This is a genomic window from Oceanibaculum indicum P24 (genome assembly GCF_000299935.1).
In the GTDB taxonomy this organism is placed as follows: domain Bacteria; phylum Pseudomonadota; class Alphaproteobacteria; order Oceanibaculales; family Oceanibaculaceae; genus Oceanibaculum; species Oceanibaculum indicum.
Window position 1 is genome coordinate 1 of record NZ_AMRL01000006.1, and the last position, 53307, is coordinate 53307.

A 53307-nucleotide genomic window follows, 5' to 3' on the forward strand; every position below is an offset into this window, starting at 1 on the left:
GACTGGCAGGTCGAGGCTCAGCTCGACCTGCTCGGGGATGCAGATTTCCTCGCAGACCAGCCAGTCCACGGTGGCGCGGATCGGGAAGCTGCCGCCGACCGGCGCATCCGCCGGGACCGCGATGTCGGTCAGCAGCGTGACCTCGCCCTCATAGCCGTAATTCATCAGCGGCCCGACGGCGATGCGGTCGGGCGCCGGCCAGAGGATGCCGCTGGCACTCGCACCGTCCGGCAGCGTCCAGTCGGCCGTTGTGGCAAGGCCGGAATCGCCCGGATTCTGCCAGTAGGTATGCCAGTGCGGGATGATCTGCTTGTAGATGCCGACGCGGATGGTCTCGCCGGGGCGGACGGCCTCGGCGCCGGCCACCAGCTCGGCGCGGACATGGTCGGTCGAGACCGGCCCGGCAGCATGTGCCGGCAGGCTGCACACAAGAGCCAGCGACAGGAAGGCGCCGATCACGGCAAGGGCCTTTAGTCCTGTTCTGCGCATGCGCCTCTTCCGCTTGTGGACGGCAAACCGGTGCCGGAATCGGGCGGAAATATCCACCGCGTCACTCTGCCAAGCAAAAGTAAGAATTATCCGCGCGCAAACAAGTCGGATTCGTCTGTTTCACGAAGGCTTGATCTTATCACGGGCACTTGATCTTCCGGGCGCCGCCCACCATCGTTGCCGCAATTCTGAAAACAACGATTTCCCCGGAGGAACCCCATGACTTATCGCTGCGCCGTGCTGGACGATTACCAGCAGGTCGCCCTGAAGATGGCCGACTGGTCGGCGCTGAAGGGCCGTGTCGAGGTGACCGTGTTCGACCACTACATGGCGGACGATCCGAATCTTGCCGAGACTTTGGCCCCGTTCGAGATCATCTGCATCATGCGCGAGCGCACGCCGTTCCGGCGCGAGCTGTTCGCGAAGCTGCCGAAGCTGAAGCTGCTGGTGACGACCGGTGCGCGCAACGCCGCCATCGACCTGGCGGCAGCGAAGGAGCATGGCGTCACGGTCTGCGGCACCGAGGGGCATGGCCATCCGACCGCCGAGCTGGCACTGGGCATGATGCTGGCGCTGGCCCGCCACATCCCGTCCGAGAGCCGCCGGCTGGCCGAACAGGGGCTGTGGCAGAGCCGCGTCGGCATTGACCTGAAGGACCGCACGCTGGGCGTGCTGGGCCTTGGCCGGCTGGGCGGCCGGCTGGCCCGCGCGGCGCTGGCGCTGGACATGAAGGTAATCGCCTGGAGCCAGAATCTGACGCCGGAAAAATGCGCGGAACAGGGCGTGGGTTATGTCAGCAGGGAGGAGCTGTTCCGCCAGTCGGACTTCCTGTCGGTGCATGTGGTGCTGAGCGACCGCAGCCGCGGGCTGGTTGGCGCCGATGAACTGGCGCTGATGAAGCCGTCCGCCTTCCTGATCAACACCTCGCGCGGGGAGATCGTCGATCAGGACGCATTGGTCGCGGCGCTGAAGGGCGGCCGGATCGCCGGTGCCGGCGTTGACGTCTATGACAAGGAACCGCTGCCCAAGGGGCATGTCCTGTTCGGCGCGCCGAACCTGCTGATGACCCCGCATCTGGGCTATGTGACGGAGGATAATTACCGCACCTTCTACAGCCAGACGGTGGAGGACATCGCCGCCTGGCTGGGCGGCAAGCCGGTCCGGGCGCTGGGGTGATGAGGGCTTGAACTACCGTCACGCCTACCATGCCGGCAATTTCGCCGATGTGCTGAAGCATCTGGTCCTCGTCCAGGTGCTTCAGCATCTGCGCCGCAAGGACAAGCCGTTCTATGCGCTGGATACTCATGCCGGGCGCGGACTCTACGATCTGCGCGGCGAGGCGGCGGAGAAGACCGGCGAATACCGCGAAGGCATCGGCCGGCTGCTCTCTTTGCCTGAACCGCTGCCGCCTGCCCTTGCCGATTATCTGGCGGCGGTGCGGCCGTACCTGACAGACAGCCACTATCCCGGCTCGCCGCTGCTGGTGCAGTCGATGCTGCGCGAGGGTGACCGGGCGTTGTTCGCCGAACTGCATCCAGAGGAAAACGCGGCGCTGCTGGACGCGCTGGGCCGCGACCGCCGGGTGAAGGTGGAATGCCGCGACGGCTACGAGGCGCTGCGCGCCACCCTGCCGCCGAAGGAGCGGCGCGGGCTGGTGCTGGTCGATCCGCCGTTCGAGGAAAAGGGCGAGATGGAGCGGCTGGGCAAGGCACTGCGCGAGGGGCTGCGGCGCTTCGCCACTGGCCAGTATCTGCTGTGGTATCCGATCAAGGCGCGCGCCGATGTGCGGCTGCTGCACGATCTCGTGCGCTCGCTGGAACCGAAGGAGGCACTGGTCGCCGAGCTGACGATCTGGCCGGAACGCACGGAGCTGCGGCTGAACGGCACCGGCATGGTGATCGTGAACCCGCCCTACGGCCTGAAGGAAGCGCTGGCGGCCTGCCTACCGCTGCTGGCCCGGACACTGGCGCGGGAAGGTCCGGGCGGCTGGCGGCTGGAACCGCTCTCCACACAGACGGAAAAAGCATAAGGCCGGTTTGCCGAAAAAATGCCGCGAACCGAGTGCAACTTGCCGCGCGGTTCGTTAAGGTTTATCGCATGGACTTGCGGGAAGCCATTCCGGCAGGGTTCGACTTGTAGCAATCGTCGCCGGAAGGCGCGCAAGGTCACGGAAAAAGATGAATAAACTGGTTGATGCGGCGCATGTGAAATCGGCCTATCGCCGCTACGCTGCCGTCTATGATCGGCTGTTCGGCGCAGTGTTCGAGCCGGGCCGCAAAGAGGTGGTGGCGGAGGTCAATACCAGGCCCGGCCAGCGCATTCTGGAAGTGGGCGTGGGCACCGGCCTGTCGCTTGGCCATTACCGGCCTGACGCGCATGTTCACGGCATCGACATTTCCGGCGACATGCTGGAGCGCGCCCGCCAGCGTGTCGCGCGGCTGGGCCTTACGCATGTCGAGGCGCTGCTGGAGATGGACGCCCAGTCCATGTCCTATGCCGATAACAGTTTCGACGCCGTGGTCGGCATGTATGTCGCCTCCGTCGTGCCGGACCCGGCGCAGATGCTGGCCGAGATGCGCCGCGTCTGCGTGCCGGGCGGCGATATCCTGATCGTGAACCATTTCTCGTCGGAGAATCCGGCCCTGCGCGCGTTCGAGAAGGCGCTGTCCCCCTTCGCCTCGCAGATCGGTTTCCATCCGGATTTCGACCTGAACGAGCTGCTGTCCCTCGCCGCCATCGAGGTGGTCGAGATCAAGCCGGTGAACCTGTTCGGCTATTGGAAGCTTGTCCGGCTGCGCAACGTGCCGGTGATGGTGACCGCCAGTGAGCGCAGCGAGGTTGGCACCAGCTATGCCAAGCCGGCCTCCTACAAGCTGCGCGAAGGCTCTTCTGCCGCGCGCTAGCGGCGCAAGGCGAGCAAGCAGACCAGGACGAGCTGTGCCGAGGCCAGCAGGAAGGCCACGGCATAGCTGTCGGTCATCTGCACCAGCAGGGCGAACAGGATCGGCCCGCTGACCGAGCCGACAAAGCCGAAGAGATTGACCGCCGACGTGACCTCACCAACGCGGCCGGGCGGTGACAGCCGTGCCGATTCCGCCATGTGCAGGCCGTTCCAGCTGGTACCGGTGAAGCCGGCCAGTGCCACCAGCGCATAGGTGAGGGCGCCGCCGGGAACCGGCTGGTGCAGGGCCAGTGCGGCCAAGGAGGCCGCGGCCAGGAAACCCTGGATGGCGAGCTGCAGCTGGGCATTGCCGATGCGATCGGCAATCCAGCCCAGGGTGATCCGGGCGACCAGATTGGCGCCCTGCATGGTCGCCGCGATCAGCCCGCCCTCGGCCAGGCTGAAGCCGTGCCGCGTCACCAGATAGGTGACCAGGAAGGCGGTCAGGCAGGCCTGCAGGATGGCGAAGGACAGGCCCAGCGCGGTGAACATCGGCAGGCTGGGATGCAGCTTCAGCGTGGCGACCGAATTGCGCATCACCCGCCAGGAGAACAGCGCCGGAAACCAGGCCGTGGGCAGCCGTTCGCCTGGCGGGTCGAGCAGCAGCCGGGCCGGCTGCGCCAGCAGCAGCGCCACGGTCCCGAGCGCCAGCATCAGCAACGTGACGCCGAACAGGCCGTGCAGCCCGACCAGCGGGGCGACGATCAGCCCGGTCAGCATGGCGCCCAGCGGCACGCCCGCCTGCTTCAGGGAGAAGACCAGCACGCGGTTCGCCGCCGGGGCGGTACGCACCAGGATCTCGCTGCTGGCCGGGTTGTTGGTGGCATAGCCGAAGCCCATCACCACGGCCCCGACAACGGCCAGCGGCCACCAGGCGCTGCAGATCGCGGCAAAGCCCAGCACGCCAAGGGCAAGGCCGATCTGCAGCATGCGGACCGGTCCATAATGCGTCAGCATCGGCACGCCGTTGGACAACAGCCAGCAGACTCCCAGCGCGGATAGCGAGGAGAGATAGCCGATGCTCTCGCCCGGCAGGCCGGCAGCCTCGGTCAGCACCGGTCCGATCACCGGTACGGCAAACAGGATGAAGGCGCCGACGGTCTGCACCAGCATCGTCGTCGCCAGGGCACGGGCCCAGAGCGGCACCTCTTTATCCTCCCGTTTTCGGCCAGTCTTTGGTGTGATGGATGATGTGCTGGCAGCTGAAGGGTCGTTCCCAGCAAAGCCTACCGGGGCTGCTTGCGCAACCCGCGTGCCGGGGATGCCTGAGCCGATGTCTGGAACGGCGTTTCTAGGGCTTGCGGAAGCGGCGTCATGCCGCTAATGTCCGCCGCCTTGGCGCCGGTGTAGCTCAGCGGTAGAGCATCCGCTTCGTAAGCGGGTGGCCGGGGGTTCAAATCCCTCCACCGGCACCATTCTTCTTCCCCATTTTGTCGATTGATAACCGCCTCGGGTTTCCCGGGCGCGGTGTCATGTTACGTGAAGATTTTGTCGGAATTGGTTTGATTTCGTTAGATTTATTACTCTTTTCAGGGCCTTAACCAATTTTAGTGCTTGTGAAATGGCGGGAATGGACAAAAATAAAGACTGAATTTTAGAAAATTCTACTCTTTTGCCGTCGCGCCAGAACAGACGCGGCGGGCCTGGGGGGCAGAGGCCGGGATGCCGAATGACATATCGGGGGGGCGAAATGCCCAAGAGGCGGTAACAGCCGCCGGTGACCGCGCCACGCATTTCATCTTTACGCACAAGGTGTTTGCGTCGCTGGATGGCTATTTTGGCCTGTCGCATGAACAGCGCGAGCCGGTTTTCTTCGTCTCCTTCGGCGAGGTGAACGCGGCGCTGCCCTTCACCACCCTGTGCCGGGAATTCGCCATCGATCCGGAATCCGACGATGGAAAGCTGCTGGAGGTGGTGGCCCAGGGCCTGCGCTATGTGAAGGAAATCCGCCCCGGAGACTCGATCCCGCGCGAACTGCTGGATGGCAGCGCGTCCTGGACCGTGGAGGAGGTGCACCGCCGGCGCTCGACGCAGCGCATCCGCATCCAGGTCGCCAGCTATGGCGATGGCGAGGAAATGCTGGTCTTTGATCTGGCGGAGATGGCGCGGCTGACAGGGGCAGCGGATTTCGAGTCCCGATATCTCAATGGCTGCCGCAAGCTGGCCCAGAAACTGGGGCTGAAGCGCGGCGGTGACGAGAAGACCGTGATCCGGCGCATTGATGCCCTGGCCCGCGAGATCACCTATATCGAGGCGCTGCGCGACCGCTTCAACAAGATTCGCTCGGTACAGCGCGGGTTGACGGAGCTGCGGCGTGCCTACAGCCGCGACCCGGTCATCCGCCCGGATATCGACCGGGCGCTCGCCCTGATCCGCGCACCGATGGACGATTTCGAGGGGGTCTTCACCAATCTCTACGCGCAGGTCAGCGAAATCCTGCTGGTGCTGATGGCCTATGGCCCCTACGTCGCCTTCATCCGCGATTCCCGCGATGAGCTGCACAATGGCATGATGCGCTGGGACGGGCTGGTGACGGAGTGGGAGAATCTGATCGTGCAGGCCAGCCAGTCGAACGAGACTCTGGTGAAGTCGGCCTATCGCTTCCTGGCCACCAACTATCCGCAGGCCGGCGACTGGACGCTGGTTGGCAAGCTGGAGGCGCAGAAGGAACTGCGCTTCGGCAACGCCGCGCTGGCCAGCTGACCCCGATTAGACCCCGAAGAAGAACAGCAGCACGACACCCCCCACCAGCGCGCCGAGGGCTGGCAGCGGGCGGCGGCCCATATCGATGGCGACGAAGCTCAGCAGCCAGATGCCCAGCCCCACCTTCGCCATAGCCAGGAAGGCCAGCACCGGGCTTTCCAGCACCAACAGCAGCGACGGGTTGGCGATGAAGCCCAGCGGCACCAGGAACAGCCCGACGCCCAGCCGCAGCGCGTTGCCGGCGACCGGCAGCCACGGTGTGTTGGCAATGCCGGCGGCGATGAACACATTGCCGCAGACCGGCGGTGTGATGGTGCACAGAAGCGCGTACCAGAACACGAACATGTGGGCGTAGAGTTCCGGCAGGCCCAGCTGCACCAGCGCCGGCCCGGCGACGGCGATGCAGATGACGTAAGCTGCCGTCGTCGGCAGCTCCATCCCCAGCACAAGGCTGGCCAGCGCGGTCAGCAGCAGCGCCGGCCACAGCTCCCCGCCCGACAGCGAGAGGATGACGGAGGTGATCTTCACCCCCAGCCCGGTCATGTGGAACACACCGACGATCAGGCTGGCGCAGATCAGGATCGCGGCGATGCTGGCGATCTGCTCGGCGGCGCCCTTCGTGCCCTCGGCGACGCGGGAAACCCAGCGGCTTGCCGAGGCGCAGCCTTCCGAATCGATCAGCAGCAGCACCACGGTCAGGGCGGTCGCCATTGCTGCCGCATAGGGCGCGGTATAGCGGGTGAACAGCAGCAGTACGACCAGCAGGCCGAAGGGCAGCAGGAAGAAGGGCACGGTGCGTGCCACCTTGCCCCAGCCCGGCAGATCCTCGCCGCGCATGCCGGTCAGCCCGTGCCGGATGGCATAGAAATGCACGCCCGCCCAGGCCGCCAGGAAGAACAGGAAGGCCGGCAGGCTGGCCAGGATCATCAGGTCCGTGTAGGGCGTGCGCAGCAGCTCCGCCATCACGAACACGCCGGCCCCCATCAGCGGCGGCATGATCTGCCCGCCGGTGGAGGCGACGGCCTCGACCGCGGCGGCGAAGCTGGGCGGGTAACCCAGCTTCTTCATCGCCGGAATGGTGACTGTACCAGTGGAGGCGGTGTTGGCCGAGGCCGAGCCGGAGATCGTGCCGTACAGCGCCGAGGCGACGATGGAGACCTTCGCAGCGCCCGCGCGCATGCGCCCGGCAAACTGGGTGGCGAAGGACATGAAGCCGGTGCCCGCCTCGCCGGCCGAGATGAAGCAGCCCAGGATGATGAAGGGGGCGATGATCTCTGCCGAGATGCCGGTCAGGTCGCCCCACAGCCCGCCCTCGGCGATGACCAGAGTGCCGAGGAAATAGTCCAGCGGAATGCCGTCATGGCCGAAGGTGCCGGGGATGTACTTGCCCAGCAGCCCGTAAGCCAGCACGAGGACGGCGATGGCCGGCAGCACCGCCTTGATGGTGCGGCGCGCCATCTCCAGCGCCAGCAGGATCAGCACGATGGCGACACCATGCTGCAACCAGCCGCTGAGAGCGCCGTACTGGTCGGCCAGGGGCTCACGGTTGGCGACAATATAGAGGCCGGCGGCAAGGCCGATGGCGCCGGTCGCGTAGGCGATACCCCGGCCGACCGGTCCGCCCTGCACGCCGAAGAAGAAGATGAACGGAATCGCCAGCATCAGATGCAGCGGCCGCGTCACCAGATTCGGCATCAGGCCGGAAAAGATGAGGTAGAGGTGAAAGCCGACGGACAGGGCCGCCACGGCAAGCACCATGCCGTCCTTCCAGGAAATACGCATCGTCGCTGCTGGTCTTTGTCTGGATATGAAAAAGAAACACCCCGCCCGGCCGGTCATGCCCGCGGGTCATGCCGGGGGGCGGGGTGCGGGATAGCGGTGATTACATCAGGCTGGCGTCGAGTTTCACGCCGGCTTCCTTGTAAAATTTCAGCGCGCCGGGATGCAACTTGGTGCCCAGCTGGTTCACCATCTCCGGGCTGACGCCGGCCCACCAGGGGTTTTCCTTGGCCAGCGCGTCGCGCTGCTGCCAGAAATTCTTGGTGATGAAATAGGCCGTTTCGTCATCCATGTCGGTGGTGGCGAAGGCGCCGACCGGCACGCCGACCGTGTTCACCGGCTTGTCCTGGCCCTTGTAGGTGCCAGCCGCGATGGTCAGCGGGCCGGACATCGGGTCGGCCTTCAGGATCGACTCGCGCTGGGCATCGGTGAAGGACAGAACGGTCAGCGGGTTGGTGGTCGCCAGCTCGACCAGCTGCGGCGTCGGGTGCGAAGAGCAGGTGGCGAAGCCGGCCACCTTGTCGTTGCGCATCGCGTTGGAGGCGGCGCTCAGCTCGACATCCACCGCCTCGACCTTGCCCTCCAGGCCCAGCAACTCGAAGATGCGGCGGGTGCGGCCCTCGCAGAAGGTGCCCTTGCCGCCGGCGATGAACTTCTTGCCTTCCAGCTGCATCACGTCGGTGATGCCACTGTCCTGCTGGACGGCGAAATGGATGGTCACGAACGGCATGACGAACAGGGTGCGCACGCGGTCATAGCCGGTCTCGCCCTCGAACGGCTTCTTGCCGTCGCGCGCGCTGGCCAGCAGGCTGGGCGGGGTGGTGAACAGGAAATTGCCCGGGCGGCGGGCGGATTCCTTCACATTCTGCACCGATCCCTGGCTTTCCTCGACGGTCGCCTGGATCTTGCCGCCGCTCTGCGCCTTCATCATCTCGCCGAGCTGCACCATCATCACATAGTAGGATGTGCCCGCCTTGGCGGATTTCAGGGTCACGCGGGTCTGCGCGGCGGCGTCGGACGACAGGGCGCCGGCGCCAAGGGCAAGACCAAGCGACAGGGCCATCGCAGCGGCAGTCTTCTTCAGCATGGGTTTCCTCCACTCCTGCTTCCGCCGGCTTTCCGCAGGCGGGAAAGCGCCTTTATGCCTCATCGCCTGTTTGCCCGCCATATCCATCGTGACGGCCTGGGGTGAAGGCCTGTTGGTGGGCACCATTGCCAAGCCGCCGCGCTGCGGGCATCAATGATGCCCCTCTTAATTAGGGATGGTCTGCAAGCAAGGGAGAAGGCCGATGCGCTTCATCGGACGGTGGCTTGGTCAGTCGCTGACACTGGCGGCCGGGATTCTGGCGCTTGCACTCGCCGCGCAGGCGCCGGGTTTTGCCGAGCATTACATGGCGGCGCTGGAGCAGCGCGCGCAGGAACAGCGCGCCGATATTGCCGGGCGCATCGATGTCGCGCGCCGCTTCTACAGCCTGCCGGAAACCGCCGATGCCCGTGCCGTGCTGCTGCACCTGACCGAGCGCGAGCCCGCCAATGCCGAGGGCATCCGCCGCAGCGCGCAGCGGCTGGCGGCGCTGGAAGGGGCGCATCGCCGTCTCGTTGAGGCGTCGCCACTGCTGCGGCCGTTGCTGACCCTGCCGGCGGTGGCCGGCGGCAACGCTGTCATCGCCGATGTCGCGGACAGCGCGCTGGCGGGCTACACGCCCCGCCTGCCACTGTCCCTGCCTGCGCTGGCCTATGGCCTGGCCGGCCTGTTCCTGGGCGTGCTACTGGCGGAAGCGCTCGTCAGCCTCGCACGGATGCCGTTCCGGCGTGCCACCCCAGCGCCCCGGCCCTGGTAGCCTGTCGCGATGTCCACGCGGTGCTAGGCAGTCTCCCGCCCGTCCGATAAAGTGACCGCAATAAAGTTCAAGAATGGGGAAAGGTGGGGCGATGCGGTACACACCCGGTCCGTGGCGCATGAAGTCGAACGGCGAACTCTGGTCCTATCCGCGCGGCGGCGCACCGGGACAGGTCGGCCAGATGTACTGGAGCGGCAAGCATGAAGACCGTGCCGGCAATGCCCGGCTGATTTCCTTTGCCGCCGATCTGTCCGAGGATTTGCAGGAACTCTATCGCCTTGTCTCGCAGCCTTCGGTGGTGGCGGCGATCAAGGCCGACCAGAAAATCTACGGCAAGGCGCGTCTGATCATCGAGAACAGCCGGCAGACGCTGGAACAGGCCACCGGCGAGAAGCTGCCTGAATGGCCGCATATCGACCCCACGAAGAGCCTGGCTTCCTGACACGAAACTCGTCGGACGATCGCATGGCGGAGCAGGAAATGCGCCTCGAACGCTATATGGAAATTGTCGCCGGCAGCCAGCCAGAAGATTGGCTGATGATTGAGCGGCCGACCCTGCGGCACCGGTTCACGCCGATGCTGGACGATAAGGAGCAGCTGATCCGGCAGATCATTGATGAGCCGATGGTCGGATTCAGCTATCGCCCGGACGTGCGGCTGACCCTTTTGTTCGGCCTGGTCGAGATGGCGCAGTACCCGCTGCCGGCAGGCATGCCCTATGCCGAGGAAAACGCCAGGACGGTGCTGCTGCACTGCCTGTATGAAGGGCAGCTGATCCACACCGAGACACTGCTGAAGGTTGACCGGCAGCGCTGCATCCTGCCGATGCCGGTGGCCTGGGGTGAGCCGCCGCAGGCCATCCCGCGCCGGCAGCACGATCTGGCCCGGCTGGTGCACCAGCTTGCCGGCCCCTTCACCGATTTCGAGCAGTATTTCAAGAATTCCGGAATGGCCGTCGTGGAGCGACCCTGGCCCTGAACTGTTCCGTTATTCCCCGGCGGCGCGCAGCGGCTCTGGCGCGTCCACCGCGAAGTCGCGGTCATGGGTCAGCGACGGCACCATGCGGCGGGCCTCGGCGATCAGCGCCGTATCGATCTCGGCGGTGACAAAGCCCGGCTCCGTCCCGGCATCGGCCAGCACCTCGCCCCAGGGGGCGACCACCAGCGAATGGCCATAGGTCTTGCGCCCTTCGGCATGCTCGCCGGTCTGGGCGGGGGCAAAGACAAAACAGCCGGTCTCGATGGCGCGGGCGCGCTGCAGCACATGCCAGTGCGCCTCGCCGGTGACTTTGGTGAAGGCGGCGGGGATGGTGATGAAGTCTGCCGCGGCCTTGGCCAATGCCCGATAGAGATAGGCAAAGCGCAGATCGTAGCAGATCGTCATGCCCAGCCGACCCCAGGGCAGGTCGGTGACGACCGCCTTCTCGCCCGGCCGGTAGGTTGCTGATTCGCGGTAGGTCTGGCCGTCCTTCACATTCACGTCGAACATGTGAATCTTGTCGTAGCGCGCCTGGATACCGCCCTTCGGATCGATCAGGATCGACCGGTTGGCCAGCATGGTGTCGCTGAGCTTCACCGACAGCGACCCGGCCAGGAACCACACGCCCAGCTCGCGCGCCAGATCGCGCCAGGCCGCCAGCGCAGGGTGCGTTTCCTCAGCTTGAGCCTTCGCCAGCGACTGCTCGCGCTTCGGCTCGAACATGGCGGCGATTTCCGGGGTCAGGATGAACTCCGCACCGTCCTTCTTCGCCGCGCGGGCCTGCGCGTTCACGAAGTCGATGTTCGGCTGGAACTCGCGCTCGGAATTGGTCTGGATCAGCGCGACCTTGAACTTGGCAGTCATGACGGTCTCCTTGGCTTATGCCCTCAGGCGGCGCCTTGCAGCATCGGGTCCAGCTTGCCGGCGCGGTCGAGATCGTGCAGATCGTCGCAGCCGCCGACATGGGTGTCGTCGATGAAAATCTGCGGGACGGAGTTTCGGCCGCCCGCCTTTTCGCGCATCTCCGCCCGCTTGCCGCTGTTGAAGGTGACGTCGATCTCCTCGAAATCGGCGCCCTTCTGCTTCAGCAATTGCTTGGCGGCGTGACAGTAGGGGCACATCAGCGTGCTGTAGATAACGATCTTGGCCATGTCGGTCCTCTTTGCGGGCAGCGGCAGCATAGCGCCGCACCCTCTGGCTTGGCAGGAATTTCTATAACAGATGGGCCTTAATTTTCCGCCGTGAAGACCCGGGCCAGCGCCAGCACCGCAACCTGTGTGGCGCCGGCGGCCAGCAACGCGCGGGCGCAGGCTTCCACCGTCGCCCCGGTTGTCACGACATCGTCGATCAGCAGGACGCGCTGCCCGGCCAGCTGGGCGCGCTGCAACTCGGTCACGGCAATTGCGCCGGCCAGGTTGGTCAGACGCTGGCGCCGGCGCAGCCCGCCCTGGCTGCGGGTGCGGCGGCGGCGTATCAGCACATCGGTGGCGACCGGGATGCCCCGCCTCTGTCCGAGCGCCAGCGCCAGCAGGGCGGCCTGATTGTAGCGCCTGCCCAGAAGCCGCCAGCGATGCAGCGGCACCGGCACGATCAGGTCGGCATCGTCCAGCAGTTCCGCCCCGGCACGCTCAAGCCAGCCGGCCAGCGCCGGCGTCATGTGCAGCTGGTCGCCATGCTTGTAGCCCAGAATGAGGCGCCGGCTGATAGCACTGTAACGGGTCGCGGCGCGCATCCGCCGGTAGGGCGGCGGGCTGGCGATACAGGCAGCGCACAGGCTGCCTTCCGGCATTTCGAAGCTGAAGGGCAGACCGCAACAGGCGCAGTGCGGCGGTCCCAGAAAATCAACCTGCTTCCAGCAATCGGCGCACAGCGCGCCATGGCGGTCCACCGGCACGCGGCAGGACAGGCAGAGCGGCGGGAGCAGCGCATCGAGAATGCCCGAGGCCAGGCGCGGGATACGCCCTGTCCCGCTGAATATGCTGTGAAGACCTCCCGCCCGCATGCCCGTCTCTCGTCGCTGCACTGCCTAGCTTGCGCCATGATCCCGTGTTACATCCTACAACCGTTGGCACCGCATGCCCGAAGCGAAAAGGACGGATATGATTTCTCCCCAGGTCGCGCTGATCTACGTCATGGTCCTGGTGTCCGCCAGCGACAGCGACATGACCGACGCCGAATTCAAGACCATCGGCGATATCGTCACCCACCTGCCCGTGTTCAGCGAGTTCGAGGTGGACAACCTGCCCTCCATCGCCAGCAGCTGCGCCGACATGCTGCAGGCGGAGAACGGCCTCGACGCCGCGATGGACCTGATCCATAAGTCGCTGCCGGAGAAGCTGCGCGAGACCGCCTATGCGGTTGCCTGCGACGTCGCCGCCAGCGATGGCAAGGCGAGCCAGGAAGAGCTGCGGCTGCTGGAAATGCTGCGCCACAAGCTGCATGTGGACCGGCTGGTCGCCGCCGCCATCGAGCGCGGCGCCCGCGCGCGCTATATGCCGGTCTAGTAGGTCCGGTTCAGCTTCAGATAGCGATAGCGGTTGCCGGTTCGGACCTCGACCGGCCGGGCCGTCAGCCCGTCCAGGACCTGTATCGTGGCGATGCTGCCAGGCTCGCCGGCCCGCCATAGCGCCCGGTAGAAATCGGCCAGTGTCGCGGTCGGCGTGCCGCCGATACCCAGAACCAGATCGTTGCGCTTCAGCCCGGCCAGATCGGCGGGGCTGTCAGGCGATACGCGGCGCACGAACAGCCGGCCGCGCTCCTCGTCGAGCTGCAGGCCGAGCCAGGGGCGCGGCGGCTGCGGCGAGCGGCCGGTTTCCATCAGCGGCTCAAGGATTGGCAGTAGCGCTTCGACCGGGATGAACATGTTTCCCGGCACGCCCAGCCCCGGCACCGCATCGCCGACGATCAGTGAGCCAACGCCGACCAGCCTGCCACCCTGGTCGATCAGGGCAGCCCCGGCGAAATTCTCATAGGGCGGGCTGGTGAAGATCGCGTTTTCCAGCAGATATTCCCAGTAACCGGCGAAGGTGCGGCGAGAGGTGACGAGGGCCGGTTGCGCCGCTGCCGATCCGCCATGGCCGGCAATCAGCACCCGGTCGCGTTCCTTCAGCTGGCTGGAATCGCCCAGCTCCAGCGCCGGGACGCCCAGATCGCGCATCGGCCGTACCAGGCCAAAGCCGGTTTCGTGATCATAGGCCATGATCTCGCCGGGCACCTGCCTTCCATCGGCGGTGCGCAGCGTCACCGCATCGGCTTCAAGAATGACATAGCCGACGGTCAGCACGGCGCGTCCCTCGGTGATCACCATACCGCTGCCGGTGCGTGCGCTGCCGAGCGACTCGGCCGTCCTGGCGTCGCCGGGGATACGGGCCTGAACCTCGACGATGGAAGACAGCAGGTCGGCAGCCTGCACCTTGCCGGCAAAAAGCAGCAGCAGGCACAGAAACGGGAACAAACGCCTCATCATGCACCTCCATCGGGAGAACGTGCCATACAGGCCGCAAGACCGGCACCACATCATTCATCTAGGGCGATTCTTGCACGGGGAAATCGTGCTATCGTTATGTCCTGAATTTTGAGCCACGCGGGGATGCGAGGGGACGGAAGGGGCATGAGCCGGGAACATCTGAAGAAGAAGGCGCGGGAAGCGCTGAAGGAGGCGGGCGGCAATACCAGCCTCGCCGCCAGGCTGCTGCATGGCTGGGCGATGGAGGACGAGACATTGCTGCTGGCGATGGTGCGACCGATGCTGCCGAGCCTGTCGCTGCTGGCAGTGCAGCGCGCGGCCGGCACGGATGAGAGCTATCGCACCGGGCGCAAGCGGCGGGCGCAGCCGATCACCGAAAAGGCGGCACTGGAAGCGGTAGCCGAAGCGCTGAGCGGAAAGCGCGCACCGGCCATGAGTTCCACCCGCACGCCCCTGACCGCGCCATCGGAAGCCAGCACGCGCCATCGCAGCGCCGTGCAGTTCCTGGCATCGGCCTACAAGCCCAAAAGCTGAAAATCTGAAGATTACTTGACCGGTACTGCCGGTCCGCAATGCCGGACGCGGCTACTTCTTGGGGCGCGGCCGGCAGTCGTCGGGCCGTGCGTTCACGACATTGTGATAGAGCTTCTTCACATATTCCGGGTCGGCGCCAATCGTCCGGGCGCTTCCCGTCGTGTTGCGCTCCGCGGTTTCGGCAACGCCGGCCGACACCATGAAGGGCGTCGCCTCGTCCGGCATGATGTGATAGCCGGTCCGTTCCAGGTCGGTGATGATCTCGACCGCCGTCTTGGCAAAGCGGCGATAGGAAGAATCAACCATGTCCTTCCGGCCGGTGGGGGCGGAAGCGCGGGCCAGCGCCATCGAGATGATGTTGACCAGCAGGTCGGTGTCGCGGCTCTGGATCCAGGCATTCGCCATCGCGCCCATGACGGCGTTGATATAGAGCGCGGCGCCGCGCTGGCCCATCAGCTTGTTGGCGCCCGGCTGCTGGTCGGCCTGCGCGATCATCTGGTCGGTCAACTCGCGCGGCGTAACCATGAACCCGGCAATTTCCAGCGACCGGACCAGGTCGTTCGCATCCTCGGCGTAGCGGTCCCATTCCTGTTCGACCAGGAAGGACCCCAGCATGTCGTTGCCGGCGCCCTGGACGCGATTCAGGAACCGCGCGAACTCCTTCGCGAAGTACTGAACGATCTTGGGGTCGGACGGCTGACTCTGGATGCGCATACTCTGATTCCCTTCTTCGGCACCCTCATGCAATAGAGATGATGCCGAATCAACCAAATATGAAGTCTATTGTGACGATTCTGACGATTGGTCGGCGTGCCTGTCCGGCACCCTATGCTTTGGATCGGCATGCGCGCAAGCCGATCACCCGCAAAGTCCAGGCCATTTTGGCCCGTTCGCCATGCGGCTTAATGTATAACGAGAATAGGAACTTAAAAACAAAAAGTCATCGGGAAACGCTGAAAAGGGCAGGGCTACTGTACTAAATGAAGAGCCGTTACGAATTGATGCGATAATAAAAATCAGTTTCGAATAGGCGCATTATCAGTCGTGGAAGGTGCCAGTTTTCGCCACTCCCGGTCTGTAAAAAAGCGAAGGTCGGCGCGCATTATTTCATGCTGATGGAGCCGGCGTATCGCCGCTGAGTTCAATTCGGCCGGCGTGCCGGCATGTGCCGGAGGTCAGTACGCTGAAAATCAGGCCGGCCGGCGGGGCGGCATTCCAGACGTGGGAGGTTTCGGCGCGGCCTTCAGCGGGGTCTGCGGACCGACCGACTTGAAGGAGGTCGTCTGGTTGCTGGCTGGCGGCACGGATGGCGCAGCGGTTGGCCGGGCGGTCGCCGATTCCCGGGGCCGGATGCCGTTCGGCAGGCGCGGGAAGATGATCGTCTTCTCGCGGTCGGCCAGTTCGCGCCAGTCGCGGTGGCTGGCGCGGGCAACCCGCTGGAAGTGCCAGGCGCGTTCCTCCGCGGCATCGCCAATCTGCTGGCGCTGCCATCCGGGCAGGGCGTTGAAGGCGGCCTTGGCGGTGAACAGGTCGACGGTGCGCCCGCTTTCATAGGCGCGGCGGACTTCGCGGGTGACGATGTTCGACATGCCCAGCGTCACGCTGACGGTCTCTGCCAGTATGCCCAGGGCCTGACGATCCTGGCCGCTTCTGGCCTGGCTGTCTTTGGCCTGACTGCTTCCGGTCTGGCTGTTATCGGATGTCATCGTCTCTCCTGCGCCGTCCTGCTGGGACATGCCGTAAAATAGCGCGCCGTGAAGAAACGAATAGCGGTCACGGCTGCCGCTTCTGTTTGCCGGCCATTGTCGATTTGAATCGCGGCGCGTGCAAGCGCTTCCTCCGGCTGGTCCCCTCCGGCGTCGGCGCGCCGGTTCACCAGTTCTTGGCGACGGCGAGGCGGAAGGCCTCCAGCAACTCCTGCTCAACCTTGCCGCCGCTGCCCTGGATACGCTCCGCCAGCACGACGTACAGCGCATCGATATGGCAGCGGATGATCGCCATCTGCTTCGGATTGGCGTCGCCCATGCGCCCGGCCACGGCATGCAGCGAGCGGGCGATTTCGGTCAGCAGCGGATAGTCGAAGGTACCGCCCAGCCCCTTGATGTCGAAGGCGTGCCGCCGGATTTCGACCATCAGGGCCTCCCATCGCGCGGGGTCTGTCTCGGCGCTGGCCAGCGCTTCCCGCAAGGAACGCAAGGCGGCGGCGACGCTGGCGATGAATTTGTCGCTCGACTGGTGGACGGCCTTCTCGATCTTCTTCAGCTCGTCGGGCTGCGGATTGATCGAGAACCCTTTCTTGCTGTTCACCGCGCGGCGGCGGAGATCCATCGAGGGCGGAATGATCTGGGCCTTCGCCATATCGTCGGGACCTTGTGTGCTGGTCTGGGGGATGAATTGCGGTAGCTAGTCGGCGCGCCGGTTCCGGCCGCCATGCGGCACCTGCCGGCGCCGGCGGTCCGGCCCGAAATAGGTGCCGGCATTCACGAAGGAGCGCGGCCGCGCGATCACCGACACCAGCCGGCGATACAGCGAATCCACGGTAAACGGCTTGGCGAGGAATTCGGTGACGCCCCGGTCGCGGGCCTCGATCACATATTCCGGCTCAGAATTTGCGGTCAGCATGATGATCGGCAGCATGCGGTTCGGCGAATGCATGGTATTGCGTACCGTGTCGATCAGTTCGATGCCGGACAGCGGCTCCACGATCCATTCGGTGATCATCACATCCACCTCGCCGGCCTTGATGACGGCCAGCGCCTTGTTGCTGTCGGTAACCTTGCGGATGGCGATGGCGCCCAGCATCCGCAATATGTCGTACAGCAATTCTGTGGACAGCGGGTTCGGGTCCACGATCAGGAACCGGATCTGGCTGAAATCAATCTTTTCCGACAAACCGACACCACATTCTGCAACGTTTTCCGAAGGCCACGCTTCGCGGGCCGGCCGTTAGATAAACAAAGAATGATAAATTTTTAATTAAAAGTGCAAGCGGGCAATTTTACCAGCACCAGATGAAAGATATGCCAGCGCTTGGATTTGCCCAGCGCAGTGGTGCCGTCTTCGACGGTCTCATCCAGCTTTTCGACCTGGAATCCGGCGCACAGTCTCTCGATGGCGGCGCGGTCATGGATGGTGATGCCGCGTCCGGCCCAATCGTCCTGCGGGCCATAGAGCTGCCCGGCGAACCGTCCGCCGGGACGAATTGCCGCAGTGAGCCGCCCCCAGAGGGCGGGGAAATCCTCCGGCGAACACAGGGGCAGGGAGAAGCTGGCATTCACCAGATCACAGGCCGGCGGCTGGAAATCCTCGAACTGTTCGACGCGCGCTTCCAGCAGCGCGCTTTTGGGCAGGTCGGGCCTGGCCAGCAGCCGGTCGATGGCTTCCGGCGTCGCATCGATCGCCAGCACCTTCCAGCCGCGGCGTAGAAGCTCCACCGTGTCGCGCCCGTCGCCGCAGCCGAGATCGAGCGCGAAAGGCGGCGGGACGTTCGGGGAAGGAACGCCCTCCGCTGCAAAGCGGTCGAGGGCGTGCAGCAAGGTCGGGCGGGGCGGCTTGGCGGCCACCGCATCGTAGTAGCGGCCCCAGCGCTCCCCGTCCGACATGCCTGCTCCGTTACTCCAGGGTTTCGAACAGCCGCAGCATCAGCTTGGCGCGCGGCTCGAAGGAGGAATAATAGGCCTGCTCATAATCCGTGTGCGCGCCGCGCCCGTCGACGCCCAGCCCGTCCAGCGTCGGCACGCCGACGGCGGCGGTGAAATTGCCGTCGCTGCCACCGCCGGTGATCTTCACATCCTCGAGCTCGAAGCCGATCTCGGCGGCCAGCGCCTTGGCGTGGTCGAACAGCTTCGTGATGCCCTCATCCTTCACATAGGGCGGGCGGTTGATGCCGCCGGTGATGGTCACCTTCACATCGGGGTCGAAAGCGGTGAAGCCGAGAATCTTCTTCGTCATCTCCTCGGCCAGCTCCGGCGTCGGCACGCGCATGTCCACCTCGGCGGTGCAGAATTGCGGCACCACATTCACGCCGGTGCCGCCGTTGACCAGTCCGACATTGCAGGTCACGCCGGTCTCGTAATTGGTCAGCTCCTCGAAGCGGATGATCTGCTTCGCCATCTCGCGGATGGCGCTGCGGCCGTCCTGGTGCTGCGCGCCGGCATGGGCGGGGCGGCCCTCGCATTTCACGTCGAAATGCAGCACGCCCTTGCGCGAGGTGACGATCTTGCCGCCATCGCGGGCCGGTTCGGTGACCAGCACATATTTGTTCTTTAGCGCCATCTGCTCGATCATCTTCTGCGAGGTCGGGCTGCCGACCTCCTCTTCCGGGACGAACATGAAGGTGATCGGCAGCTTGGTCTGCTTGCCGCTGCGCACCAGGTGGCGATAGGCGTAATAGGCGAGATAGGCACCGCCCTTCATGTCGTAGATGCCGGGGCCGAACACCTTGTCGCCGTCCTGCTTGAAGGGCAGCACATCCTTGATGAAGCCCATCGGATGCACGGTGTCGATATGGCTCAGCACCAGGATGCCGGGGCCATCGCCGCCCCATGGCGTGCGGGCGGTCAGGATATCGGCCCAGCCATCGCGGCCCGGCGTGCGCTCGATGGTGGCGCCGATGGCGCGCATGTCGGCCTCGACCTGGTCGGCCATGCGGTTCACCGCGGCGGCATCGTGCGACGGGCTTTCGATTTCGACCCAGCGGCGGATGCCTTCCAGGATTTCCTCGGCATCGATCCGGGGCTGGTTGGAGGCGAGATCGTTCATGGCGTTTTCCCTTGGATTCGGATGGGGCTTCGGATGATTCCAAAAGCATTAGCGCGAGGATTTGTCATCGCCAATGACAAAACGCCCCGCCGGCTGGTGGTAAAGCCCTATTGCGCAGCTGCCGGCTTCGGCGCTACCTAGGCTTTTTGCTCGACATGCTGGAGGAGGCCATGCGCCGCACCACCCGGTTTCGCCGCCTGATCGAGGCGCCGGAATTGCTGCTTTTGCCCGGTGTCCATGACGCGCTGGGCGCGCGCATCGCGGAGAAGCTGGGATTCGAGGCGATCACCAGCGGCGGCTATAGTGCTACCGCAACGCTGCTCGGCCGCCCGGACACTTCGCAGCTGACCGCGACCGAGATGGCGGATTACTACGCCCGCCTCTGCGATTCGACCGATCTGCCGGTCTTCGCCGATGCCGATACCGGCTATGGCAATGTCACCAATACCGGCCGCACGGTGAAGGCCTATGAGCGTGCCGGTGTCGCCGGCCTGTTCATCGAGGATCAGGTGTTCCCGAAGCGCTGCGGCCACATGGCCGGCAAGGATGTAGTGCCGCTGGAGGAATTCCTCGGCAAGCTGAAGGCGGCGCTGGATGCGCGCACCGACCCGGACCTCGTCATCATGGCGCGCACCGACGCGCTCGCCGTCCATGGCATCGACGAGGCCATCGAGCGTGCCCAGGCAGCGCGTGAGGCCGGCGCCGACCTGCTGTTCGTCGAGGCGCCGGAGAACCAGGACCAGATGCGCCGTATCTGCGCGGAGATCGACGGGCCGTGCCTCGCCAACAATCTGGATGGCGGGCTGTCGCCGGTGCTGGAGGCCGGGCTGCTGCAGGAAATTGGCTATGCCACGGTCGCCTTCCCGACGGCGGCGACCTATGCGGTGGCCCATGCGCTGGAGACGGTGCTGGGCGAAATCCGCAAGACCAGTGTGGCGACCGCGCTGTATGACCGGATGTACAGCTTCGAGACTTTCAACGAACTGGTTGGCCTCGGCGATCTGCGCCGCAGGGAGGCCGGCTATCAGGATTCCGCCCGCGACCTGCTGGCCCGGCGCAAGGCCGCCGGCGGCAAGAACCGGGCGGCGGAATAAGCGTCACGACAACAAAGGAGGGACTCCCATCATGAAGATTACCCGTTACGCGGCGCTGGCCCTGCTGGCCGGCGGCATCGCCCTGGCCGGCCCCTTGGCTAGCCCGGTTCAGGCGCAGGAGAAGATGCGCGTCAGCCATCAGCTTCCGCCGGCACACCATATCGCCAAGCTGGTCGAGAACTGGGCGGCCGATATCGAGAAGCGCTCGGGCGGCAAGATCGATGTCGAGGTGCTGGGCTCGGCCCAGGCCTTCAAGCCGGACCAGAACCATCCGGCGGTCGCGCGCGGCCAGGTCGAGGCGGCGATGGCGGTGAACTTCCAGTGGGGCAACACGATCCCGGAAATGAACGTCGTGACCATCCCCTACTTCATGACCGACCTTGAGCGCATCAAGAAGTTCCCCGGCTCCGAGGCAGCGAAGCTGCTGGAAGGCAAGCTGATGGAGAAGGGCGTGCGCAATGTCGCCTGGCTCTACACCACGCGGCAGTCGATCTTCACCTCCTCAGGCAAGCCGCTGGTGAAGCTGGACGATTTCAAGGGGGTGAAGATCCGCGGCCTGAACAAGCTGGTCGATGCCGGCCTGGTGGCGGCGGGTGCGGCGCCCGCCTCGATGCCGGGTTCCGAGGTCTATCAGGCGCTGCAGACCAAGGTGATCGACGCCGGCCTGACCGACGTGTCGGCGGCCTATAGCCGGAAATATTTCGAGGTGCAGGAATTCGGCACGGTGGCGCCGTTCTTCACCGTCTATTTCCATATCTATGTGAACCCGAAATGGTTCGACGGCCTGTCGCCTGACCTGCAGAAGGCGGTGCTGGAAGCCTCGGCCCAGGCGGAGCAGGATTCCATCGGCGTGACCGAGAAGACCGCAGAGGATTCTATCGCCGCGCTGAAGGAAAAGGGCATGAAGTTGCATATCCAGTCGGCTGAGGAGGTGAAGACCTTCACCGCCACCATGCAGCCGCCGGTCATGGAGGCCTTCAAGGCGTCATCTCCAGATGCCGGCAAGCTGATCGACCTCGTCAACAAGCTCTGAGCGTCACCGGACGGCCCCGCCCGATGCGAGCGCGGGGCCGTGCCGGAATGCGAGGTTTTTCTTAATGAAATCCATCCTTGTCCTGCTGGAGCGCGTGGTCGGCGTGCTGTCCGCGCTGGCCACCGCGCTGGCGGCGCTGCTGATGCTGGCGATCACCGGCATCGTCGGTTATGGCGTCGCCATGCGCTACCTGTTCAACCAGCCGCAGGTCTGGAGCGACGAGCTGGCCAGCTATCTCATCGTGCTGGTCGTCATGCTGGCGATTGCCGAGGTGCTGCGCCGGGGTGAGCATATTTCCATCGACCTTCTGGTGGAGCGGCTGGGTGCACGCGTCCGCTACTGGGTGGATGTCGCGGGCATGGTGTCGGTGATCGTGGTGGCCGGCGTGCTGATCGTCTCCGGCTGGGACATGACGGCCTTTTCCGCCGATATGGGCATCCGTTCTACTGGCTATCTGGCGATGCCGATGTGGCTGCCGCAGGCCACCCTGCCGCTGGGCTTCGCACTGCTGGGCCTGGCCGCGCTGAACCGGCTGCTGCGCTTGCTGACGGGACTTGAGGCTCCCCGCGAGACGGGTGGGCATAAATCATGACGCTGGCCTGGATTCTGATCGGCCTGCTGGCAGTGCTGCTGACCGGCATTCCCCTGTTTGCCGGCATGTCGCTGGCGTCCATCGGCCTGTTGCTGGCTGTCGAGGGCCGGGTAGCCGGTCTGGCGGACGAGGTGTTCGCCAAGCTGTCGAATTATCTGCTGGTGGCGATCCCGCTGTTCGCCTTCATGGCGCATGTGATGATCAAGGCCCGCGTGGTGGACGATCTCTATGCGCTGGCGCATACGCTGGTGCGGCATTGGCCGGGCGGTCTGGGTGTCGCCACCGTCATGGCCTGCACCATCTTCGCCGCGATCAGCGGTTCCTCCGTCGCCACCGCGCTGACCATCGGCACGGCGGCGATCCCGCAGATGCTGCGCTATGGCTACAAGCCGCATGCTGCCTATGGCGTGCTGGCCGCCGGCGGCACGCTGGGCATCCTGATCCCGCCATCGGGGCCGATGGTGCTCTATGGCGTCGTCTCTGATACCTCCATCGGCGCGCTGTTCGTCGCCGGCATCATTCCCGGCGCACTGATGGCGCTGCTGTTCTCGCTCTATTGCGTGCTGCACAGCCTGCTGACCCGGCAGACCGAGCGTCCGCCGCGCGCCAGCTGGTCCGAGGTCTGGCCGAGCCTGAAACGCGGCTTCTGGGCGCTGCTGCTGCCCCCCATCGTGCTGGGCGGCATGTATGCCGGCGTGTTCACCGCGACCGAGGCGGCCGCCGTCGGCGCCATCGCTGCGATCCTGATCGCGCGCTTCGCCTATGGGAGGCTCAGCCTTGCCGACCTGTACGACGCGGCACGCGATTCGGTTGGCACCACCGGCATGCTGTTCATGATCCTGGCGGCGGCCGCCATGTTCGGCCATGTCATCTCCGTCCTGGGGCTGCCGCGCCAGCTGGTGGAGATCACCACGGCGCTGGGCATCGGGCCGATCACCTTCATGCTGGCGGTGATGGCGCTGATCTTCCTGCTGGGCATGTTCCTGGAGACCATCTCCATCATCCTCATCACCACGCCCATCGTGCTGCCGGTGATGCTGCTGCTGGAGATCAATCCGGTCTGGTACGGCGTGCTGCTGACGATCAATCTGGAACTGGCGCTGATCACCCCGCCCGTGGGCATGAACCTGTTCGTCATCAAAGGCATCACCGGCGGGGCCATGGGCCCCATCGTGCGCGGCGTGCTGCCCTATGTCGCGATCATGCTGGCGACGCTGTTCCTGGTGCTGTTCTTCCCGGAACTGGCGCTGTGGCTGCCCTCCACCATGGCGCTGGGGCGGTAATCGGGAATATTCCGGCGGGTTCTGCGTCCATACGGGTGATTGCCACTTTTTCGGCAGATTTGCGCCGTCCTCCGGGCTTAGTTGCCGCCCAGCCTTACGGCATGAAAGGCTGGATGGAGAATGCCCGGAAAAAGGGCGTTGGCGGGCCGGAGCTTGCGGAACATGTCCGCAGCCTCAGGCGTTATGCCATTGCCCTGACCGGCGATGCGTCCGAGGCCGATGATCTGGTGCAGGAAAGCCTCGTGCGGGCCCTGGCCCGGATCAAGGAGGGCGCGGAAGTGCGGAATGCACGAACCTACCTGTTCAGCATCCTGCACAATCTGCGCGTCGATCTGCTGGCGCGGCGCACCCGGCGCGGTACGGCACTGCCGCTGGAGGCTGTGGAACACCGGCTGTCACGACCGGCGGAGCAGCCCTCCCGGCTGCGCCATGCGGAGCTGGCCCTGGCCATCGACGCGCTGCCGGAGCAGCAGCGTGCGGTGTTGTTGCTGGTGGCGCTGGAAGGCGCCAGCTATCAGGAGGTGGCGGAGATACTGAGCATCCCGCCGGGCACCGTCATGTCGCGCCTCAGCCGCGCTCGCAAGGCGCTGCGTGCCCTGATGGAGGAAAGTGCGGTCACCAATCTGCGCAGGATGACGTGATGAAGAACAAGGACACCGCAAGCAATACGACGCCGCTGATCACCGAGGCGATGCTGCTGGCCTATGTCGATGGCAGCCTGGCCGAGGCGCAGCGAGATGCCGTCGAGGCACGCCTTGAGCGCGACCCGGAGATGGCGGCGAAGGTGGAAGCCTATCGCGCGCAGACCCGCGCGCTACACGATCTTTTTGATCGTCATCTGGCCGACCCGCTGGACCCGGTCATCGCCGGCCTGGAATCGGAACTGCGGAAGGCCGAACCTGCTCAGGCTGTGCCTCCTCAGGCCATCAGGCCGGAACGGCGCTTCAGCAATTGGCGTCCGATGGCCCTTGCGGCATCCGTGGCGCTGGTCGCGTTCGTCGGCGGGTTCGGCCTGGCCGAATATCGTGGTCACGCGCCGGTGGCGCCGGTCGCCTCCTCGCTGCAACAAGCGCCGATGGCTGAAAAGGTGGCGGAAAAGACCGCCGCTGGAATCATGCCGGCGGGCGGGGCAGCGCTGGTTGCCCCCGCCGGCTTCCAGCCGCCCGATTTCTCCGGCCTTGGCCTGCGGCTCTCCGGCGAGCGGCAGCTCGGCAAGGCAGCGTCGGCGGTGACCCATCTCACCTATGAGCGGCCGGACGGAAGGTGGGTCAGCCTCTATGTCGGTGCGACGGATGGCGGCGAGGCGCCGCTGCGGGCGATCTATCCGGATGGGCGCGCCGTGCTCTCCTGGCGCAAGGGCGGGTTTGCCTACAACCTTGTCGGCACCATTGGCCGTGACGCGATGATGGCGATTGCCACGACGCTCGACGATGCCACCGCAGCCGCCTTTCGCGCGCCGATTGCGCCCAAGGCTGTGCCTGGCCCGGCCACGGGCCTGCGTCCGGCGACCCCGCCCGAGGCGCTGCAGCCGCCCTCCATTCCGGCAGCCCCCGCCATCGCCCCCAACCCGGCGAACCGTCCGGATGGCGCGGATGGACAGGCCCCCCGCGCACGAGAGGCGGGCGCGGCATAAGAGTTTGCCGAACGATGGAATATCGATGGCCTGCCATCGTCCATGAAGCCGAAGGCGAATTCCGTAACGCCTTCTTGTGAGCCTCCCTGATGGTTCCTGTTGACCTTGAAGCCCCGCCTGATGGCGGGGCTCTTTTTTTTGGAATATCCAGCGGGATGGGGCGTCTGTGTTTTCGGGAATGCCGTTCGGCTTCGGGCGCCAAAGCCCGCAGGGCCTGAGCTTAGCGTTCCGAACAGACAAGGAGGAGACAATGACGTTCCAATGGAAACAAGTGGTTGCCCCTGCCTTCGCGGCCTTTCTTCTGCTTGGCGCGGCAGCCTGTGACGATGGTGGCGCGCCGCAGCAGGGCCAGCCCCAGCAGGACCAGGGTCAGCAGGGCCTGACGCCGCCTAGTGGTGGTTCGGGCGGTGGTGCTGGCGGAAGCACCGGGGGCACTTCTGGCGGCGGTTGACGCCCTGCCACGCCATCGTTTCCGGATGACGGGGCCAGGGGGCCCGTCATCCGATGATTCCAGGCGGTCGATTCCACGCCGAAGGATTCAATAATTCAGGAGATTTCCCGATGACACGACATTTCATGACAGCACTTGTGCCGGCGCTTCTGCTCGCCGTTGCGCCTATGGCCGCCATGGCGCAGACCCAGGCGCCCGCGCAGCAACAGCAGCAGGCGCCGAAGATCGATGAAACCCAGCTCGATTCCTATGCCGAGGCGGCGGTGAAGATCTACGATATCCGCGTCCGCTGGGAGCCGGAGATTCGCGGCGCCGACAGCCAGGAAAAAGCCATGGAGGCGCAGCGCGAGGCCCGCACCGAGATGATCGAGGCGGTGCAGAATCAGGGACTGTCGGTCGAGGAATATAATTCGATCACGGCCGCCGCGCAGCGCGATCCTAGCCTCAACCAGAAGATCGCCCAGCTGATCGAGAAGAAGCGCTAACCAGGCCGTAGTAGCCCATGGGGCCCAGGGCTGGAATTAATCAGTCCCTGGGCTGGGCGCTGAAGGTCACGACGATGTCGGCGGCCTCGCCAGCCGGGTTCACGAATTCGGTGCGGAAGGCGGCAACCTCGCCGGGCGACAGGTCCAGGCGATTGGCCTCGAACTCCCAATCCTGCAAATCCTTGCGCTGCAGGTCGCGCAGATGGGCCTTCATCGGCGGCACGGTCGCCGGCTCGTCGGTCAGGTTCACGACCTCGCCCTGCACCACCAGGATCATCGTGGTGCCTTCCATCAGCCGTTCGACGCGGATGTTGCGGATCAGCAGCCCTTCCCCCGGTACCGGGGCGGGGTAGCCGATCTTCTCGTACAGCAGGGCGGCGGGCGGCCAGGCGGCGACGATATGCGCGCGGCCAAAGAAGATGCCGGCGGCAAGGCCGATCACCAGCAGGAACAGCAGGATCCAGGCGCCACGGCCACTGCCGGACTTTTTCTGCTCGACCGGCATGCGCGGCAGGCGGGGGATGCGCGGCCGTTCCTCCTCTTCATCCGGAAATGGGGCGGCAGCGGGCTCCTGCGCCGGATCGTCGGGCCAGCCGGCGTTCTCTTCCTCTGGCGTGTCCGCCGTCCCGGCGTCATCGTCCTGATACTGGTCGAAGGGGTGTGGCGGCGCCTCGACCTCCGGTTCCGGCGGCGGCGCAGCGGCTTGCTTCGGGGGTTTGGCAGCGCTTTTCGTTGCGGAGGGGCGGCTGGTCTCCGCGACAGGCTCCTGAAACCAGACATGGCCGCAATCGTTGCAGCGGACCTTGCGGCCAGCCGGCCCCAGCTGCGCATCGCTGATTGCGTAGCGCGCGGAGCATTCGGGACAGGAGAGGATCATTGTGCGGACCACCATGTCATGGTCTAGCTTTTAGCCTGCCCGTCGCACCGGTGGCAAGCGAGGCTCTTAGGGCAGGGGGACTGTCGGACTTTTCTCGGCGGACTTCCCGCGGCGGGCGGCTGGACGCTGGGCCGCCGGCTGTGCCATCTTGCCCGCGGTCTTTCCCTTAGGGGTGTTATGTCCTGCGGGTAGGCGAGTATCAGGAAAGGTGGCGGCTTCCGTGGTTCGTTTCGAAAATGTCGGGATGCGGTTTCGCGACGGGCCAGCCGTGCTGGAGAATATCGGCTTCACGCTGCCGCCTGGCTCCTTCCATTTCCTGACCGGGCCGAGCGGCGCCGGCAAATCCACCCTGCTGAAGCTGATCTATCTGGCGCTGAAGCCTTCCTCCGGGCGTATCCGGCTGTTCGACCGCGATGTTGCGGGGATTCCGCGCCGGGAACAGCCTGACCTGCGCCGCCGCATCGGCGTGGTGTTCCAGGATTTCCGGCTGCTCGGCCATCTGACCGCGCTGGACAATGTGGCGCTGCCGCTGCGCATTGCCGGGGCGAAGGAAAGCCTGATCCGCCGTCATGTGCCTGAACTGCTGGACTGGGTCGGGCTTGGCGATCATATGAATGCGCTGCCGGCCACCCTGTCGGGCGGGCAGCAGCAGCGCGTCGCCATCGCGCGCGCGGTGATCGGCCGGCCGAAGCTGCTGCTGGCCGACGAGCCGACCGGCAATGTCGATGACCAGATCGCCATGCGGCTGCTGTTCCTGTTTGAGGAGCTGAACCGGATGGGAACCACCGTGCTGATCGCCACCCACAACAACATGCTGGTGGACCGGTTCAGCTATCCCCGTCTCGATCTGCGCGACGGGCATCTGTCCCGGCCGGGCATCGACAGCGCGGTTGCCTGAGGTCCAGATGATTTTCCGGCGCCATTCCGACCTGCCGCTCCGCGGCGATGCAACCAGCCGCTTCCTGCCCTGGATCATCGGCGTGATGGTGTTCCTGGCGACGCTGTCGGTTGCCGGCCTGCTGCTGGCGCAGGATGTGACGCAGCGCTGGCGCTCCGCTCTGGCCGGGACGCTGACCGTGCAGGTGCCGCCGCCGTTCGATGAGACGGACCCGCAGGCCCAGCTGGCCGAGGTGCTGCAGGTACTGCGCGATACGCCGGGCATCGGGCGCGCCGATCCGCTGTCGGTCGAACAGAGCCGTGCCCTGCTGGAGCCCTGGCTCGGCAGTGGCCAGATCATCGACGAGCTGCCCTTGCCGCGCCTGATCGACGTGGCGTTGCGGCCCGGCGCGCGGCTGGATTTCGCGGCGCTGGAAACCAGGCTGGCCGGCATCGCGCCCGGAATCGTGCTGGATGATCACGGCCGCTGGCTGGGCGATCTGGTGCGGGTCGCGCGGTCGGTGGAGCTGGTAGCCGCGACGGCGGTGCTGCTGGTCGCGCTGACAGCGGTGCTGGCGGTGGTGTTCGCGGTCCGCACCGGCCTTGCCATCCACCGCGAGGTGATCGACGTGCTGCATCTGGTCGGTGCACGTGACAGCTACATCGCCAAGCAGTTCGCCCGCCATGCGCTGACTCTCAGCCTGCGCGGCAGCATTCTGGGGGCGCTGTTCGCCCTGGCACTGCTGGCGGGCATTGCCCTTCTGGCCAATGGGGGTGCCGAGGGGCTGTCGGCGGAGGGGTTCCTGCCAGCCGATCTCTGGCGCATCCTGCGGCCGCTGGACTGGGCGGCGCTGGCCGCCGTGCCGGTGGGCGCCGTCCTGCTGGCGGTGCTGGCGACACGGCTGGCCGTGATGCGTGCGCTTTCCCGGCTGGTATAGGACTGCCGCCGATGACCGCGCGCCGCCGCATCTTTCGCCGATCCGGTTCGTCCAGGCATCCAGGGCCAAGGCGCTGGCGGCTGTTGCTGCCGGCCCTTGCGCTGGCCCTTGCTGTCTGGGCGGGCGGGTTCTTCAGCTATGCCGCGTCGATCCCGCGCGAAGTCGGGAATCCGGACCAGCGGACCGACGCTATCGTCGTGCTCACCGGCGGCAGCCTTAGGCTGGAGGTGGGCCTGCGCCTGCTGCGGGCCGGGCTGGCGGACCGGCTTCTGGTGTCCGGCGTCCATCCGGATGTGACGCGGGAGGCGCTGCTGCGGCTGCTGCCGGAATGGACCGAGTCGATGAATGCGCGCATCGATATCGACTATGCGGCCAATAATACGGTCGGCAACGCCTCGGAAACGGCGGAATGGCTGCGCGAGCGCGGCTACCGCTCGCTGCGGCTGGTGACGGCGAACTATCATCTGCGCCGCAGCCTGCTGGAATTCCGCGACGCCATGCCGGAGATCGAGATCGTCCCACATCCGGTGTTTCCGGAGGATTTCCACCTTGCGGAATGGTGGCGCTGGCCGGGCAGTGCCGCGCTGATCTTCTCGGAGTACAACAAGTTCCTGATGGCGCATCTGCGCCTGTCCCTGGCCGGCCTCATCAAAGGATAGACGCCCGGAAATGAGTGCGTTGCGTTCGTTGCTGTTCAATATGGCGTTCTTCGGCTGGACCGCGATCCTGTGCATCGGCGGGGTCCCGCTGCTGGCAGCGCCGTCGGGCTGGATCATCGCCGCGCAGCGCTTCTGGGCGCGGGGCGTGATCGGGCTGCTGCGGCTGCTGGCCGGCACCGGCTACACAGTCATCGGCCGGGAGAACCTGCCCGACGGTCCCTTCGTCATTGCCTCGAAGCACCAGTCGGCCTGGGACACGATCATCTTTTTCCTGCTGCTGGACCGCCCGGCCTATGTGCTGAAGAAGGAATTGCTGGCGATCCCGCTCTATGGCTGGTACGCGCAGCGCGCCGGCCATATCGCGGTGGATCGCAAGGCTGGCGCAAAGGCACTGCGCACGCTGCTGGAGGATGCGCGGCGGGCTATCGCGCATGGCATGGTGCCGGTGATCTTCCCGCAGGGCACGCGGACCGCCCCCGGCACGCACCGGCCCTACCAGCCGGGCATCGCGGCGCTGTACAAGGGGCTGGACGTGCCGGTGGTACCGGTGGCGCTGAATTCCGGCCTGTTCTGGGGGCGGCGTGCCTTCCGCAAGGAGCCCGGGACCATCCGGCTGGAGTTCCTGCCGGCGATCCCGCCGGGGATGGACCGGCCCGGCTTCATGGCCGCGCTGGAGGGAGCCATCGAGCAGGCGACGGACCGCCTGTCAGCGGAAGGCTTATCCCCAGAAGCCTGAGATTTGTCCTTGTGAATCCTGGGGACAAGGCCGATCTGCAAGGCCTGGCAGGAGGTTATCCGGCAACGGTCGGTGGAAACATAACAAGAACATATTTATTGTCCGCCGCCGCCAAGCTGGTACACTATCTGGCCGTTCGATTGCGTTGGAGCGTTTCATGGCGGGTATCGCGGCGATTTCGCAGCAGATCTGGGACATGAAATACCGGCTGAAGCGGGCCGATGGCGCGCCGCTGGACCGCACGCTGGAGGATAGCTGGCGCCGTGTGGCGACGGCGCTTGCCGCGCCGGAGCGCGACCAGGCGCTGTGGGAAGGCCGCTTCTACGAGGCGCTGGAGGATTTCAAGTTCCTGCCCGCCGGCCGCATCCTGGCCGGGGCCGGCACCGACCGCAGCGTCACCCTGTTCAACTGCTTCGTCATGGGCACGGTCCCGGACGATATGGCCGGCATCTTCGAGCATCTGAAGGAAGCCGCGCTGACCATGCAGCAGGGTGGTGGCATCGGCTATGATTTCTCGACGCTCAGGCCCAAGGGCGCGCCGGTGAAGGGGGTGGGGGCGGATGCATCCGGCCCGCTGCCCTTCATGGATGTGTGGGATGCGATGTGCCGCACCATCATGAGCGCCGGCCACCGCCGCGGCGCGATGATGGCGACGATGCGCTGCGACCATCCCGACATCGAGGATTTCATCGCCGCCAAGCAGGAGGCGGGCCGCCTGCGCATGTTCAACCTGTCGGTGCTGGTGACCGACGCCTTCATGCAGGCGGTGCAGGAGGGCGGGTCCTGGGACCTGGTGTTCGGCGGCACAATCTATCGCACGGTCGAGGCGCGCGAACTGTGGGACCGGATCATGCGGGCAACCTACGCCTATGCCGAGCCGGGGGTGATCTTCATCGACCGGGTGAACAACCGCAACAACCTGCATTACTGCGAGACCATTGCCGCCACCAACCCGTGCGGCGAGCAGCCGCTGCCCCCCTATGGCGCCTGCCTGCTGGGCTCGATCAATCTGGCGAAGCTGGTGGAGCGTCCGTTCGAGAGCGATGCCGCGATCGATATCGGCCGGCTGGAGGCGCTGGTCGCGACCGCCGTGCGCATGATGGACAATGTCACCGACGTGTCGCGCTTCCCGCTGCCGCAGCAGCAGCATGAGGCGCAGGCAAAGCGGCGCATCGGGCTTGGCGTCACCGGGCTGGCCGACGCGCTGATCTTCTGCGGCGCGCGCTATGGCAGTGCCGATGCGGTGGCGCTGACCGAGCGCTGGATGGCGGCGATCCGTCGTGCGGCCTATCTCGCCTCGGTCGAGCTGGCGAAGGAGAAGGGGCCGTTTCCGCTGTTCGACCGGGACCACTATCTGGCAGGCGAGACGATCCAGGAGCTGGATGCGGATGTGCGGGACGCTATCGCCCAGCACGGTATCCGCAACGCGCTGCTGACCTCCATCGCCCCGACCGGCACCATCTCCATCCTGGCGGATAATGTGTCCTCGGGCCTGGAGCCGGTGTTCAGCTTCGAATATACCCGCACCGTGCTGATGCCCGACGGCAGCCGCAGGGAGGAGCAGGTCACCGACTATGCGCTGCGCCTCTACCGCCGGCTGAAGGGGGAGACCGCGCGGCTGACCGACGCCTTCGTCGATGCCCAGCGGCTGTCGCCCAGCGACCATGTGGTGATGCAGGCCGCCGTGCAGAAATACATCGACAGCTCGATTTCCAAGACCATCAACATCCCGGTCGATCTGCCGTTCGAGCAGTTCAAGAATGTCTATCGCATGGCCTATGAGTCCGGCTGCAAGGGCTGCACCACCTACCGGCCGAACGAGATCACAGGCGCCGTGCTGCAGGTGAAGCCGGAGACGGTGGAGGGCACACAGCAGCCGGAGCTGGCGCTGGACAAGCCGGAGGCAAGGCCGGCAGACCAGTTCGAGGCCGGCGCCGTCATCTACATGACGCAGCCGCTGAACCGGCCGGAGGAGCTGCCGGGCAAGACCTACAAGATCAACTGGCCGGAGAGCGAGCACGCGCTCTACATCACCGTGAACGATGTGATCCAGGATGGGCGCCGCCGGCCGTTCGAGATTTTCATCAACTCCAAGAACATGGAGCATTTTGCCTGGACCGTGGCGCTGACCCGCATGATCAGCGCGGTGTTCCGGCGCGGCGGCGACGTCTCCTTCGTGGTGGAAGAGCTGAAGGCCGTGTTCGACCCGCGCGGCGGACAATGGATGGGCGGGCGCTATGTGCCCTCCCTGCTGGCCGCCATCGGCGATGTGATCGAACGCCACCTGATCGATATCGGCTTCATCCCGCAGCCGGAAGAAAAGCGCCAGGGCCATCTCGCCGAACGCAAGGTGGTGGGGCTCGCCGACCAGCGCCTCCGGCAATGCCCGAAATGCGGCCAGCCCAGCCTGATCCGGCAGGAGGGCTGCGATACCTGCACCTCCTGCGGCTATTCCAAGTGCGGGTGACTCAGAAGCCCAGCCAGAATTCACGCTTCGAGGGGTCGAGGCCATTCTGGGTGTTCACCAGAGAGCCGTAGAGCGTGCCGGGCAAACTCATGGCACCGAACCCCGCGTTCAGCACTGCGCCGAAGATGCCGCCATTGACCTTGTCCAGCTCTGCGTCCGTCAGCTGATCGTTCCGCGCCCGGGTGAGCAGATCGCCGAACGCCGCCAGGTCATTGGTTTCCAGCGCATGCCCTTCGTCCCTGGCGAAGGCCACGATGTGCGGTGCCGGATCGGCATCCTGGGGCAGGGTGGCGACGGTGGACTGAAAACGCTGCTTGAGGGCCGCATCCTGCTGCAACGCCTGAATGAAACCGCCGATATTTTCCAGGGACATCTCTGATCCTCCCGATTGAACACAGGAGCATGTGTAGCGTCCCTGCGGCGGGCCTGCCTGACTGCCTGTCCCGAAAGGACAGGCATTTCGTCCCGGCCAAGAAAAAGGGCGACCCAAAGGCCGCCCTTTCCATAAAGAAGATGTTGTTGGATCAGGCCGACAGCTTGTCCAGCTCGCGCAGCAGCGTGTCGCCCATCACCGTGGTCGAGACCTTGGCGGTGCCCGGCACATAGATGTCGGCGGTACGGAAGCCGGCATCCAGCACGTTGTTGATGGCCTTCTCGATCATGTCGGCGTCCTCGCCCATGTCGAAGGAATAGCGCAGCAGCATGGCGAAGCTCAGCAGCTCGGCCAGCGGGTTCGCCATGTCCTGGCCGGCGATGTCCGGGGCGGAACCATGCACTGGCTCGTACAGCGCCATACGGCGGCCGGTGGTCGGGTCCTCAAGGCCGAGCGAGGCCGAGGGCAGCATGCCGAGCGAGCCGGTCAGCATCGCCGCGCAGTCGGACAGGATGTCGCCGAACAGATTGTCGGTGACGATTACGTCGAACTGCTTCGGGTTGCGCACCAGCTGCATCGCGCAGTTGTCGGCATACATGTGGTGCAGCTCGATGCCCTTGCCTTCGGTCTCATGCAGCTTGGTCACCGTCTCGCGCCACAGCACGCCGGTGTGCATGACATTGGCCTTCTCGACGGAATGCACCTTGCCGCCGCGCTTGCGGGCGAGGTCGAAGCCGACGCGCGCCACGCGCTCGATCTCCGGCGTCGTATAGACCTGGGTATCGACGGCCTTCTTGGTGCCGTCCGGCAGGGTTTCTACGCCCCGCGGCTCGCCGAAATAGACGCCGCCGGTCAGCTCGCGCAGGATCAGGATGTCCAGCCCCTCGACCAGCTCGCGCTTCAGCGTGGAGGCATCGGCCAGCGCCGGGAACACGATGGCCGGTCGCAGATTGGCGAACAGGTCCATTTCCTTGCGCAGGCGCAGCAGGCCGCGCTCCGGCTTCTTCTCGAACGGCAGGTCGTCCCACTTCGGGCCGCCGACCGAGCCGAACAGCACGGCGTCCACCGCCAGCGCGTCGGCCATGGTCTCGTCGGTCAGCGGGGTGCCATGCGCGTCCAGCGCGGCGCCGCCGACCAGGCCTTCCTGAATGTCGAAGGAAACGTGGCGGCGCTTGTCCATCCAGTCCACCACGCGGCGGACCTGACGCATCACCTCCGGCCCGATGCCGTCACCCGGCAGGACCAGCAGCTTCTTGTTCGATGCCATTTCTTGTTCTTTCCGTCTTTCGGGGGCGATCAGGCGGCGATCCACGGCTGGGAGAGGGCGAGCTTCTCCTCATAGCCGGCGATCTTCTGGTCCTTCTGCAGGGTCAGGCCGATATCGTCCAGACCATTCAGCAGGCAGTGCTTGCGGAAGGCATCCACCTCGAAGGCGATCTTCTCGCCATTCGGGCGGGTGATCTCCTGCTTCTCCAGATCGACGGTGATGCGGGCATTGCCGCCCAGCTTCGCGTCCTCGGTCAGCTGATCGACAATCTCCTGCGGCAGCCGGATCGGCAGGATGCCGTTCTTGAAGCAGTTGTTGAAGAAGATGTCGGCGAAGCTGGGGGCGATGACGGCGCGGATGCCGAAATCCAGCAGCGCCCAGGGGGCGTGCTCGCGCGAGGAGCCGCAGCCGAAATTGTCGCCGGCCACCAGGATTTCTGCCTTGGTGTAGGGCTCCCGGTTCAGCACGAAATCCGGGTTCTCCTTGCCGTTACTGTCGCGGCGCATCTCGTCGAACAGGAACTGGCCGAGGCCGGTGCGCTTGATCGTCTTCAGATACTGCTTCGGGATGATCATGTCGGTGTCGATGTTGACCATCGGCAGCGGTGCAGCGATCCCGGTGAGCGTCGTGAACTTGTCCATCTCTTATCCTCCCGCTGGTCCCGCTCAGCCCATCAGCTCGCGCACGTCGGCAATATGGCCGTTGACGGCTGCCGCTGCGGCCATCGCCGGGCTCATCAGATGGGTGCGCCCGCCGCGGCCCTGCCGGCCCTCGAAATTGCGGTTCGAGGTGGAGGCGCAGCGCTCGCCCGGCACCAGCTTGTCGGCGTTCATGGCAAGGCACATGGAGCAGCCCGGCTCGCGCCAGTCGAAACCGGCCTCGCGCAGCACAACGTCCAGCCCCTCGGCCTCCGCCTGTTCCTTCACCAGGCCGGACCCCGGCACCACCATGGCGCGGACATTGGCCGCCACCTTGCGGCCCTTGGCGACCTCGGCCACCGCACGGATATCCTCAATGCGGCCGTTGGTGCAGGAGCCGATGAAGACGGTATCCACCTTCACGTCGGTCATCTTCATGCCCGGCTTCAGGCCCATATAGTCCAGCGCGCGCAGCATCGCCTCGCGCTTGCCGGGGTTCGGCGCCTTCTCCGGATCGGGCACGATGCCGGTGACCGGCACCACATCTTCCGGACTGGTGCCCCAGGTGATGGTTGGCACCAGATCGGCAGCCTTGATGACGATTTCCTTGTCGTAGGACGCACCCTCGTCGGAGGGGAGGGTCTTCCAGAATTCGACGGCCTGCTCCCAGGCGGCACCCTTGGGCGCCAGCGGACGGCCCTTCAGATACTCGAAGGTGACCTCGTCCGGCGCGATCAGGCCGGCGCGCGCACCGCCTTCGATCGACATGTTGCAGATCGTCATGCGGGCTTCCATGGACAGGTTGCGGATCGCCTCGCCCGCATACTCGATCACATGGCCGGTGCCGCCGGCAGTGCCGATCCGGCCGATGATGGCCAGGATCAGATCCTTGGAGGTGACGCCGAAGGGCAGGTCGCCCTCGACCCGCACCAGCATGTTCTTGGCGGGCGCCTGCACCAGCGTCTGGGTGGCCAGCACATGCTCCACCTCGGAGGTGCCGATGCCGAAGGCCAGCGCGCCGAAGGCGCCATGCGTCGCGGTATGGCTGTCGCCGCACACGATGGTTGTGCCCGGCAGGGTGAAGCCCTGCTCCGGCCCGATGATGTGCACGATGCCCTGGCGGGCGTCATCCATCGCGAAATAGGGAACGCCGAATTCCTTCACATTGGATTCCAGCGTCTCGACCTGGATGCGGCTTTCCTCGTCGCTGATGCCCTTGGAGCGGTCGGAGGTCGGCACGTTATGGTCGGCGACGGCAAGCGTCTGGTTCGGCCGCCGGACCTTGCGGCCGGTCGTGCGCAGCCCCTCGAAGGCCTGCGGGCTGGTCACCTCATGGACGAGGTGGCGGTCGATATAGATCAGGCAGGTGCCGTCCTCCTGGACGTCTACCAGGTGGTTCTGCCAGATCTTGTCGAAAAGGGTACGGGGCTTGGAAGTGGCTGCGGTCACGAAGGCGGTCCTCACTCCTGGCGGTCGTCACTATTGTCGCCGGGCGCCTGATGATCAGGAGCCCGGCTTTTGGCCGCTCAGCTTAGACCCGCCGGTGCGGGCGCACCAAGCAGCATGCATTCTTGTCAGCCATGCACCGTCGCGAGAGGTCGGACGGAGCGCAAAACGGGCCCCTCGGGGCCCGTTTTCACTGGCTGTAAGCCTTACTCGCCGGCAGGCGCCGCCGCTGCTTCCCCGGCTGCACCCTTGACGGTGCGGACGGTCTGCTTCTCGCGGATACGGGCTGCCTTGCCGGTCAGGCCACGCAGGTAATACAGCTTGGCGCGGCGGACATCGCCCCGGCGCACCACCTCGATCGAGGCCAGGCGCGGCGAATACAGCGGGAACACACGCTCCACACCCTCGCCGTAGGAAATCTTCCGCACGGTGAAGGAGGAGTTCAGCCCGGCATTGCTGCGGGCAATGCACACGCCCTCGAAAGCCTGGACGCGCTCACGCGTGCCTTCGACGACCTTCACATTCACGCGCAGCGTATCGCCCGGCACGAATTCCGGCACCTGGTGATCGGCCGTGACCTTGGCGATCTGCTCCTGCTCGAGCTGTTCGATGATGTTCATTGTCCTAATCCCTACCTAACCTAATGCCTGCCTAACCGTGAACCCTGCCGCGCAGGGCCCTGCGGCAAACCGCTTCAACCAACGCCTCGCGGCGCCTAGAGCCGGATCGTTTCAGCTTGGATCAGACATCTGATTCAAGCTGAAACGTGAATCCGTCTCTAATCAAAAACATAGAGGGCGATTCACGCTTTAAATGGATCACTCAAGTGATCGCATTTAAAGCGATCGCACTCTAGTTCCCGTCTTCCTCACCAGCCGCGACATAGGCCGACCAGAGGTCGGGCCTGCGTTCGGCCGTAATCCGTTCCGCTTCCGCGCGGCGCCACTGCCGCACCTTTTCGTGATGACCCGAGGTCAGCACCTCCGGCACCACGCGCTCGACCCCGTCATGGTCGATCCAGGCCTGCGGCCGCGTATAGTGGGGATATTCCAGCAATCCCCGCTCGAAACTCTCTTCGTCCAGGCTTTCCTCGGACCCCATGGCCCCAGGCAGCAGCCTGACACAGGCATCTATCATCGCCATCGCCGCCGGTTCGCCCCCGGAAAGGACAAAGTCGCCGAGGCTGACCTCGACGATCCGGCGCGAGTCGATGACCCGCTGATCCACCCCTTCGTACCGGCCGCACAACAAAGTCACGCCCGGCCCGTCCGCCAGATCGCGCGCCATCGGCTGATCCAGCTTGCGGCCGCGCGGTGACAGGTAGATCACCGGCCCCGGTCGGTCCGCGACCGCCCCCAACGCCGCATCCACGACATCGGGCCGCATCACCATACCGGCACCGCCGCCGAAAGGGGTATCATCGACGGAGCGGTGTTTATTACGCGCGAACTCGCGAATGTCCAGCGTTTCCATTAGCCAGACGCCCTTTTCCAGCGCCTTGCCCGGTAGCGACGCCCCGAGCGGCCCCGGAAACATCTCCGGGAACAGCGTCAGCACGGTCGCCCGCCAGCTCATTCCGCATCCTCTTCGCCCGCCGAACCGCTTTCCAGCAATTCAGCCGGCGGATCGGCAACCAGCCGGCCGCCCGCAATATCCACCACCGGGACAACGGCCCGCGTGAAGGGAAGGAACACGCTGCCGCCTTCCTCCCGGATCACCTCCAGCACGTCGCCGGCGCCGAAATCATGGACCGCCTTCACCGTGCCGAGCCGGTCGCCCGCCACCTGATCGACCCCAAGACCGATCAGATCGGCATGGTAGAACTCATCCTCCTCCAGCGCCGGCAGGGCATCGCGGCTGACATACAGCCGCAAGCCCTTCAGCGCCTCGGCGGCATTGCGGTCGGCAACACCGGACATTGATGCCAGCACGACTTTGCCTTTCGGCTGGCCGGCCGGCTTCAGCGTCAGGCTGCGTCCCGCGTCACTATCGCGCCGCTTTCCGGTGAGCGTGCCGTATCCGAAGATCGCGGCAGGCTCGCCGGTGAAGCTGCGGACGCGGAGCTGGCCCCGGATACCATGGGCGCCGACGACGACTCCGAGCAGGACGAGATGTCCTGCGGCGCCATCGTCAACTGCACCTGCCGGCGCCGGCTGGCGCTCTGGGTGGCTCGCCATGACCAGGCTGCTCCCGTCCTTAAGCTGCGCGCTGCCATCGGCCCGGCGCCTTAGGCGCTGGGCTTCTCGGCTTCGGCCGCTTCCTCGGCCGGAGCTTCAGCAGCTGCTTCTGCGGGGGCCTCGGCAGGGGCTTCCTCAGCCGGCGCGGCAGCAGCCTCGGCGGCGGCCTCAGCCTCGGCCTTCTCCGCAGCGGCCTTCTCGGCCAGAGCAGCCTGTTCCTTCAGGCGCTCCTGCGCCTTGGCGCGCGGCTGGTTCTTCTTGGTCTGCTCCGGCAGGGCCGGGGTCTCGCCCAGGCCGACAGTGGCCAGGAAGCGCGCGACGCGGTCGGTCGGCACGGCGCCAACCGAGATCCAGTGCTTGGCGCGGTCGGCGTCGATCTTCAGCCGGTCCGGGTGGCCATGATCGACCATCGGATTGTAGGAGCCGATGCGCTCGATGAAGGCGCCATCGCGCGGGGCGGTGCTTTGCGCCACCACGATGCGATAGAACGGACGCCGCTTCGCGCCGCCACGGGCCAGACGAATCTTCAGTGCCATTAGTTTCTTCCTTAACCTGTTACGCGTGTTCTGGTTGATCTCGGATTAAAATCTCAGCGCCGGCCGAAACCGGGGGGCAGCTTGCCGCCGGGCAGCTTCGGCAGGCCGGGGAGGCCACCGCCGCCCAGGCCCCCTAGGCCACCGGGCGGGAGTTGCGGCGGCGTGCCGCCTCCGCCACCCATCAGACCGCCCATCATGCCTTTCAGCATGCCGGACTTGCCCATCTGCTTCATGACCCGGCTCATGTCCTGATACTGCTTCAGCAGCCGGTTCACTTCCTGCACCGTTGTGCCGCTGCCGGCCGCGATGCGCTTGCGGCGCGAGGCGTTCAGCAGCTTGATGTCCTTGCGTTCCTTCTTCGTCATCGAGGAGATGATGGCCTCCTGATGGGCCAGCTGCTTCTCGTCGATGTTGGCGCCGGCCAGCTGCTTCTTCATCTTGCCGATGCCGGGCAGCAGGCCCATGACGCCGCCGAGCCCGCCCAGCTTGCGCAGCTGGCGCAGCTGCGCTGCCATGTCGTCCAGGTCGAAATCGCCCTTCGCCATCTTCTTGGCGAGCCGCTCGGCCTCGTCCTTCTCGATGGTCTCCGCAGCCTTCTCGACCAGCGAGACGACGTCGCCCATGCCGAGGATGCGGCCGGCGATGCGCTGCGGATGGAAATCCTCCAGCGCGTCCATCTTCTCGCCGACGCCCAGCAGCTTGATCGGGCAACCGGTGACGGCGCGCATGGACAGCGCGGCACCGCCGCGCGCATCGCCATCGACACGGGTCATCACGATGCCGGTGACGCCGACGCGCTCTTTGAAGGCCTTGGCGACATTCACCGCGTCCTGGCCGGTCATCGCATCGACGACCAGCAGCACCTCATGCGGCTGTACGAGGTCGTGCACCGAGGCCACTTCGGCCATCAGCGCCTCATCGACATGCAGCCGGCCGGCGGTGTCCAGCATCACCACGTCATAGCCCTGCAGGCGGCCGACGGTCATGGCGCGCTTGGCGATGGAGACCGGCTGTTCGCCGGCCACGATGGGCAGGGTGGCAACGCCGGTCTGCTCGCCCAGGATGCGCAGCTGTTCCTGCGCCGCCGGACGGTGCACGTCCAGCGAGGCCATCAGCACCTTCTTCTTGTCGCGCTGGGTGAGGCGGCGCGCCAGCTTGCCGGTGGTGGTGGTCTTGCCCGAACCCTGCAGGCCGACCATCAGGATCGGCACCGGGGCGGGGGCGTTCAGATCGACCGGTTCCGGCTCCGCGCCCAGCATCTCGACCAGCTGGTCGTGGACGATCTTCACCACCATCTGGCCCGGCGTGACCGAGCGCAGCACTTCCTGGCCGACCGCCTTCTCGCCGGCCTTGGTGATGAATTCCTTCACCACCGGCAGGGCGACGTCAGCCTCCAGCAGCGCCACGCGCACTTCGCGCATGACGGCTTGGACGTCGCTCTCGGAGAGCGCGCCGCGCCGCTTCAGTCGCTCGAACACATCGCCGAGCTTGCCGGTCAGGCCGTCGAACAAGGGCTCTATCCCGTTGCCGTTGGGTCGGTTAAACAATCCTCACCGCAAAGATGTTCGCCCAAACGAAAATGCGCCCGTGCGCGAAACTCGCGGACGGACGGTGCCCCCCGGACAGGGGTGGAGGGCTTCTATGAGCGGCCAACTTGCCGTGAACGGGGCGGAAACTACGGGAAGCCGGTGCCAGAGTCAATCACGGAGGGGCCTCTAGGCTGAAGGCCAGTCGGGGGATTTATGGGGAACAGCGATATAAAAGACTTCTGGGCCGCCTACCGGGCAGCGACGGGTGTGCCGGATCAGGCCTATGACGTCGTCAGCTTCGGGGATTCGCCAGAACTTGCCGATGAGCTGCTGGCGCTGGTGCGTACCGGGCGCAAGCGGGGCACGGCCTCGCTGTTGCGCGACTATGCGCCGGGCGCGGTGCCGAAGCCGGGCGATCACGTGCTGGTGCTGGATGGTGCGGGCGTGCCCGCCTGTATCTGGCGGACCGTGCGGATCGACATCCTGCCCTTCATCGAGGTGGGGGAGGATTTCGCCGCGGCAGAAGGCGAGGGCGATGGCAGCCTCGCCTATTGGCGCGAGGGGCATCGCCGCTATTTCGGCCGGCAGGCAGAGCGCGAGGGCTTTGCCTTCGATGACCGGATCGAGGTGGTATGTGAGCGGTTCGAGATCGTCTGGCCGCCGGAGCTGGCGGACCGTCAGGGTGGGGCTATTTCCCCACGCGCTTCAGGCTCTTGATCGGGCCGCGTGGCTGGCCTGACATTTCCGCGATCTTGCGGTCCTGGTCCATGATGAAGGTGCGCGCGGGCGCATCGCCGTCCAGGCCGTCCAGCAGCTCGCCGGGCACCTTGCGGTTGGAGGACAGGCTGCCATCCTCATAGATCACATTGAACAGCACGAAGCTGGCGGGTGCGGCGGGTTTCTTCTGGCGGCCCAAGATGGTCTCCAAGGGATAAGGTAAAAGGGCACGAAAGGTGGGCGGCGGACGATGTCGTCAGTCGCGGGTTTCGTCAGTCCCGGGTTTCGTCAGTCACGGACTTCGGGCGGCGCATCGGATGTGCCGCTGTCATCGGTATCGCTGTCGGCGGGCTCGCCGTCGAGCAGACCCTTGCGCTTGGCGACTTCCTCTTCCTTGCGCTGGAGCTTTTCCTTTTTCTTCTGCTCCTTGGCCCGGTTTCGTTCGGCGCGTTGCTGATTATAGTTCGGCTTGAAGGCCATCTGGGCGTCTCCCGGCAGGCTGAAATGAAAGGGGCCTGAAATGAAAAGGGCGCCGGTACTCCGGCGCCCTTCCGCTTTAGGCTCTGACGCGAGGGTCAGACGGCCTTCAGATTCTCGGCCGAGGTCTTGCCGCGCTTCGGATCGCGCTGTTCCTCGTAGGAGATCTTCTGGCCTTCATTCAGGCTGCGCATGCCAGCGCGCTCGACGGCGGAGATGTGGACGAAAACGTCCGGGCCGCCATTCTCCGGCTGGATGAAGCCATAACCCTTGGTGCTATTGAACCACTTGACGGTACCGATCGGCATAGATGCCTCCTTCGTTGTCGGTTCGCGCCACCCGGATGGGCGGAGCGTCGCACTCTGTGTCCAGGGATAGCGCGAACTGGACACCCGAAGGGGCGTTACGAGCCGGCAGTCTGAAGCAGAATGGTCACAGCAATGTGGGGCCGTTCCCCTGAAAAAGCAAGGGGAATGGCGGAATTCAGGAAAAGATGAGCCACAGCAGCAGGATGAGGGGAATGGGAATTCCCACGAGCCAAAGTAATATGTAGGGCATTGGTGTCTCCTTCAACAGTTCTATAAGAGAACGATTGATCGTGCGTTTTCGATCCTGCCCATCGGCCTCTGCAAGGCAGCCCTGCGTGCGCCTGCACCGGAAAGCACGGCTGCCAGCTTAAGCTGGCCGTGGACTCTGGGGGCCCGCTCGCCATATAACGCGGACTATGGAAAAGCTTCCGTTCATAAAGATGCACGGGCTGGGCAACGATTTCGTCGTGCTGGATGGCCGCGCCGCGCCGATCGCGCTCAGCGAGGCGCAGATTCGCGCCATCGCCGACCGGCGCACCGGCGTGGGCTTCGACCAGATGATCGTGATCGAGCCGCCGAAGAACGGCGCCGATGCCTTCATGCGCATCCTGAATGCCGATGGCGGCGAGGTGGAGGCCTGCGGCAATGCCACGCGCTGCGTCGCCTCCTGGCTGTCGGAAGAGGCGAACCGTCCGGCGCTGTCCATCGAGACCGTGGTCGGCACGCTGCTGACCAATGTGAATGCGGATGGCACCGTGACCGTGGATATGGGCGAGGCGCGCCTTGGCTGGGATGAAATTCCGCTGGCCCGCGAGATGGACACGCTGAAGGTGGCCGCCGGTGTGGCGCCGCTGCTGGAGGCCACCTGCGTGAATGTCGGCAATCCGCATGCCGTCTATTTCGTGGAGGATGCCGAGGCGATCCCGATGGCCGAGATCGGCCCACGCATCGAGCATGACCCGATGTTCCCGCAACGCATCAATGTCGAGGCGGTACAGATCCTGTCGCCGACCAGGATGCGCATGCGGGTGTGGGAGCGCGGCGTCGGCATCACCCGGGCCTGCGGCACCGGCGCCTGCGCCAGCCTGGTCGCTGCCGTGCGGCGCGGCCTGTCGGAACGCAAGGCGGATGTGATCCTGGATGGCGGCACGCTGACCATCGAATGGACGGAAGCAGGCCGGGTGCTGATGACCGGACCGGTCGCCATCTCCTACCGGGGCGAGCTGGAGCCTGCGGTTATCGAGTCTGCCCAATGAGCGTCGAGATCGTCACCTTCGGCTGCCGCCTCAATTCCTACGAATCCGAGGTGATGAAGGATCTGGCTGGCAAGGCCGGGCTGAGCGACACGGTGATCGTGAATACCTGCGCTGTCACCGCCGAGGCGGAACGCCAGGCGCGCCAGACCATCCGCAAGCTGCGCCGCAAGAATCCGGATGCCAGGATCATCGTCACCGGCTGCGCCGCCCAGGTGAAGCCGGAACAGTTCGCCGCCATGCCGGAGGTGGACCGCATCCTCGGCAATGAGGAGAAGCTGAAGGCGGAAAGCTATGGGCTTGCCGGCGAGGCGCGCGTGCTGGTGAATGACATCATGAGCGTGCGCGAGACCGCCGAGCATATGATCGCCGGCTTCGAGGACCGCGCCCGCGCCTTCGTGCAGGTGCAGCAGGGCTGCGACCATCGCTGCACCTTCTGCATCATCCCCTATGGCCGGGGGAACAGCCGTTCCGTCCCCATCGGCCGGGTGGTGGAGCAGGTGCGCGAACTGGTGCGCAACGGCTATCGCGAGGTGGTGCTGACCGGCGTGGACATCACCAGCTACGGCCCCGACCTGCCGGGCAAGCCGGCGCTGGGGCAGATGATCCGCCGGCTGCTGGCGAATGTGCCGGAGTTGCCGCGCCTGCGCCTGTCCTCGCTCGATCCGGTGGAGATCGACGATGATCTGTTCCGCTTGATCGCCGAGGAGCCGCGCCTACTGCCGCATCTGCATATCAGCCTGCAGGCCGGCGATGACATGGTGCTGAAGCGCATGAAGCGACGCCATCTGCGCGGCGATGCCATCGCCTTCGTGGAGAAGGTGAAGGATCTCCGTCCCGATATGGTGTTCGGTGCCGACCTGATCGCCGGCTTCCCGACCGAGACCGACGATATGTTCGAGAACACGCTGCGCAGCGTGGAAGAGTGCGATCTTACGTACTTGCACGTGTTCCCTTACAGCGAGCGCCCCGGCACGCCGGCGGCGCGCATGCCGCAGGTGCCGGTGGAAATCCGCAAGGAGCGTGCGGCCCGCCTGCGCGCGGTGGGGGAGGCGCGGCTGGCCAACTACCTCGCCTCGCGCATCGGGACCGAGGCCGAAGTGCTGATGGAAAAGCCCGGTATCGGGCGTACCGAGCATTTCGCGCCCATCGCCCTCGACACCGACGTCGCGCCTGGCACCATCCTGCGTGCCAGGGTAACCGGCGCCGGGGCGGAGCAGCTTACCGGCCAGACCGTCGATATCCGGACCGCCGCATGACCGACCAGAATACCGAGACCGAAGCGCGCAAGCCGGGCTGGCTGGCGCGGCTGAAACAGGGGCTTGCCCGCACCTCCGCCAAGCTGGGCGGCGGCATCATCGGGCTGTTCACCAAGCGCAAGCTGGACGAGGCCACGCTGGAGGAGCTGGAAGAGCTGCTCATCCAGGCCGATCTCGGCGTGAAGACCTCGGCCAAGCTGACCGCCAACCTGGCACGCGAACGCTTCGAGAAGGAAGTGACGTCGGAGGAAGTCCGTCAGGCCTTCGCCGACGATATAGCGGAAATCCTGACCCCGGTCGCGCTGCCGCTGACGCTCGACCCCGCCAACCGGCCGCATGTCGTGCTGGTGGTCGGCGTGAACGGTACCGGCAAGACCACGACCATCGGCAAACTGGCCAAGCAGTTCCGCGATCAGGGCAAGAAGGTCATGCTGGCGGCCGGCGATACCTTCCGTGCCGCCGCCGTCGAGCAGCTGAAGATCTGGGGTGAGCGCACCGGCGCGCCGGTCATTGCCGGGCCGGAGAATTGCGATGCCGCCTCGCTGGCCTTCGATGCGCTGAAGCAGGCGAAGGCGGAAGGCGCCGATGTGCTGCTGATCGATACCGCCGGCCGGCTGCACAACAAGGCCGCGCTGATGGACGAGCTGAAGAAGGTGATCCGCGTCATCACCAAGCTGGAGCCGTCGGCGCCGCATTCCACCGTGCTGGTGCTGGATGCCACCACCGGCCAGAACGCCCATGCCCAGGTCGAAACCTTCCGCGAGATGGTGAATGTGACCGGCCTGGTAATGACCAAGCTGGACGGCACCGCGCGTGGCGGTGTTGTGGTGGCGCTGGCCGATGTCTTCGGCCTGCCGGTCCATGCGGTCGGCGTCGGTGAGGGGGCGGACGATCTGCGCCCCTTCGATGCCAACAGCTTCGCGCGCAACCTGATGGGGCTGGAATAGGCGCTATACGCTCCGCGCCCGGACGGTACGCCCCGCCGGGAAGGTCACGCGCACGATGGTGCCGCGGCCGGGCCAGCTCTCGATCTCCATCTCGCCATCATGCAGGCCGATCAGGCTGTCGATGATCGCAAGGCCAAGGCCGGTTCCCTGAATCTTGTGTTTCGCGGCCCGGCTGGCGCGGCCGAAGCGCTGGCGGATCAGCGGAATTTCCTCCGGCTCGATGCCGATGCCGGTGTCGGAGACGAGAACCTGGATCGCCGCCGAGGCGGTCAGCACGGCGGATACCGAGACCTGCCCGCCGGCCGGCGTGAACTTGATCGCGTTGGAGATCAGATTGACCAGGATCTGGCGTGTCATGCGCTCGTCCGCCAGCAGATGCGGCAGGCCGGGCGGCACGTCGTTGGTCAGCTCGATCTCGGCACTCTCCGCCCGGTCCGCGAACAGCCGGATCGCGCCCTGGACCAGGCTGGCGACATGGACATGGCTTTCGATCAGCGTCAGCCGTCCGGCCTCGATCTTGGCCAGGTCCAGCAGGTCGTCGATGAATTCCAGCAGGTGCCGTCCGCTGGCGTGGATATCCTCGGCATAGTCGCGGTAGCGCGGATTGTCGAAGGGGCCGAAATATTCGCCCAGCATCACTTCCGAAAAGCCGATGATCGCATTCAGCGGCGTGCGCAGCTCGTGGCTCATATTGGCCAGGAAATCGCTCTTCGCGCGGTTGGCGATTTCCGCCTCTTCCTTTGCGCTGCGCAGCTCGTCTTCTGCCGCTGCGCGTTCGGTGACGTCGATCACCTGGGCGATGACCTGCGGATCGCCACCCTCTGTCGGGCTGATCACCGCCGTCGTCATCAGCCCGACGACGATATCGCCCGACTTGGTGATGTAGCGTTTCTCGAACTGGAATTCGCCGTGGCCGTTCTGTGCCTGCACTGACAGCCGCTGCTCAAGCGCCACCGCGTCATCGGGGTGCGTGACGTCGCGCACCACCATCTGCATCAGCTCTTCCCGGCTGTAACCTACGAAGCGGCAATAGGCGTCGTTCATCCGGATGTAGCGGCCTTTCATGTCGACCACGGCCATGCCCATCGGCGAGCGCTCGAACAGCAGTCGGAACAGGGCTTCCTTCCTGGCCTCTTTGGCGTCGCGCCGGGTGATTTCCGTGGCGTCGCTGGTGATGACCAGCGTGGCGCCATCGGCCAGCCTTTCCTCACGCAGGGTGATGACCCGGCCATCCCTGTGCGGCAGCGTTAGCGTACCCTGGGGATTGCTGTGATAGGCAATGCGGTAGGCCAGCCATTGTTCGACCTGTTCCGGCGTGCGTTCCGGCTGCAGGTTCTGGATGTTTGCGCGCAGGATGTCGAAATAGTGGTTGCCGGGAACAAGCAGCTCCGCAATGTGCGGGAAAAGCGCCCGGTGCCGGCTGTTGCACAGGACCATCCGATCATCGGCGTCGAACAGCACGATCCCCTCGGAGGAAAGGTCGAGCGCTTGAACAAGACGCATCGCCGCGATGTTGGCGGTATCGACCTCGCGGACCTGATCGGTGATGTTCTGGCAGGTGCCGCGATACCCTTGGAAACGTCCCTCGGCGTCGAAGACCGGGTTGCCGGAGACGCTGACCGTGCGCTCCTTGCCGTCCGGATCGAGATAGCTATAGCGGTAATCGAAAAAAGGGCGGTGATTTGCCAGATCGTCCAGATGCCGGTGCCACGCCGCCACATCCTTGCGCGGCATGCCGACCTCGGCGCGGGTCTTGCCGAGGAACCCGGCGGGATCGTAGCCGGTCTCCGTTCTGAACTCGTCGGACAGGTAGGAAAACCGCAGCTCGGAATCGGTTTCCCAGCGCCACAGCCGGGCAAGGCGCGGCACTTCGCGCAGTTTTTCGAGCTCCGCTTCAAGGCTGGCAAGACGCGCCTGCAGGGCCTCCATATCGGTGGCCTGCGTCGGGTCAGGAGGGGGATTGCTCTCGCCGGCCATGCCTGGTTTTCGTCCTTACCGCGTCATGCGCCTCGCAAGAGACCGCGCGTGGCCAGATTGCGCATCAGGGCGCGGGTGCCGAACTCCCAGGGCGGAATACGGTCCGTCCGGTTTACACGGTTGACCAGCCGGCCCAGCTTCGCGCTGGTGATCGTCACCAGATCGCCAACCTTATGCGTGAAGCCCTGGCCGGGCGCATCACGATCCTCGACCGGGGCAAACAGCGTGCCGGTGAACAGCACCAGCCCATCGGGATACTGATGGTTGGCACCGATGGTCTGGGCGGCAAGGTCGGTCACGTCGCGGCTGATCTCGGCCATGGAGCTGCGGCCATCCAGGCGGAAGCCATCCTCGCCTTCGACGGTCAGCGACAGCTCCGCCTGGCGGACATCCTCCAGCGTGAAGCTGGCATCGAACAGGCGGATAAAGGGGCCGATGGCGCAGGAGCCGTTATTGTCCTTCGCCTTGCCCAGCAGCAGGGCGCTGCGCCCCTCGACGTCGCGCAGATTGACGTCATTGCCGAGACTGGCGCCGACGATCCGTCCGGCGGGGGAGACTGCCAGCACGATCTCCGGCTCCGGGTTGTTCCAGGAGGAGATCGGGTGGATGCCGATCTCCGCACCGCAGCCGACCGCCGACATCGGTTGTGCCTTGGTGAAGATTTCCGCATCCGGGCCGATGCCGACTTCCAGATATTGCGACCACAAACCACGGGCCATCAGGGCCTGCTTCAGCCGCAGGGCGGCGTCCGAGCCGGGCTTCACGGCGCGCAGATCGTCGCCGATCTCGGCCACGATCAGCTTGCGCACGCCCTCGGCGGCGGCAGGGTCACCCTTCGTCTGTTCCTCGATCACCCGTTCCAGCATGGAGCGCGCGAAGGTCACGCCGGCAGCCTTCACCGCCTGCAGGTCGCAGGGCGCCAGCAGCCAGGGCTTCTGCGGGTCGCGGCTGTCGGCCCTGCTGTTGGCCAGCAGAGCCTCGACCGGCGCTAGTGCCTCGCCGTCTGCCTCCTGCAGGGCGGCGGCCGGGTCGGGCGTATCCAGCAGGTCGGCAACGGTCGGCCAGTGCCGCGTAACATCGACAACCATGCCATCGCGAAGGGTTATGACGCACGGACCGGCAATGGCAGGGTTCCAGGCGCGCCCCACCAGCGTCGCCCCCCGCCAGTCTTCCGGCAAGATTTCCAGCCCCAGTTCATTACGCATCGTTTCCTCGACGCAAGTTCTTGTCGTTCGGACAGTAGCAGGCCAATACTTCCAGGCAATAATAACGTGTAGTCCGAAAGGAATGCTGATGCCTGCCGAAATGGCAAAGGCTGGCCGGGCAGGCGATCCGCCGCGCAAGGTTGTTTCGATTGGCGAATGCATGGTGGAGCTGCGCGACCGCCCGGACCAGCTGTCCCGCGCGTTCGGCGGCGATACGCTGAACACGGCGGTTTATCTGGCGCGGCTGGGCATTCCGGTCGCCTATCTGACGGCACTGGGGGACGATCCCTACAGTGCCGAGATGCTGGCCGCCTGGCGTGCCGAAGGCGTGGGGTGCGGCGATGTCGCGATCCTGCCCGGCAAGCTGCCCGGCCTGTATGCGATCCGCGTCGATTCTGGTGGGGAGCGCTCCTTCTTCCACTGGCGTACTGCCGCCGCCGCGCGCGACATGATGAAGGACGCCGCCGGCGACCGCATCGCCGATGCCATCGCGCGTACCGGCTGCGCCTATCTGTCGGCGATAACCCTGTCCATTCTGGATGCGGCCAGCCGGGCGCGGCTGAATGGCGCGCTGGACGCGCTACGCGGCGCCGGCGGTCTGGTCGCCTTCGACAGCAATTACCGGCCGCGCAACTGGTCCGGCCGCGAGGCTGCCCGCCTTGCCGTGCAGGCGACGCTGGCGCGGGTCGATATCGCGCTGCCGACCTTCGAGGACGAGCAGGCTTTGTTCGATGACCCGACGCCGGAGGCGACCCTGGCCCGGCTGAGCGCGCTGGGCGTGCCCGAAATCGTGGTGAAGCGCGGCCCCGCCCCGGCGCTGGTTGCGTTCGGCGGGCGGACTTGGCAGATTCCTCCCGAGCTGGTTGCCGAGCCCGTGGACACTACCGCGGCCGGCGATGCCTTCAATGCCGGCTATCTGGCCGCCCGTCTGCGCGGGCAGGAACCGCCGGCGGCAGCACGCGAGGGACACCGCCTTGCTGCCGCCGTCATCCGTCATCCCGGCGCGATCATTCCGGTCGCCGCCATGCCCACAGGTGAGCTTTTCGCATGACCATCCGCTTCTATGACCTCGTCGGAACCGATCAGCGCCGCATGAGCCCCTATGGCTGGCGCGTGCGCATGGCGCTTGCCCATAAGGGGCTGGACTCCGAATGGGTGCCGGTGCGCTTCACCGACAAGGAGATCATCGGTTTTTCCGGCCAGAAGCTGGTGCCGGTGCTGGTCGATGGCGACACGACAATCCATGACAGCTGGGCCATCGTGAACCACCTGGAGACAGCCTATCCCGACCGGCCCAGCATCTTTGGCGATTCTGGCGGGAAAGCGCTGGCCGAATTCGTCATGCACTGGACCAACACGCAGGTGCATCCGCACCTCATCAAGCTGATCCTCGGCGATGTGTTCAGGATCGTGCTGCCGGAGGACCAGTCCTATTTCCGCGAGAGCCGGGAAAAGCGCTTCGGCATGACGCTGGAAGCCTTCACCGACCAGTCGCCGGAACGGCTGGCGGCCTTCCGCGCGGCGCTGGAGCCGATGCGGCTCTGCCTGGCGTCGCGGCCCTATCTGGCCGGTGCGGCGCCCTCCTATGCCGATTATGCGCTGTTCGGCAGCCTGCAATGGGCACGCTGCGGCAGTCCGCTGAAGCTGCTGGACCCTAGCGACCCGCTCTACGGCTGGCGGCAGCGCCTGCTGGAGAGCTTCGACGGCATGCCGGGCAAGGCGGTGGGCTTCGCGGCCTAGGCCGCGGCTTCCAGCTTCTCCGCGAGGTCCAGCAGCATCCAGTCGCTGCCGGGCAGGCCGGCGATGGAGATGCCCAGCGGGCAGCCATCCAGCTTTGCCAGCGGCAGGGTCATCTGCGGCATGCCGGTCAGGCCGCCGGTGCAGGTCAGCTTCAGCATGGCGGCGCGGTAGGCGCCCTCGGCTGCTCCCGACATGCTCTTCAGCGGCGCCGGCCCGCTGGAGGCCGGCAGGCACAGCACATCGCCCGGCTGCAGCATGGCGGCTAGGCGCTGGCGCGCTTTCTCCCGCACCTTGCCAGCCTCGGCGACCTGTTCCGCCGTCACCTGCCGGCCAAGGTTGAAGCGCTCGGCGATTTCCGGCGCCATCTTCGGCTTGGTCTTGGCGATCCATTCGCCATGCGCCTGCCAGGCCTCATGGCCCTGGATCTGGCGGAAGGCGGCGAACCAGACATCGAAGCCGTCCGGGTTCAGCGTCGCGTAATGGCGCGGCCCGACCGCGGCGATCAGCCGGTCCACCAGCGGCTTCAGCGCGGCGCGCACATCCGCGCTCACCAGGTCGAAGCAGTCGGTGGCGATCACCAGCCGGCCGTCGGGGAAGCTTTCGCGCGGCCCCAGCAGTACCTCGCCGATGCGGGCCATGGTGCGGGCGTCGCGGGTGAACCAGCCGACCGTGTCGAAACTGTCGGCCAGCGGCACCAGCCCGTCCTTTGCCACCCGCCCGTGCGTGGTGCGGATGCCATAGAGGCCGCAATTGTTTGCCGGCACGCGGATGGAGCCGCCGGTATCGGTTCCGAGTGCGGTATCGACCAGTCCGCCCGCCACGGCGGAAGCGGAGCCGCTGGAGGAGCCGCCGGGCAGCCGGTCGGGGCCGGCCGGATTCACTGGCGTGCCGTAATGCATGTTCACGCCGGCCAGGCTGTAGGCCAGCTCGTCGGTGATGGTCTTGCCGTACAGGGAAGCACCGGCGTCCAGCAGCTTGCGGACCGAGGAGGCGGTGGCCGTCGCCGGTGCGTGGGTTGCCAGCCAGTCGGGATTACCGGCCCCGGTCACATGGCCTTCGATATCGAACAGATCCTTCGCAGCGAAGGTGAGGCCGGACAGCGGCCCGCCCGGCTTGCCCTCGATATGGATATCGCCATGCGGGCAGAAGCAGCCCAGCCGGTTGTCCAGTGCCATCGGTCTCTCTTCGTTTGCGGGTAAGGTCGGATGAAATGTGTCAGCAGCCCAGCTTGTCGGCGAGATCCGTGAAGCTGTCGGCGGCAAGCTCGATGCCGGGTTCGACGGCCAGGTCGCGGGTCTGGCCGGGGCCATGTTCGGTCGGCCGGGCGACGAACGCCGTGCGGAGGCCGCTTTTTGCGGCGGCATGCAGGTCGGCATTATGGGCGGCGACCATCATGCACTGCGCCGGCGCCAGGCCCAGCAGTTCCGCCGCTGCCTCATAGGCGCGGGGCTGCGGCTTGTAGGCGCGCGCCACTTCCGCGCCCAGGATCGCATCCCAGGGCAGGCCGGCGCGCTTGGCCATGTTCACCATCAGCGCGACATTGCCGTTCGACAGGGTGGCGATGACGAATTTGCTTTTCAGCCGGGTCAGCCCCTCGACGACATCCGGCCAGGGGTCGAGCCGGTGCCAGGCCCGGTTCAGCCGGTCGATCTCCTCCTCCGGAATGCCGGTGACGCCAAACCGGTCGAGCAAGGTGAGCAGGCTTTCGCGGTGCAAATCGTCCAGCCTGGTCCAGGGGCGGGCGCCGCTGCGCACCTCTTCCATCGAGGGCTGGTAGAGGCTGCGCCAGGCATCGGCGAAGGCATGCCCGTCGAGCCCCAGACCGTGCGAGCGCGCAAAGGCATCGACCTCGCGCGCGATGCTGGTGCGCCAATCGACCACCGTGCCGAACACATCGAACGTTAAGGCCTTTACCGCGGAAAAATCCATGCCCCACCCCCTGCTGCGCCGAAGCTGCCCCTTTGTTGCGTCGCATCCTAGCGCCGGTCGTCCAGCCAATCCATGGGGTGTTATGGTGTTTCTCTCCTGTCAAATCTCAGCGCTTTTTCTTAATCAGTTGATTTCGCCGTAAAATTCCTGTGTATTGCGAAAGAGGAGGGGATGATGCGGATTCTATTGGCGCTTCTGGCAATTGCCGTCCTGGGAGGGTGCGCTGCGACGCAAAAGCCGCAGGCGCCTTCGGTTGCCGTTCTGCCGCCGCAAGAAGAGCCGCTGCTGAACCCCTATCCGGAAACGGACGAGTTCCTGCAATGCGTGCCCTTTGCCCGCACCGTTTCCGGCGTCGAGATCTATGGCGATGCTTGGACCTGGTGGGGCCAGGCCGAGGGGCGCTATGCCCGCGGCAAGGCGCCGAAGGTGGGGGCGGTGCTGGCGCTGCGGAAGACCGGCCGGTTGCGCCTCGGGCATGTCGCGGTGGTCGTTGCACAGATCGACGAGCGGCGTCTACTTGTCAGTCACGCGAACTGGGGCGGGGACTCCCGGACGCGGGGAAAAATTCACACGCGCCAGCCAGTAATGGATGTCTCTCCAGCCAATGACTGGAGCCAGCTGCGCTTCATGAACACGCAAGGATCATTTGGAAGTGTCTATCCTGCGCATGGCTTCATTTACCCGGCGCAGTCAGTGGCAACGCTGACAAGATAACGGGAAATTCAATTGTGTAAAAATTTATGAAAATCTGCAGATGAAGAGTTGAGGTTTTGGTTTTCATAAATGGAGTGATTTTTCTTTTTTGAATTAACATTAGTTTAACGATTTACAACGAATCTGTTATCTTCACAGCTGTCCTATATATCCAAAGATGGGGGACTCGATGTTTCTGTGGAAGAAGGACATTCATATC

At 65.5% G+C, this 53307-nt stretch carries 60 protein-coding genes and 1 tRNA gene (1 of these 61 only partly in view); 30 read left to right on the forward strand and 31 right to left on the reverse strand.

The window, feature by feature from the left end; genetic code table 11:
• On the reverse strand, positions 1 to 489 hold a 489-nt coding region (locus tag P24_RS06445; protein WP_272943348.1), incomplete at its 3' end, for a protein-disulfide reductase DsbD domain-containing protein.
• A gap of 219 nt (positions 490 to 708) precedes the next feature.
• On the opposite strand from P24_RS06445, the gene P24_RS06450 reads away from it, so the two are divergent.
• From P24_RS06450 to P24_RS06460, 3 genes are all read left to right on the forward strand, one after another.
• The gene (locus tag P24_RS06450) at positions 709 to 1665 is read left to right on the forward strand and encodes a D-2-hydroxyacid dehydrogenase family protein (RefSeq protein WP_008943891.1); all 957 of its coding nucleotides are present in this window, start codon (positions 709 to 711) and stop codon (positions 1663 to 1665) included.
• 7 nt (positions 1666 to 1672) lie between these two features.
• Positions 1673 to 2518, forward strand: a complete 846-nt coding sequence (locus tag P24_RS06455) for a 23S rRNA (adenine(2030)-N(6))-methyltransferase RlmJ (RefSeq protein WP_008943892.1) — start codon at positions 1673 to 1675, stop codon at positions 2516 to 2518.
• A gap of 148 nt (positions 2519 to 2666) precedes the next feature.
• Complete coding sequence (locus P24_RS06460; RefSeq protein ID WP_008943893.1) at positions 2667 to 3392, forward strand: class I SAM-dependent methyltransferase; 726 nt, start codon at positions 2667 to 2669, stop codon at positions 3390 to 3392.
• Here the strand turns inward: P24_RS06460 and P24_RS06465 are convergent.
• A complete protein-coding gene (locus tag P24_RS06465; protein ID WP_008943894.1) occupies positions 3389 to 4576 on the reverse strand; it encodes an MFS transporter in 1188 nt (395 codons plus the stop codon). The two genes, P24_RS06460 and P24_RS06465, sit on opposite strands and share 4 nt — an antisense overlap.
• 194 nt (positions 4577 to 4770) lie before the next feature.
• Between P24_RS06465 and P24_RS06470 the strand changes: the two genes are divergently transcribed.
• Positions 4771 to 4845, forward strand: a tRNA-Thr gene (locus P24_RS06470).
• 247 nt (positions 4846 to 5092) lie between these two features.
• Positions 5093 to 6133: a hypothetical protein gene (locus P24_RS06475; RefSeq protein ID WP_008943895.1), complete on the forward strand. Its 1041-nt coding sequence runs from the start codon at positions 5093 to 5095 to the stop codon at positions 6131 to 6133.
• Between the two features lie 6 nt (positions 6134 to 6139).
• Here the strand turns inward: P24_RS06475 and P24_RS06480 are convergent, their stop codons facing one another.
• Positions 6140 to 7915: a TRAP transporter permease gene (locus P24_RS06480; protein WP_008943896.1), complete on the reverse strand. Its 1776-nt coding sequence runs from the start codon at positions 7913 to 7915 to the stop codon at positions 6140 to 6142.
• A 100-nt stretch (positions 7916 to 8015) separates the two neighbouring features.
• Positions 8016 to 8999 (reverse strand): TAXI family TRAP transporter solute-binding subunit, encoded by a 984-nt coding sequence (locus P24_RS06485; RefSeq protein ID WP_008943897.1) that lies wholly within the window; start codon positions 8997 to 8999, stop codon positions 8016 to 8018.
• A gap of 202 nt (positions 9000 to 9201) precedes the next feature.
• On the opposite strand from P24_RS06485, the gene P24_RS06490 reads away from it, so the two are divergent.
• The 3 genes from P24_RS06490 to P24_RS06500 all read left to right on the forward strand — a co-directional run bounded on the left by P24_RS06490 (position 9202) and on the right by P24_RS06500 (position 10731).
• Positions 9202 to 9753: a DUF2937 family protein gene (locus tag P24_RS06490; RefSeq protein WP_008943898.1), complete on the forward strand. Its 552-nt coding sequence runs from the start codon at positions 9202 to 9204 to the stop codon at positions 9751 to 9753.
• A 91-nt stretch (positions 9754 to 9844) separates the two neighbouring features.
• On the forward strand, positions 9845 to 10195 hold the full coding sequence (locus P24_RS06495; protein WP_121221039.1) for a hypothetical protein: 351 nt from the start codon (positions 9845 to 9847) through the stop codon (positions 10193 to 10195).
• A gap of 23 nt (positions 10196 to 10218) precedes the next feature.
• On the forward strand, positions 10219 to 10731 hold the full coding sequence (locus P24_RS06500) for a hypothetical protein (RefSeq protein ID WP_008943900.1): 513 nt from the start codon (positions 10219 to 10221) through the stop codon (positions 10729 to 10731).
• A 9-nt stretch (positions 10732 to 10740) separates the two neighbouring features.
• Here the strand turns inward: P24_RS06500 and P24_RS06505 are convergent, their stop codons facing one another.
• The 3 genes from P24_RS06505 to P24_RS06515 all read right to left on the reverse strand — a co-directional run bounded on the left by P24_RS06505 (position 10741) and on the right by P24_RS06515 (position 12733).
• On the reverse strand, positions 10741 to 11595 hold the full coding sequence (locus tag P24_RS06505; protein WP_008943901.1) for a carbon-nitrogen hydrolase family protein: 855 nt from the start codon (positions 11593 to 11595) through the stop codon (positions 10741 to 10743).
• A gap of 23 nt (positions 11596 to 11618) precedes the next feature.
• Entirely contained in the window at positions 11619 to 11882 is a 264-nt protein-coding gene (grxC, locus tag P24_RS06510; RefSeq protein ID WP_040706862.1) for a glutaredoxin 3, read from the reverse strand.
• 77 nt (positions 11883 to 11959) lie between these two features.
• Entirely contained in the window at positions 11960 to 12733 is a 774-nt protein-coding gene (locus P24_RS06515) for a ComF family protein (protein ID WP_008943903.1), read from the reverse strand.
• 97 nt (positions 12734 to 12830) lie between these two features.
• On the opposite strand from P24_RS06515, the gene P24_RS06520 reads away from it, so the two are divergent.
• Positions 12831 to 13235 carry a tellurite resistance TerB family protein gene (locus P24_RS06520; protein WP_008943904.1) on the forward strand — a complete coding sequence of 135 codons (405 nt, stop codon included), beginning with the start codon at positions 12831 to 12833 and terminating at the stop codon, positions 13233 to 13235.
• Here P24_RS06520 and P24_RS06525 read toward each other — a convergent pair.
• The gene (locus P24_RS06525) at positions 13232 to 14197 is read right to left on the reverse strand and encodes a S1C family serine protease (RefSeq protein ID WP_192813234.1); all 966 of its coding nucleotides are present in this window, start codon (positions 14195 to 14197) and stop codon (positions 13232 to 13234) included. The genes P24_RS06520 and P24_RS06525 overlap by 4 nt on opposite strands.
• A 144-nt stretch (positions 14198 to 14341) precedes the next feature.
• On the opposite strand from P24_RS06525, the gene P24_RS06530 reads away from it, so the two are divergent.
• The gene (locus P24_RS06530) at positions 14342 to 14731 is read left to right on the forward strand and encodes a hypothetical protein (protein WP_008943906.1); all 390 of its coding nucleotides are present in this window, start codon (positions 14342 to 14344) and stop codon (positions 14729 to 14731) included.
• Positions 14732 to 14782: 51 nt separating this feature from the next.
• On the opposite strand, the gene P24_RS06535 is transcribed toward P24_RS06530, so the two are convergent.
• From P24_RS06535 to P24_RS06560, 6 genes are all read right to left on the reverse strand, one after another.
• Positions 14783 to 15445 (reverse strand): hypothetical protein, encoded by a 663-nt coding sequence (locus P24_RS06535; RefSeq protein WP_008943907.1) that lies wholly within the window; start codon positions 15443 to 15445, stop codon positions 14783 to 14785.
• Between the two features lie 476 nt (positions 15446 to 15921).
• The gene (locus P24_RS06540) at positions 15922 to 16437 is read right to left on the reverse strand and encodes a hypothetical protein (protein WP_008943908.1); all 516 of its coding nucleotides are present in this window, start codon (positions 16435 to 16437) and stop codon (positions 15922 to 15924) included.
• Positions 16438 to 16603: 166 nt separating this feature from the next.
• Positions 16604 to 17089 (reverse strand): putative two-component response regulator, encoded by a 486-nt coding sequence (locus P24_RS06545; protein ID WP_008943909.1) that lies wholly within the window; start codon positions 17087 to 17089, stop codon positions 16604 to 16606.
• 45 nt (positions 17090 to 17134) lie between these two features.
• Positions 17135 to 17623, reverse strand: coding sequence for a response regulator (locus P24_RS06550; protein WP_008943910.1), 489 nt, complete (start codon positions 17621 to 17623; stop codon positions 17135 to 17137).
• Between the two features lie 80 nt (positions 17624 to 17703).
• Complete coding sequence (locus P24_RS06555; protein ID WP_008943911.1) at positions 17704 to 18333, reverse strand: class I SAM-dependent methyltransferase; 630 nt, start codon at positions 18331 to 18333, stop codon at positions 17704 to 17706.
• A gap of 10 nt (positions 18334 to 18343) precedes the next feature.
• Positions 18344 to 19492, reverse strand: a complete 1149-nt coding sequence (locus P24_RS06560) for a M20 family metallopeptidase (protein WP_008943912.1) — start codon at positions 19490 to 19492, stop codon at positions 18344 to 18346.
• 170 nt (positions 19493 to 19662) lie between these two features.
• On the opposite strand from P24_RS06560, the gene P24_RS06565 reads away from it, so the two are divergent.
• From P24_RS06565 to P24_RS06600, 7 genes are all read left to right on the forward strand, one after another.
• A complete protein-coding gene (locus tag P24_RS06565; RefSeq protein ID WP_051013099.1) occupies positions 19663 to 20586 on the forward strand; it encodes an isocitrate lyase/PEP mutase family protein in 924 nt (307 codons plus the stop codon).
• Between the two features lie 31 nt (positions 20587 to 20617).
• Complete coding sequence (locus P24_RS06570; protein ID WP_008943914.1) at positions 20618 to 21619, forward strand: TRAP transporter substrate-binding protein; 1002 nt, start codon at positions 20618 to 20620, stop codon at positions 21617 to 21619.
• Positions 21620 to 21683: 64 nt separating this feature from the next.
• A complete protein-coding gene (locus P24_RS06575; RefSeq protein WP_008943915.1) occupies positions 21684 to 22211 on the forward strand; it encodes a TRAP transporter small permease in 528 nt (175 codons plus the stop codon).
• Positions 22208 to 23494 (forward strand): TRAP transporter large permease, encoded by a 1287-nt coding sequence (locus P24_RS06580; protein WP_008943916.1) that lies wholly within the window; start codon positions 22208 to 22210, stop codon positions 23492 to 23494. Before P24_RS06575 ends, P24_RS06580 begins: the two co-directional genes overlap by 4 nt.
• Positions 23495 to 23595: 101 nt before the next feature.
• Positions 23596 to 24135 carry an RNA polymerase sigma factor gene (locus tag P24_RS06585; RefSeq protein ID WP_237740170.1) on the forward strand — a complete coding sequence of 180 codons (540 nt, stop codon included), beginning with the start codon at positions 23596 to 23598 and terminating at the stop codon, positions 24133 to 24135.
• Entirely contained in the window at positions 24135 to 25127 is a 993-nt protein-coding gene (locus tag P24_RS19110; RefSeq protein ID WP_008943918.1) for an anti-sigma factor family protein, read from the forward strand. Before P24_RS06585 ends, P24_RS19110 begins: the two co-directional genes overlap by 1 nt.
• Before the next feature lie 561 nt (positions 25128 to 25688).
• Entirely contained in the window at positions 25689 to 26063 is a 375-nt protein-coding gene (locus tag P24_RS06600; RefSeq protein WP_008943920.1) for a DUF4168 domain-containing protein, read from the forward strand.
• A gap of 40 nt (positions 26064 to 26103) precedes the next feature.
• On the opposite strand, the gene P24_RS19115 is transcribed toward P24_RS06600, so the two are convergent.
• Complete coding sequence (locus tag P24_RS19115) at positions 26104 to 26955, reverse strand: DUF3426 domain-containing protein (protein ID WP_008943921.1); 852 nt, start codon at positions 26953 to 26955, stop codon at positions 26104 to 26106.
• Positions 26956 to 27160: 205 nt separating this feature from the next.
• Between P24_RS19115 and ftsE the strand changes: the two genes are divergently transcribed.
• The 5 genes from ftsE to P24_RS06630 all read left to right on the forward strand — a co-directional run bounded on the left by ftsE (position 27161) and on the right by P24_RS06630 (position 32616).
• A complete protein-coding gene (ftsE, locus tag P24_RS06610) occupies positions 27161 to 27838 on the forward strand; it encodes a cell division ATP-binding protein FtsE (protein WP_083859607.1) in 678 nt (225 codons plus the stop codon).
• A 7-nt stretch (positions 27839 to 27845) separates the two neighbouring features.
• A complete protein-coding gene (locus tag P24_RS06615) occupies positions 27846 to 28754 on the forward strand; it encodes a cell division protein FtsX (RefSeq protein ID WP_008943923.1) in 909 nt (302 codons plus the stop codon).
• Between the two features lie 83 nt (positions 28755 to 28837).
• Entirely contained in the window at positions 28838 to 29413 is a 576-nt protein-coding gene (locus tag P24_RS06620; protein WP_008943924.1) for a YdcF family protein, read from the forward strand.
• A gap of 10 nt (positions 29414 to 29423) precedes the next feature.
• Positions 29424 to 30149, forward strand: a complete 726-nt coding sequence (locus P24_RS06625; RefSeq protein ID WP_008943925.1) for a lysophospholipid acyltransferase family protein — start codon at positions 29424 to 29426, stop codon at positions 30147 to 30149.
• 157 nt (positions 30150 to 30306) lie between these two features.
• A complete protein-coding gene (locus P24_RS06630) occupies positions 30307 to 32616 on the forward strand; it encodes an adenosylcobalamin-dependent ribonucleoside-diphosphate reductase (protein WP_008943926.1) in 2310 nt (769 codons plus the stop codon).
• 1 nt (position 32617) lies between these two features.
• Here the strand turns inward: P24_RS06630 and P24_RS06635 are convergent, their stop codons facing one another.
• From P24_RS06635 to ffh, 9 genes are all read right to left on the reverse strand, one after another.
• Complete coding sequence (locus P24_RS06635; RefSeq protein ID WP_008943927.1) at positions 32618 to 32989, reverse strand: Nif11 family protein; 372 nt, start codon at positions 32987 to 32989, stop codon at positions 32618 to 32620.
• A 151-nt stretch (positions 32990 to 33140) separates the two neighbouring features.
• Complete coding sequence (leuB, locus tag P24_RS06640) at positions 33141 to 34256, reverse strand: 3-isopropylmalate dehydrogenase (RefSeq protein ID WP_008943928.1); 1116 nt, start codon at positions 34254 to 34256, stop codon at positions 33141 to 33143.
• 29 nt (positions 34257 to 34285) lie between these two features.
• Positions 34286 to 34897, reverse strand: a complete 612-nt coding sequence (gene leuD, locus P24_RS06645; RefSeq protein WP_008943929.1) for a 3-isopropylmalate dehydratase small subunit — start codon at positions 34895 to 34897, stop codon at positions 34286 to 34288.
• A gap of 24 nt (positions 34898 to 34921) precedes the next feature.
• Positions 34922 to 36343 (reverse strand): 3-isopropylmalate dehydratase large subunit, encoded by a 1422-nt coding sequence (gene leuC / locus P24_RS06650; RefSeq protein ID WP_008943930.1) that lies wholly within the window; start codon positions 36341 to 36343, stop codon positions 34922 to 34924.
• Between the two features lie 203 nt (positions 36344 to 36546).
• The gene (gene rplS / locus P24_RS06655; RefSeq protein WP_008943931.1) at positions 36547 to 36960 is read right to left on the reverse strand and encodes a 50S ribosomal protein L19; all 414 of its coding nucleotides are present in this window, start codon (positions 36958 to 36960) and stop codon (positions 36547 to 36549) included.
• Between the two features lie 232 nt (positions 36961 to 37192).
• Positions 37193 to 37915, reverse strand: a complete 723-nt coding sequence (trmD, locus tag P24_RS06660; protein WP_008943932.1) for a tRNA (guanosine(37)-N1)-methyltransferase TrmD — start codon at positions 37913 to 37915, stop codon at positions 37193 to 37195.
• Positions 37912 to 38517 carry a ribosome maturation factor RimM gene (gene rimM / locus P24_RS06665; RefSeq protein ID WP_008943933.1) on the reverse strand — a complete coding sequence of 202 codons (606 nt, stop codon included), beginning with the start codon at positions 38515 to 38517 and terminating at the stop codon, positions 37912 to 37914. The genes trmD and rimM overlap by 4 nt, the downstream gene beginning before the upstream one ends.
• A 50-nt stretch (positions 38518 to 38567) precedes the next feature.
• Positions 38568 to 39053, reverse strand: coding sequence for a 30S ribosomal protein S16 (gene rpsP, locus P24_RS06670; protein ID WP_008943934.1), 486 nt, complete (start codon positions 39051 to 39053; stop codon positions 38568 to 38570).
• Positions 39054 to 39106: 53 nt separating this feature from the next.
• Complete coding sequence (gene ffh, locus P24_RS06675) at positions 39107 to 40564, reverse strand: signal recognition particle protein (protein WP_008943935.1); 1458 nt, start codon at positions 40562 to 40564, stop codon at positions 39107 to 39109.
• Between the two features lie 231 nt (positions 40565 to 40795).
• On the opposite strand from ffh, the gene P24_RS06680 reads away from it, so the two are divergent.
• Entirely contained in the window at positions 40796 to 41299 is a 504-nt protein-coding gene (locus P24_RS06680; protein ID WP_008943936.1) for an ASCH domain-containing protein, read from the forward strand.
• Here P24_RS06680 and P24_RS06685 read toward each other — a convergent pair.
• The 3 genes from P24_RS06685 to P24_RS06695 all read right to left on the reverse strand — a co-directional run bounded on the left by P24_RS06685 (position 41271) and on the right by P24_RS06695 (position 42084).
• On the reverse strand, positions 41271 to 41498 hold the full coding sequence (locus P24_RS06685; RefSeq protein ID WP_008943937.1) for a hypothetical protein: 228 nt from the start codon (positions 41496 to 41498) through the stop codon (positions 41271 to 41273). The genes P24_RS06680 and P24_RS06685 overlap by 29 nt on opposite strands.
• Before the next feature lie 89 nt (positions 41499 to 41587).
• Positions 41588 to 41779 (reverse strand): hypothetical protein, encoded by a 192-nt coding sequence (locus P24_RS06690; protein ID WP_008943938.1) that lies wholly within the window; start codon positions 41777 to 41779, stop codon positions 41588 to 41590.
• A gap of 95 nt (positions 41780 to 41874) precedes the next feature.
• Positions 41875 to 42084 carry a cold-shock protein gene (locus P24_RS06695; protein ID WP_008943939.1) on the reverse strand — a complete coding sequence of 70 codons (210 nt, stop codon included), beginning with the start codon at positions 42082 to 42084 and terminating at the stop codon, positions 41875 to 41877.
• Between the two features lie 416 nt (positions 42085 to 42500).
• On the opposite strand from P24_RS06695, the gene dapF reads away from it, so the two are divergent.
• The 3 genes from dapF to ftsY are packed head-to-tail and all read left to right on the forward strand — an operon-like array spanning position 42501 to position 45543.
• Positions 42501 to 43340: a diaminopimelate epimerase gene (gene dapF / locus P24_RS06700; RefSeq protein ID WP_008943940.1), complete on the forward strand. Its 840-nt coding sequence runs from the start codon at positions 42501 to 42503 to the stop codon at positions 43338 to 43340.
• Positions 43337 to 44596: a tRNA (N(6)-L-threonylcarbamoyladenosine(37)-C(2))-methylthiotransferase MtaB gene (gene mtaB / locus P24_RS06705; protein WP_008943941.1), complete on the forward strand. Its 1260-nt coding sequence runs from the start codon at positions 43337 to 43339 to the stop codon at positions 44594 to 44596. Before dapF ends, mtaB begins: the two co-directional genes overlap by 4 nt.
• Entirely contained in the window at positions 44593 to 45543 is a 951-nt protein-coding gene (gene ftsY / locus P24_RS06710; RefSeq protein ID WP_008943942.1) for a signal recognition particle-docking protein FtsY, read from the forward strand. Before mtaB ends, ftsY begins: the two co-directional genes overlap by 4 nt.
• A 3-nt stretch (positions 45544 to 45546) precedes the next feature.
• Here ftsY and P24_RS19120 read toward each other — a convergent pair whose 3' ends face one another.
• Positions 45547 to 47520, reverse strand: a complete 1974-nt coding sequence (locus tag P24_RS19120; protein WP_008943943.1) for a PAS domain-containing sensor histidine kinase — start codon at positions 47518 to 47520, stop codon at positions 45547 to 45549.
• 23 nt (positions 47521 to 47543) lie between these two features.
• Entirely contained in the window at positions 47544 to 48725 is a 1182-nt protein-coding gene (locus tag P24_RS06720; RefSeq protein ID WP_008943944.1) for a fumarylacetoacetate hydrolase family protein, read from the reverse strand.
• An 88-nt stretch (positions 48726 to 48813) separates the two neighbouring features.
• On the opposite strand from P24_RS06720, the gene P24_RS06725 reads away from it, so the two are divergent.
• Complete coding sequence (locus P24_RS06725; protein ID WP_237740171.1) at positions 48814 to 49776, forward strand: sugar kinase; 963 nt, start codon at positions 48814 to 48816, stop codon at positions 49774 to 49776.
• Positions 49773 to 50465: a glutathione S-transferase N-terminal domain-containing protein gene (locus tag P24_RS06730; RefSeq protein WP_008943946.1), complete on the forward strand. Its 693-nt coding sequence runs from the start codon at positions 49773 to 49775 to the stop codon at positions 50463 to 50465. Before P24_RS06725 ends, P24_RS06730 begins: the two co-directional genes overlap by 4 nt.
• Here the strand turns inward: P24_RS06730 and P24_RS06735 are convergent.
• Together P24_RS06735 and P24_RS06740 are read right to left on the reverse strand one after the other, a co-directional pair.
• On the reverse strand, positions 50462 to 51640 hold the full coding sequence (locus P24_RS06735) for an amidase (protein WP_008943947.1): 1179 nt from the start codon (positions 51638 to 51640) through the stop codon (positions 50462 to 50464). The genes P24_RS06730 and P24_RS06735 overlap by 4 nt on opposite strands.
• 40 nt (positions 51641 to 51680) lie before the next feature.
• Positions 51681 to 52394, reverse strand: a complete 714-nt coding sequence (locus P24_RS06740; RefSeq protein ID WP_008943948.1) for a haloacid dehalogenase type II — start codon at positions 52392 to 52394, stop codon at positions 51681 to 51683.
• A gap of 171 nt (positions 52395 to 52565) precedes the next feature.
• Here P24_RS06740 and P24_RS06745 point away from each other — a divergent pair, with 171 nt between their 5' ends.
• The gene (locus P24_RS06745; RefSeq protein ID WP_008943949.1) at positions 52566 to 53108 is read left to right on the forward strand and encodes a CHAP domain-containing protein; all 543 of its coding nucleotides are present in this window, start codon (positions 52566 to 52568) and stop codon (positions 53106 to 53108) included.
• A 169-nt stretch (positions 53109 to 53277) separates the two neighbouring features.
• Positions 53278 to 53307, forward strand: partial view of a hypothetical protein gene (locus P24_RS06750; RefSeq protein ID WP_008943950.1) — the start only. The gene runs 201 nt beyond the window's last position; the window shows 30 of its 231 coding nt (coding positions 1-30); the start codon lies at positions 53278 to 53280; its stop codon lies off the right edge, out of view.

What these genes read in the sequence shown, in the direction of transcription:
- P24_RS06450 (WP_008943891.1), top strand. Translation starts at nt 709, where the DNA reads ATGACTTATCGCTGCGCCGTGCTGGACGATTACCAGCAGGTCGCCCTG.
- P24_RS06460 (WP_008943893.1), top strand. Translation starts at nt 2,667, where the DNA reads ATGAATAAACTGGTTGATGCGGCGCATGTGAAATCGGCCTATCGCCGC.
- P24_RS06475 (WP_008943895.1), top strand. Translation starts at nt 5,093, where the DNA reads ATGCCGAATGACATATCGGGGGGGCGAAATGCCCAAGAGGCGGTAACA.
- P24_RS06480 (WP_008943896.1), bottom strand. Translation starts at nt 7,915, where the DNA reads ATGCGTATTTCCTGGAAGGACGGCATGGTGCTTGCCGTGGCGGCCCTG.
- P24_RS06485 (WP_008943897.1), bottom strand. Translation starts at nt 8,999, where the DNA reads ATGCTGAAGAAGACTGCCGCTGCGATGGCCCTGTCGCTTGGTCTTGCC.
- P24_RS06490 (WP_008943898.1), top strand. Translation starts at nt 9,202, where the DNA reads ATGCGCTTCATCGGACGGTGGCTTGGTCAGTCGCTGACACTGGCGGCC.
- P24_RS06495 (WP_121221039.1), top strand. Translation starts at nt 9,845, where the DNA reads ATGCGGTACACACCCGGTCCGTGGCGCATGAAGTCGAACGGCGAACTC.
- P24_RS06500 (WP_008943900.1), top strand. Translation starts at nt 10,219, where the DNA reads ATGGCGGAGCAGGAAATGCGCCTCGAACGCTATATGGAAATTGTCGCC.
- P24_RS06505 (WP_008943901.1), bottom strand. Translation starts at nt 11,595, where the DNA reads ATGACTGCCAAGTTCAAGGTCGCGCTGATCCAGACCAATTCCGAGCGC.
- grxC (WP_040706862.1), bottom strand. Translation starts at nt 11,882, where the DNA reads ATGGCCAAGATCGTTATCTACAGCACGCTGATGTGCCCCTACTGTCAC.
- P24_RS06515 (WP_008943903.1), bottom strand. Translation starts at nt 12,733, where the DNA reads ATGCGGGCGGGAGGTCTTCACAGCATATTCAGCGGGACAGGGCGTATC.
- P24_RS06520 (WP_008943904.1), top strand. Translation starts at nt 12,831, where the DNA reads ATGATTTCTCCCCAGGTCGCGCTGATCTACGTCATGGTCCTGGTGTCC.
- P24_RS06525 (WP_192813234.1), bottom strand. Translation starts at nt 14,197, where the DNA reads ATGATGAGGCGTTTGTTCCCGTTTCTGTGCCTGCTGCTGCTTTTTGCC.
- P24_RS06530 (WP_008943906.1), top strand. Translation starts at nt 14,342, where the DNA reads ATGAGCCGGGAACATCTGAAGAAGAAGGCGCGGGAAGCGCTGAAGGAG.
- P24_RS06535 (WP_008943907.1), bottom strand. Translation starts at nt 15,445, where the DNA reads ATGCGCATCCAGAGTCAGCCGTCCGACCCCAAGATCGTTCAGTACTTC.
- P24_RS06540 (WP_008943908.1), bottom strand. Translation starts at nt 16,437, where the DNA reads ATGACATCCGATAACAGCCAGACCGGAAGCAGTCAGGCCAAAGACAGC.
- P24_RS06545 (WP_008943909.1), bottom strand. Translation starts at nt 17,089, where the DNA reads ATGGCGAAGGCCCAGATCATTCCGCCCTCGATGGATCTCCGCCGCCGC.
- P24_RS06555 (WP_008943911.1), bottom strand. Translation starts at nt 18,333, where the DNA reads ATGTCGGACGGGGAGCGCTGGGGCCGCTACTACGATGCGGTGGCCGCC.
- P24_RS06560 (WP_008943912.1), bottom strand. Translation starts at nt 19,492, where the DNA reads ATGAACGATCTCGCCTCCAACCAGCCCCGGATCGATGCCGAGGAAATC.
- P24_RS06565 (WP_051013099.1), top strand. Translation starts at nt 19,663, where the DNA reads ATGCGCCGCACCACCCGGTTTCGCCGCCTGATCGAGGCGCCGGAATTG.
- P24_RS06570 (WP_008943914.1), top strand. Translation starts at nt 20,618, where the DNA reads ATGAAGATTACCCGTTACGCGGCGCTGGCCCTGCTGGCCGGCGGCATC.
- P24_RS06575 (WP_008943915.1), top strand. Translation starts at nt 21,684, where the DNA reads ATGAAATCCATCCTTGTCCTGCTGGAGCGCGTGGTCGGCGTGCTGTCC.
- P24_RS06580 (WP_008943916.1), top strand. Translation starts at nt 22,208, where the DNA reads ATGACGCTGGCCTGGATTCTGATCGGCCTGCTGGCAGTGCTGCTGACC.
- P24_RS06585 (WP_237740170.1), top strand. Translation starts at nt 23,596, where the DNA reads ATGAAAGGCTGGATGGAGAATGCCCGGAAAAAGGGCGTTGGCGGGCCG.
- P24_RS19110 (WP_008943918.1), top strand. Translation starts at nt 24,135, where the DNA reads ATGAAGAACAAGGACACCGCAAGCAATACGACGCCGCTGATCACCGAG.
- P24_RS06600 (WP_008943920.1), top strand. Translation starts at nt 25,689, where the DNA reads ATGACACGACATTTCATGACAGCACTTGTGCCGGCGCTTCTGCTCGCC.
- P24_RS19115 (WP_008943921.1), bottom strand. Translation starts at nt 26,955, where the DNA reads ATGGTGGTCCGCACAATGATCCTCTCCTGTCCCGAATGCTCCGCGCGC.
- P24_RS06615 (WP_008943923.1), top strand. Translation starts at nt 27,846, where the DNA reads ATGATTTTCCGGCGCCATTCCGACCTGCCGCTCCGCGGCGATGCAACC.
- P24_RS06625 (WP_008943925.1), top strand. Translation starts at nt 29,424, where the DNA reads ATGAGTGCGTTGCGTTCGTTGCTGTTCAATATGGCGTTCTTCGGCTGG.
- P24_RS06630 (WP_008943926.1), top strand. Translation starts at nt 30,307, where the DNA reads ATGGCGGGTATCGCGGCGATTTCGCAGCAGATCTGGGACATGAAATAC.
- P24_RS06635 (WP_008943927.1), bottom strand. Translation starts at nt 32,989, where the DNA reads ATGTCCCTGGAAAATATCGGCGGTTTCATTCAGGCGTTGCAGCAGGAT.
- leuB (WP_008943928.1), bottom strand. Translation starts at nt 34,256, where the DNA reads ATGGCATCGAACAAGAAGCTGCTGGTCCTGCCGGGTGACGGCATCGGG.
- leuD (WP_008943929.1), bottom strand. Translation starts at nt 34,897, where the DNA reads ATGGACAAGTTCACGACGCTCACCGGGATCGCTGCACCGCTGCCGATG.
- rplS (WP_008943931.1), bottom strand. Translation starts at nt 36,960, where the DNA reads ATGAACATCATCGAACAGCTCGAGCAGGAGCAGATCGCCAAGGTCACG.
- trmD (WP_008943932.1), bottom strand. Translation starts at nt 37,915, where the DNA reads ATGAGCTGGCGGGCGACCGTGCTGACGCTGTTCCCGGAGATGTTTCCG.
- rimM (WP_008943933.1), bottom strand. Translation starts at nt 38,517, where the DNA reads ATGGCGAGCCACCCAGAGCGCCAGCCGGCGCCGGCAGGTGCAGTTGAC.
- rpsP (WP_008943934.1), bottom strand. Translation starts at nt 39,053, where the DNA reads ATGGCACTGAAGATTCGTCTGGCCCGTGGCGGCGCGAAGCGGCGTCCG.
- P24_RS06680 (WP_008943936.1), top strand. Translation starts at nt 40,796, where the DNA reads ATGGGGAACAGCGATATAAAAGACTTCTGGGCCGCCTACCGGGCAGCG.
- P24_RS06690 (WP_008943938.1), bottom strand. Translation starts at nt 41,779, where the DNA reads ATGGCCTTCAAGCCGAACTATAATCAGCAACGCGCCGAACGAAACCGG.
- P24_RS06695 (WP_008943939.1), bottom strand. Translation starts at nt 42,084, where the DNA reads ATGCCGATCGGTACCGTCAAGTGGTTCAATAGCACCAAGGGTTATGGC.
- dapF (WP_008943940.1), top strand. Translation starts at nt 42,501, where the DNA reads ATGGAAAAGCTTCCGTTCATAAAGATGCACGGGCTGGGCAACGATTTC.
- mtaB (WP_008943941.1), top strand. Translation starts at nt 43,337, where the DNA reads ATGAGCGTCGAGATCGTCACCTTCGGCTGCCGCCTCAATTCCTACGAA.
- ftsY (WP_008943942.1), top strand. Translation starts at nt 44,593, where the DNA reads ATGACCGACCAGAATACCGAGACCGAAGCGCGCAAGCCGGGCTGGCTG.
- P24_RS19120 (WP_008943943.1), bottom strand. Translation starts at nt 47,520, where the DNA reads ATGGCCGGCGAGAGCAATCCCCCTCCTGACCCGACGCAGGCCACCGAT.
- P24_RS06720 (WP_008943944.1), bottom strand. Translation starts at nt 48,725, where the DNA reads ATGCGTAATGAACTGGGGCTGGAAATCTTGCCGGAAGACTGGCGGGGG.
- P24_RS06725 (WP_237740171.1), top strand. Translation starts at nt 48,814, where the DNA reads ATGCCTGCCGAAATGGCAAAGGCTGGCCGGGCAGGCGATCCGCCGCGC.
- P24_RS06730 (WP_008943946.1), top strand. Translation starts at nt 49,773, where the DNA reads ATGACCATCCGCTTCTATGACCTCGTCGGAACCGATCAGCGCCGCATG.
- P24_RS06735 (WP_008943947.1), bottom strand. Translation starts at nt 51,640, where the DNA reads ATGGCACTGGACAACCGGCTGGGCTGCTTCTGCCCGCATGGCGATATC.
- P24_RS06740 (WP_008943948.1), bottom strand. Translation starts at nt 52,394, where the DNA reads ATGGATTTTTCCGCGGTAAAGGCCTTAACGTTCGATGTGTTCGGCACG.
- P24_RS06745 (WP_008943949.1), top strand. Translation starts at nt 52,566, where the DNA reads ATGATGCGGATTCTATTGGCGCTTCTGGCAATTGCCGTCCTGGGAGGG.